This is a genomic window from Novosphingobium sp. HNCC26BN242 (assembly GCF_057180525.1).
In genome coordinates this window covers 1535196-1591719 of record NZ_JBXUGM010000001.1, presented here as the reverse complement: position 1 = coordinate 1591719, position 56524 = coordinate 1535196, and the positions used below count along the sequence as shown (strand labels likewise).

Here is a 56524-nt window from a genome sequence, read left to right as displayed (position 1 = left end):
GCATGTCGCTGCCCTTGGCGATGTCCAAAGACGGCCTGCCGATCGGCATCATGGCCACCGGGCGCTTCGGCGAGGAAAGCCTGCTGTTCCGCCTCGCGGGCCAGATCGAACGCGCCGCACCGTGGATAGGGCGGCGGGCGAAGGTCTAAACAACCCTGAAAGCCCTCTCCCATTACCTTCGGTGGCCTTCGGCTCAGAGGAGAGGGTTGGGAGTGGGGGCGTCCGAACGCAAACCCCAAAAGTCCCGTCGCCCCGTGCTCGACACGGGGCTTGGCTTTTCCCCCGCCACGCCTCCCCCCGTCACCGTCACCCCGGGCTTGACCCGGGGTCCAGCTACCGCCGCCAAAGCCGCGCCAGAAGAAAAGCGGGACCCCGGGTCAAGCCCGGGGTGACGGCAAGTTCTGGGTGTGAGGTTGAGAGGATTGGACGGCTGCAAATGGGTGGATAGTTGAATGTCCGCTTGCGATGTAAGTCGGCGATGAAGCTGACTATGCCAAGAGCCATTGCCATGCTGTATTGTTGATGCAATACACTTCGGACAATAAGGGAAACGCGTATGCGACAGGCGGTTCGGGTGTTACTGGTTTTCTTGGCCGCCGTGGCAATGCCATTCGCCGCCATCGCCTCTCCCCCACCCGTCATGACCAGTCTGCCAACAGGTTCGCGTATCGCCTCGTGGGCCCTCCCTGCGACCTCGGGTACCAAACATCAGACTCCGGTCATTTTTCTTCACGGAGGACCAGGGCTCTACACCGAGGACCGGCGGCTAGAGGAAGGCAGCATTCTGCGTGATCTGGGCTTTTCGACCATTTATTTCGACCAGGCCGGGGGTGGTCGCTCCGATCGGTTGCCGGTTGCGGAATACTCGCTTGCGCGTGCGGTCGCTGATTTGGAAGCCTTGCGCGCCGCGCTGGGCCACGAGCGCATGATACTCTGGGGCAATTCTTACGGAGCCGCCCTGGCCACGTTGTATGCGCAGCAGTATCCGGACCGCGTTGCCGCGCTGATCTTGACGGCTCCCGGCATGTTCCCGGGCCTTGATGGCAAGCGCAACTATAGCGTCACCGCGCGTGACAAGGTCGAATACAGCCCTGCGATAACCGACGCGATCAATCGCATCGACCGGTCTCCCGCAAAGGCCGAAACGCAGCTTTCCCAAGCGGAGGCCGGTAAACTGTTCGATCAGATTGTCGGCGATGAATTGCTGAACGGCGTTGTCTGCAAGGGTGCGTCGGTCCGTCCACCGCCTCTGCCTGGCGGCGGCAATCTTTATGCGCAACGTGCCATTTCTCGCGATTTGAAGCGCGCCAAACTTCCGGCTGAAAGCGCCGTGCGCCCGCCGACGTTGATTATTCGCGGAACCTGCGATTTCATCCTAAGCAGCAGTGCCGAGCGTTACCGCGCCTTCTTCGGAGGCAAACTCATCACTGTTGAGGGCAGCGGGCACGGGCTTATAGAGCACCGCGAAACGGTCGACGCGGCGCTAAGCGCGTTTGCGGTCAACGAACTTGCAGCAATTCCTTAGCCAAGGAACTGATTTAGCGGCAGCTTCAAGGGTCAGAACGCTTGGCAGGGAACGACCTCCATGGGGTCGTGTCCAGAACGGCAGCTATTTTACAAAATCCCAGAAAAGCAGACGCAACCTGCCGATTCAAATCCCACCCCCAGCAAACCCCAACCCCAGCGACCCCATCAACGCCACCAGTTGCGCCTGCCGCCGCACCCCAGTCTTTGCGAACACCGCGCGCAGTTGCACTTTGGCCGTATTGTGCGCGATGCCGAGCCGCTGCGCGGCTTCCACCAACGACAGCCCCTCGCCCAGCACCGCGGCCAGCCGCGCTTCGGCCATCGTCAGGCCCAGCAGGTCGCGCAGGGATTGCGGGTCGGTGTGGGCTTCGGGGCCGGGGCGGGCGAGGAACAGGGCTAGCGCTCCGGCGCCGGCGTGAATCGCGCTCAGTTCCAGCGGGCGGGCGGTGACCACCACATCGCCCTTGCCCGGCCGCTCCACGCGGAAGCGGGTGAGGCCGCCGCCGGGGGCCAGATCCTTCCCCAGCAGATCGCCCAGCAGCTTCTGGTGCGCCGCATCGCTGAACGCCAGTTCCTCCCCGCGCCGCCGCAACCCTTCGGCCTCGCCCAGCAGCGTTTCGGCCAGCGCATTGCTGCTCACGATCCGGCGGTTGCGATCGAGCACCACCAGCGCGAGCCCCAGCCCTTGCGCGGTTGCGTGGAACATGCCGTGTTCCGCGCCTGCAAACTGCAGCTTTTCGAACAATGCCACCGCGATGCGCAGATGCGGGGCCAGCACCTGCAGCCGCGCGCGTTCTTCGCGCGTGAAATCGGGCAGCGAATTGTGGCGGCTCACGCGGAACCGCGCTTCCCAGCGGCCCTCAACTGCGCGCAAACCACCAAGCATTCCGGCACCGAAATGCAAATCCACGCCCAGCACCTGATCAAACCCGCTCTGCGCCATCGCCTGCCGGTATTCGGCAAAGGCGTTGTCGGGCAGCTCGGCCATGAACTCGGCATAAGATGTCACCGCGCCATCGGGCAGGCCCTGAAACGGGTCTGCGGCAAACAGCGTTTCGGTATAGGCAGCGTCGAATTCGGGGCTGCTGCCGGGCGTCAGAAACGTGGCGGGCTGGCGTTTGCCCGGCGCGGTGATGATCAGCGTGGCGAAGCTGGCTTCCATCCACCGCGCCAGCGCTTCCAGAAAGCGCCGCCACGGCTGATCCTCGCCCACCCCGGCATAAAGCCTGGCCAGCAGGTCTGAAAATTCAGGATCAATCGCGCCGCCCATGTGTGCAGCATAGGCGGGCGCGACCATATTTACTACGAAGCGCTTTGACCAAGTGGATTTATTCCGCTGCCTCCAATGCCACATCGGCGGCTTCCTGCGCCTCAAGCGCGCGGAAATGCGGGATAACCTTCTCGCCGATGTTGCGGATGGTTTCCATGATCACATCGTGCGGAATGCCGCCCATCTGGAAGATGAACAGGATCTCGTCCGCGCCCGCATCCTTCAGCCGGTGAACATACCGGATGCAATCATCGGGCGTGCCATAGGCATCCTGCGCAACGGTATAGTTCGAAAGATGCTCATCCCCCACCGGGATCGCCTCTTCGGAAAGGTAGGCGATGGTCGCCTCCTTGCCCTGCTCCAGCACCTTGGCGTGATCCTCGGCGGTCAGATTGTCGTCCACCGTCGGCTTCGGCCCGCCCTGATACCAATAGGCGATGGATTCGGCAAAGAAGCGCTGGCCGCGAAGGCCGATACGCCGCGCTTCATCGCGGTCTTCCAGCACGGTAGCAGCACACAGCGCGGCCAGATGCTCGGTCGGGCGGAAACCCACCTGGTCCTCGGCCTTGCGCGTGCGGAAAGCCTCGCGGTAGATCGCATTCTTCTTGGCAATCTCGTCCGGCCCGGAAAAGCCCAGCACCAGCGCGCCGATGCCCCGGCTGCCCGCCGCGATCAGCGTGTTTTCGCGCGTGCAGGCCATGTACATCGGCGGATGCGGGTCCTGCCAGGGCTTGGGATGGATCGGGCGTTTGGGGATCTTGATATAGGTGCCGTCATGCTCGATCTCGTCCTGCACCATGATCTTGGGGATCAGGTACATCGATTCATCGATCATCGGCTGCAACTCGTTCAGATCATAGCCGAATGTGCCCGCTTCCTGCTGCGTGCCACCCTTCCCCACGCCAAAATGCAGGCGGCCCTGGCTCAGGATATCCAGCGTCGCAATACGTTCGGCCACTTTCACCGGATGGTTCATCGCGGGCGGCAGGCACACCACGCCATGGCCGATGTGGATGCGGCTGGTCGCCCCAGCAATGAACGCCAGCACCGTTTCGGGCGCAGACATGTGCGCATACTGGCTCAGCGCGGTATGTTCGACGCACCAGATGCAGTCGAAGCCCATCTTTTCCGCATACTTGGCCTGCTCAACGATCTGCAGAAACACCGCGCGCTCATTTTCGCGGCTGGTATCCACCATTTGCGCTTCATAAATGATCGAGAATTTCATCGACTCTCTCCGGCGTTTCGCCCTGTTTCCGGGCGTTTGCTTGATGCTGCAGAGAGGCTATCGTGAACCGCACCTTCGTGCATAACCCGAACGGGCTAAATCAGGAGCCGCCGCCGTGCCGCATGATCTGGAAACACTGGCCGCGCGGCTGCAAGCGCTGGAAGACCGCGAGGCGGTGCGCGAGGTCATCGCCCGCTACGGCCCACTCGCAGATCGCGGCGATGCGCGGGCGCTGGCGGCGCTGTGGGAGGAGGATGGTACCTACGAAGTCACCGGCTTTGCCACTGCGCGCGGACGGGCGGAAATCGCGGCGCTGATCGATGCGCCCTACCACCGCGAACTGATGGCCGATGGCTGCGCGCATGTGCTTGGTCCCGTCTCCGTCACGCTGGAGGGGTACCGCGCCACCGCTGTTGGACATTCGGTGGTGCTGCGCCACCACGAGGGCACGTTCAGCGTGTTTCGCGTGAGTGCAAACCGTTGGACTTTGCGGCGCGATGCGGATGATGGACAGTGGCGCGTGCAGCACCGCGCCAATGCGCTGCTTGATGGCGCTGAAGCGGCACGGGCGCTGCTATCGGTACCGGTCAGCGCGGCTTAGGTGCTTCTAGGTGCATCTAGGTGCACTTCAGGAATTGGCCATTATCCGCCCCGTGAAACCGGAATCAGCGCCCCGGAAATCGTTCTGCCAGAGGGACTTGCGAGGAACTGAATGACCTTGGCGAGCGAGGCTGGCTGCACCCATTGGGAAAAGTCTGCGTCCGGCATGTCGGCACGGTTCACCGGGGTATCGATGATGCTCGGCAGCACCGCGTTGATGGTGCAATCGGTGCCCGCCAGCTCGGCGGCGAGGCTCTCGGTCAGCTTGTGGACCGCCTGCTTCGACGCGGCATAGGCCCCCATCCCCGCCCCTGCATTAAGCGCCGATCCTGCGCCGATGTTGACGATGGCGGCACCCGGCGTGGCGCGCAAAGTGGGCAGCGCGGCCTTGGTCATCGTCACGCAAGTGGTTGCATTCAGCGCAAACATCTTGGCCCAAGTGGCGGGGCCGCCATCCTGGAGCGTTTCCCACACGAACCCGCCTGCGACGTTGACCAGCACATCGATCCCGCCCAGTTCCGCCTTCACGCACGCCACGGCAGCATCAGCCTGCGCCGCATCGGTCAGGTCCACGCCGCCCAGATCAAGCCCGCCGGGGTTTTCATCGGGCGCGGACGGAGCGAAATCGATGCGGGCCACGCGGTCCCCGCTGGTGCGGAACGCCTCGGCCACGGCCCGGCCCAGTACGCCAAAGCCACCGGTAACGATTACTGAACGCATTGAATCAAAACCTTTATCAGGGCCGCTGCGAATGGCGGATGCCGCCATCGACGACAATTTCCGTACCCGTAACATAGCTGGCTTCATCGGACAGCAGGAAGCGGATCACGGTGGCGATTTCTTCCGGGCGGCCAAAGCGGCCCAGGAAAATGCGCGGGCCGTAAAGCTGCTCCATCCCATCGCGCATTTCGCCCAGGATCGGCGTGTCGATCATGCCGGGGCTGAGCGCATTGATGCGCACGCCGTGCTGCGCCAGTTCATCGGCCATCGACCGGACGAGCGAGATGACCGCCCCCTTGGCGGCTGTGTAGATCGGGATCATGCCATTGCCAAACCACGCATTTATCGAGGCGATGCCCACGATGGCGCTGCCCGGATTGGCCTTCAGGTCCTCCATGAAAGCCTGCGTCAATTCGATCAGCGCGCGCACATGCAGCGCCATTCCGGCATCGAAGTTTTCAGGAGTCACCCCGCCGATCCCGGTCTGCACCGCCGTGCCCGCACCGTGGACGATTCCTCCGACAGAACCCAGCACCGCGCGGGTCTGCACCGCCGCCGGAGCAACACCTTGCGGATTGCGCAAGTCCACCGCAAGGCCCACAGCGCTGACGCCATAAGTGGCTGAAATATCAGCCGCGGCGGCCATTGCGCCCTCGGCGTTGATATCCCACAACGCCACCGGGCGGCCCACCGCCGCCAGCGCATGGGCGGCGGCAAGGCCGATGCCCGATGCTCCGCCGGTGATGACCACGCCAGTGTTCGGTGCGCCCAGCATTCCAACGTAAGAGTTCATGCAGCGGCCTTTTGTGGGTCATTCCCGGCAAGGCCCGCAAGACACACCGTATCAAAACCCAGCACATGCGCCACGCGGCCAAGGCCGACCCATGCGGCGGTACAGTGCGCCAGATCGACGATTTCGGCATCGGTGAAAGCGGTGTTCATCCGCGCCCAGAAATCCTCGTCAACTGCCAACGCTTGCGGTTCGGTGCCAAAGCGTTCGGCAAATTCGATGGCGAGGCGTTCGCGGTCCGTGAACAGCGTGGCATCGCGCCAGTTCTCGATTGCGCCGTAATAGGCTTCGTCGGGCGCGGGACCGTTGGTGGTGACAAGGTTCTGGTTAGGATCGCCTGCCACGCTGTAAAGCACCGGGGCATCGCGTTCGGCGCGGAAATCCTTGCACACCATGCAGCCGTTGATCTGCGCGGTGCGCATCCGCGCGCCTTCGAATTCGCGCAGCGATAGCGCGCTTTCGCGATAGACGGCGGCGGCAAAGGCGCTGCTCGCCGACACGATCGGCACCGCATAATTGCTGGCCGCAAAGCCGAACGGATTGCCCTGCTGGTCTTCAGGAATGGTAATGCGCGCCATTTTGGTCGCTCCTCTCCGGTTGTTGTTGTTTTGGCAGGATTACATACCCGGCGATCCGGGGAAACCCATGTAGTATGTGCCCACGGTCATCCCGCCATCGACGACGATTTCGGTGCCATGGCAATAGGAAGATTCATCGCTGGCAAGGAAGGCCGAGGCGGCTGCCACTTCTTCCGGCCCGCCGATGCGCTGCATCGGCACGTTCGAATACTGCTTGTCGATTTCTGCACGCGGGGCGGCGGAATGATTGGACATCACGGTATCGACGCCGCCTGGGTGGACCGAATTGACGCGGATGCCCTTGTGGCCCAGTTCCATCGCGGCAACCTTGGTCAAACCGCGCACGCCCCATTTGGACGAGGCATAGGCGACCAGGCTGTTGGCGCCCTTCATCCCATCGACCGACGAGATGTTGACGATGGAGCCTTTGCCGCGCGCGATCATGCCGGGTGCAACTGCCTTGATGCCCAGGAATTCGCCGACGAGGTTGACGCCCAGCACGCGCTCATAATCGGCCTTGGTGGTTTCCAGAATGCTTTTGAACATCAGGATGCCGGCATTGTTGACCAGTGCATCGACCGGGCCAAGATCAGCTTCTGCCGCCGCAACAACGCGCGCCCAATCGTCCTCATTGGTGACGTCCAGCTTGTAGAAGCGAGCCGCATCGCCGAGTTCGGCAGCAAGCGCTGCGCCGTCTTCCTCAAGCACATCCGCGATAGCGACCTTTGCGCCCTCGGCCACGAACAGGCGCGATGTGGCCGCGCCCATGCCCCGCGCGCCGCCGGTGATGATTGCGACTTTGCCAGTCAGCTTGCCCATGTGTTCTCCCGTTCTTGTTTTGCGTCGGGGGATGGCTTGCCCACCCCGCTGCGACTAACTTCACTTCGTTCAGCAAGTCTCGCGGCCCTCCCGCTTGCGGGAGGGCGCTTCGAGGCTAGCCGGTGACTTCGATTTCAGGAGCCGGTGCCATGTCGGGCACGTTGTGTGTCCAGCCTGCTTCTTCGTAGCGATCAGCGATGCGCCAGCCTTCGGCGGTGCGGACGAGGCGGTCGCGATACCACAGGCCAATGAAGAACACCTGTTCTGCGCCGTCATCGGCGCGGTGGGTCATCGGATTGAACAGGATCGTGCGGCTGCGCGCCTCGTCCCCTGCAATGTCCAGCTTGGTCGTGGCGACCATGTGCTGGAACATCGGGAAGCGTTCGAGCGCGCCGGGCAGCCATGCCTTGATTTCCGGGTATGCGCCCTTGGCCCCGCCGGTTTCGGTATAATCGATCTGCGCATCGGGTGTGAAGATGGCGTCCAGCGCGTTCCAGTCTCGCTCATCGATGGCGAAACTATAGCGCGCGAAGAGATCCTGAATCTCCAGACGGTCGGATATTTCCTGAAGGCTTAGCATAGGCCTCTCCCCAGAAGGCCGACGCTGTTGTCGCGCCGGTCCTTCTCAATGTGCAATCTCAGGCGACTTTTTTGTCTTGCCGCTTATCAAGCGTGACGTGCAAGCCGTTGACGCGGCCCTGAATTTCGGGGGCCTGGTCGCGTGGGTTGAAGAACTGGCGGTACCACAGGCGGACTTTGGCATAAGGGCCGTCATTCGGGATCGCCAGTGGATTGATGCTGGCGCGCTTGTTTGCCCAGATTTCCACGTCCTGCGCAAAGGCGAGGCGGCTGCCTTCCTGATAGGCCAGCGCCATTTCGCGGTCAGCCGCAGTCGTCTCGCGGCTGCCATCGTGAACCTTGACCATCAGCGCATGCCACGAACGGGTGACGCCATCTTCGATGGGGGTGTTCGAGATCATTATAAAGCTGTCAAACGCGCCTGCCATTTCCGATTGCAGGAAGCCGGGGCCTTCGTACCAGGTATCGAGCACTAGCGCGTCTTCCGGGTTGGCGGTGAGCGTGCGGTGGCCTGCGCTGTAATACTGGTGGAGGTGCGGGCCGATGAATTCATTGGCGAAATACTGCCAGTCGGTCGCCCCGTGGATCGGGATGAAGTGGCCGAAATCGGCCATGTTATCGACGATTTCGATGCCGTGGCTGTTCAGATCGCCCATGAAGTCGATCTTCCATTCCACCCAGCCCGGTTCACCATAATGGCCGCCGAAGTTGGGCAGTTCGACATCGGGCTCAAGACCTTCAGGATCGTGCCACATCCAGATAATCCCGGCGCGCTCGATCACCGGGTAGGTGCCCAGCTTCGCCGCCTTGGGGATGAAATCCGAATAGGGAATGTGATTGCATGCGCCATCGGGACCATAGCGCCAGCCGTGGAACGGGCAGCGGATCGATTCCCCTTCAACATGCTCGCCATCGCGCACGATGTAGGACGTGGAATTCTTGGCCAGATGCGCGCCCATGTGCGGGCAATAGGCATCGACCACATAGGGCGTGCCACTTTCGCCGCGATAGATCACCAGATCCTTGCCGAAGTAGCGGATGGGCGCGGGCGTGCGCGAGGCATCGGCGGCCGCGCCGATCATGAACCAGCCACGCGGGAAATCGAACTCGCCCAGACCATAGTCCTTGGTGGTCGCCATCTGCATCACTCCTGTAGACTTCGCCGTATTGAATCACTCTATCGGCGCATTTGACGGGTGTTTATCCGAAAAATACGCGATTTGCGAATTTTTTCGGCATCCGCGAATTTACGACTGATACTCTTCCCACGCCAGCGAGGCTTCGGCGCTATCCAGATCGACCGCGCCGACAATGCCAAGCGCGGCGCGCGCTTCGGCCAGTGGCAGATGGAATACATCTTCGTACTTCGCCATGAAATAGGGGCCGGACTGCTCGCCCACGTCCATGCCGCAGCGGATGGCACGCAGGGCGGTGGGGAAAGATTGCGGGTAATGCAGCCCGGTGCGCGATATCAGCCGCAGTGCGCCGAGCAGCTGGCCCGGATGGATCAGGCCCATCAGTTCGGCATCGAGGAAGCGCGGCAGATTGCTGAGGCGTCCGAAATAGGGGACCAGTTCGCCGATGATGTTGAACCCGCCGCCGCAGACGATGTGTTCCAGATCATGCGTCTGGCCGCTGCGCAGCGAGAAGTATTCGAACTGGTTGCGCGGTTCGAAACGCGGCACGATGTCGATCTCGAACCCATTGTCGCGCAAGTAGCGGCCGAAGATGTAGCCGAGCGAGCCTTCGGGATTGGCCAGCAGTTCGTCGACGGTGAAGTTGGAAGAGAACCCTTCTGAGAACCAGCGGTCCAGTTCGGGCCAGCGGGCGCGTTCCTGTGTGAACAGCGCTTCGATGCGGGGTATGTCGAACAGGCTGCCGAGCACGCCGTAAAGCTCGTGCGCATCGAGCGTGGTGGGCGAATCCTTGCCGCTCTTGCGCAGGAAGGCCGTGGCCAGCCAATCGCGCAGGGCGGGGCTGTTCAGATAGCGCGAATTGCTGACGAGGACGCTGCTTTGCGTGGCAATCGGCTTTGCCCCGCGCGCGAGATAGGGGAGATCGTCGGCCATTGTTTATCCCTCGGAAGTTTCGAGCAGCGCTGCGGGGACCGAGACCGGGATTTCCAGCAGGTGTTGCGCCATGCTCTTGGCGGCGGCATCGAAGCGGGGGGAGAGGTTGATGCCCCCGCCCTGCGCATCATGCGCGACGAAGTTTATCGCGTGGATGCCGGGGACGTCGAACGCTTCGACGCGGGCGCTGGCGGGATCGTCGAACAGGTGGCGGTACCAGTCGGTCACCACGGCTTCGGTCAGGCTGGCGCGGATGTAAGGCAGGAAGGCCGGATTGCGGGCGATGACGGCGGTGTTGAACAGGCGGCCCTTGTCGCCACTGCGCGCCCAGGCAAGGCGGATCAGCGGGACTTCTGTTAGGTCTTGCGCCGGGTCAGACTTGGGCAACGGGTGATGTGGGAGCGCTGCGGGATCGAAGCCGGGGTGGACGGAATCGGTGAAGTCCAGCGCTTGCCCATCGAGGTGGATTTGCGGCTTCACACGGCTTCGCGCGATCAAGCCGAAGACCATGCCGGTGAGCGGAAAGGCACGCGGGGCAGCGACTATGGGGGCGATGGAAGTGCCCTGCGCCATGTTCATGATCGCGGTGGTCTGTTCGCGGCCGAACAGGAGGCAGGGTGCGGCCTCGGCATGGTCGACGACGATCTTGAGCAGCACTTCGCGCGAGGCGAGCGTGCGGGCGCGGGGGCCGTAGGCGGTTTCGGTGCCGATGACTTCGACATAGATGTTGCGGAACGGGGGCTTGCCCTGTTGCTGGAGCATCGTGGCCACGCGTTCAAGCAAGGCATCGGCGGTGCGTTCCGCCTTGGCCACGGCATCGATCCCGGTGATCGGGATCAGCGCGACCGAGCGCCAGCCATCGTCGTAAGTGCCGCACAGTTTCAGCGTTTCGGGCGCGGGGTGGCCTTTTGCGCCGCTCACCAGCACCCGGTTGGGGCCGACCTGCTCCAGCGTGATGCCGGTGAAATCGCAGGTGACATCGGGCACCATGTAGGCGCGCGGATCGCTGACTTCGTAGAGCAGCTGTTCGGCTATCGTGCCGACCGACACGAGGCCGCCGGTGCCTTCGGGCTTGGTGATGACCATCGAGCCATCGGCGCGGCATTCGCCGACAGGGAAGCCGATGTTCGCCCAGTCGGGCACGTCTTGCCAATCGGTGAAGGTGCCGCCGGTAGCCTGTGCGCCGCATTCGAGCAGGTGGCCTGCCACGGTGCCTGCGGCGAGCAGATCGAGATCGTCCGCTCCCCAGCCGAATTCGTGGATCAGGGGGCCGAGGATCAGCGCGGAATCGACCACACGCCCGGTGATCACCACATCGGCACCGGCATCCAATGCGCGGGCGATGGGGAATGCGCCGAGGTAGGCATGGAGGCCGATGTCTCCTGCAGGCAGGTCAGCGCCGCTGTACATGTCGGTCAGCCCCTCTGCGCGCAATTGCGGCACGAGGTGTTCGACGTCATCGCCCGTGACGGTGGCAACGCGCAAGGTCAGGCCCGCCTCAGTGGCGCGCTGGCGGATCAGGGTGGCGAGGCCTTCGGGGTTCATGCCGCCTGCGTTGGCGATCACGCGGATGTTCCGCGCTTTCAATTCGGCCAAGTAGGGGCCGATGTGGATGTCGACGAAATCTGGCAGGAAGCCCGAGGCGGGGTTGGCCTGCTTCATCCGGCGGAAAATGCCCATCGCCCCCTCGCCCAGATAATCGAAGGCGAGGTAATTCAGATCGGGCACGGTGAGCAGGCCGGGGACCGCAATCGCGCTGTCGTTCAGCGCGCCACTGGCCCCGCCGATGCGGACGACTTTATCAGGTTCAGACATTGGCACCTGTAAGATCACGCGCGGCGATATAGCCGAAGGTCATGGCAGGCCCGATGGTGACGCCCGCGCCGGGATAGCTTTCGCCCATTGATGACGCCGCATTATTGCCCACGGCGTAGAGGCCGGGGATGGGCTGGCCGTCATCGTTTACCACTTGCGCGCGGGCATTGGTAAGCAGACCGCCGTTGGTGCCGATGTCGCCGGGGTAGATCGGCATGGCGTAGAACGGCCCTTCGGTCAGCGGGCGCAGGCAGGGGTTGGGCTGGTGGCGGTAATCGCCGTACATCTTGTCATAAGCCGCTTCGCCGCGGTGGAATTCGGGGTCTTCGCCCTTGGCCGCGCCTTCGTTGAAACGGGCGACTTGTGCTTCCAATGTGGCGGGATCGACGCCCATGTCCTTGGCAAGGTCAGCGATGGTGCGGCCCTTTTTCATGATGGTCTTCACCGCGCCCGCCTGAAGCCAATCAGGCACCATCGGCAGCAGTGGCCCCATCGGGAACTGCTGGCGATAGCGGTTGTCGAACACCATCCAGCTGGGCGAGGCATCGCGGTGCTCGCGTTCGCGCATCGCCATCTGCTGGCCGACGATGTGATAGGACGCGGCCTCGTTCAGGTAACGCTTGCCCTTCTGGTTGACCATGATGCAGCCGGGCAGCGCGCGTTCGATCGTGCAGAGCCGCCCGCGATCTTCGCCGGGAACGTAGAACACCGGCGCGGCCCAGGCCGACTGCATGTTCATGGTGCCAGCGCCGATGGCCTTGCCGGCGCGGATCGAATCGCCGGTGTTGCTGGTGACGCCGCCCGAGAGGTAGGCCTTGCTGTAAAGCGGGGCATTGTCTTCGCGCATCTGCTGGTTCTTGTCGAACCCGCCAGCGGCCAGCACCACGCCCTTGCGCGTGCGGATGCGGAACGGCTTGCCGTCCTTTTCCACCACGATGCCAACAACCTTGCCGCCTTCGGTGACGATCTGCTGCATCGGCGTTTTCAGCCACAGCGGCACGCCTGCTTCCTTCAGCGACACGCGCAAGCCGCCGGTGAGCGCATTGCCCAGCGTCAGGCGGCGGTCCTTTTGCGAGGTGAAGCGCAGCGGCCAATCGAACCAGTATTTCGCCAGATTGCGCATCAGACCCGTCATCCAGCCCGGCCCGCGATAGAGCAGCTGGTAGGTTTCAGCGAATGTCCAGTTGAGATAGCCGAACAGGCTGGCCGCAGGCGATGGTAGGCGCTGGCTTTTCAGATCTTCGCCCAGCAGCGTGCCATCAAGCATTTCGGGCAGGTGCGTGCGGTATCCTGTGACCGAGCCGCCCGGGTTTTCCGCATGGTAATCAGGATACGGCTGCGAGGTATAGACCACGGGCGTGTTGGCGGTGACCCAGCGCAGCATGATCGCGGCGTTATCGACAAAGGCGCGGATATTGGCATCGGGCACGTTGTCGGCCGACAGCGCGCGGACATAGGTGAAGGCATCGTCCAGATTGTCTTCAAATCCCGCAGCCTTGGCCTGATCGCTGCCGGGAATCCAGATGCCGCCGCCCGAGGTGGCGCTGGTACCGCCCCACAGCTTGTCCTTTTCGACGATCAAGACCTCTGCATGGTTCTTTGCCGCCACCAGCGCAGACAGCATCCCGCCCGCGCCCGATCCGACGACGACGATGTCGACTTCTTTATTCCAGCTCATTAGCCTGTGATCCTGCCCATCAGCGCCCGCTTGCGAGCCCTGCTCCCATGGTTTGACGCAAAGGTCCGCGAATGTGACGGCGATGTCAACACCTTGCGTAGAAAATCAAAGCTTAGCTTACGTAAAACTGCAATTTTGGCGCACAACTCTGGTCAAGCGCGTGTGCCTAGGCACGATGTGAGAGGCGGGGCGACAAACTGACGATGCCAGCTGCCCAATCTCTTCGCAAGAGTCGCAGGCAATCTGCATAGACCCTTGATTATCGTATTTCGATGGCGCATTGATTACGCAATAGTCAGGTTAATGACGCGTCAGGGAAGTGCATGCGCGATGTAGCACGCCCAACGGTGTCATCAGCCTCGCCCTTTACCAGAAAGACCGCACCCGTGTCATCCAACCTCTATCCGCACCTGCTTTCGCCCGGCCGCATCGGCACGATGGAACTGAAAAACCGCATTGCCGTGACGGCGATGGGCGTCAGCCTTTCGGAAGACGATGGCACGGTGGGCGAGCGCATCATGGCCTATCACGAGGAGCAGGCCAAAGGCGGCGCGGCGCTGATCATTTCGGGCGTGGCCGGGGTGGCATGGCCGGTGGGCGCGGTGGCGATGCAGCAGACCGCGATTTCGGACGACCGCTTTATCCCCGCGTTGAAGGCCATGACCGATCGGGTTCATGCCCATGGCGCAAAGATTGCCGCGCAATTGCACCACGGCGGGTTTGTGGCCGGATATAGCCACGCGCGCTGGGGTCATCCGCTGTGGGGGCCTGCCGTGCCGCCAGCGCCGAAGGGCAATTTCACCGATTACTTCCTGATGGAAGAACTGGCCAAGCTTTCGGGCATGAAAGCGCCCGAGCTGAAAATTCTGGAAAAAGAAGATATTGCAGTTGCAGTGCGCCAGTTTGCCGATGGGGCGCGGCGCGCGAAGGAGGCCGGGTTTGATGGCGTGGAGATCCACGGCGGGCATGGCTACCTGCTGTCATCGTTCACATCACCCTATACCAACAACCGCACCGACGAATATGGCGGCAGCCGCGAGAACCGGCTGCGGCTGACGCTGGAAGTGATTGCCGCGATCCGGGCCGAAGTGGGCCGCGACTATCCGGTGTGGATCAAGATCGATTCGCGCGAAGTGGGCAAGGCGGGCGGCATCACCATCGAAGATGCGATTGCCAACGCCAAGATGGTGGAGGCCGCAGGCGTCGATGCGATCACCATCACATCGTACCACGATACCAGCGTGGGCAAGCTCCATTCGGAATCGAACATCCCGCACCGCGAGGATTGGAACCTTCCGGCCACCGCCGAAATCCGCAAGGCGGTGAGCATTCCGGTGATCGGATCGGGCCGGATCGAAGTGGCCACGGCCGACAGCACCATTGGCAAAGGCGAGGCCGATTTCATCGCGATGGGCCGCAAGCTGCTGGCCGACCCGCACCTGCCGCGCAAGCTGACCGAGGGGCAGACCGAGAAGGTGCGCCCATGCGTCTATTGCTACACCTGCGTTTCGGCCATCTACATGGGTGAGCCGACGCGTTGCGCCGTCAATGCCGGGCTGGGGCTGGAGTTTGAAGGCGAACCGGCGGCGGCTGGGGCAAATCCGAAGCACGTGGCGGTAATCGGCGGAGGCCCCGGCGGCATGGAATCGGCGCGCCGCTTGGCCGCATTGGGCCACAAGGTGACGCTGATCGAAAAGTCTGACCGGCTGGGCGGTACGTTGCGGTTTGCCAGCCTTGCCTATGAACCCAATGAGCGCATTCTGGAATGGCTGCGGCGCGAGGTGAAGGAAGCAGGCATCGATGTGCGGCTATCAACCGTCGCCACGCCCGATCTGCTGCGTTCGCTGGGTGTGGACAATGTGATTGTGGCTACCGGGGCCACGCGCGGGATGCCGCCGATTGCAGGCGGTGAGCAGGACCACGTCTATTCGGGCGATGACATGCGCCGGATGATGCTGGGCGAAAGCTCTGACGAATTGAAACGCAAGACCGGGCTGTTCACGCGCCTTGCCACGAAGGTCGGCGCGGCCACAGGTGCAACGGCGAACCTGGCGCTGGTGCGCAAGGCAACCCATGCGTGGATGCCGCTGGCCGATACGATCACGATCATAGGCGGCGAACTGGTGGGGCTGGAACTGGCTGAATTCCTGTGTGAGCGGGGCCGCACGGTGAACGTGATCGAAGAAGCGCCGCGGCTGGGCAAAGGCCTCACGCTGGTGCGCCGGATGCGGCTGTTGGCAGAACTGGCAGAACACGGCGTGGGCCTGCATGGCGGCGTGAGCGACATCGCCATCGGCACAGACAGCGTGAGCTTTACCGACAAGACCGGGGCGCGCCAGACCGTGCCCGGGGGCAATGTGATCGTGGCCAAGGGGGCGGAAGGTGATCTGTCGCTGGCCGATGCCTTGCGCGAAATAGGGCGCGAGGCGGGCTTTGCTGTGCAGGCCATCGGTGATGCTACGGGCGTTGGCTATATCGAAGGAGCGATGCGCGGGGCGCGTGAGGCTGTTCGCGCGGTGGCCTGAAACTTTAGGGCTCGCAGGCCCACCCCCAACCCCTCCCGCATGCGGGAGGGGGGTAAGGCGCATGGCCCCTCCCGCTTGGGGAGGGGAGCGAGACTTATTGAACGAAGTGAAATTAGTCGCAGCGGGGTGGGCTTTCGACCTGAGCGAGGTGGAATGACCTTAGCCTTGTCAGCCTCGTCTCATTCTCCGTTCGTATCGAGCGAAGTCGAGACACCACGCACATGGGTCTCGACTTCGCTCGCCACGAACGGGAGTCGATGTGAAGTCTTCCCGCCCAAGGCTTAAAGGCGGGAGCATACCCCCGCCCTGCCCCGTTTCTAGCGATTACAGGAAGTAATCGGCGTTCTCGCCGCCCATCAGCACATTGGCATAATTGCGCGCAAAGCCGGTGGGGTTGTTGGCCACGTGCGCGCGGGACATGCGCACATCGTGCCACAGATCCTGAAACTCGCTGCCAAGATAAACCGAGCGGCCGCCAGCTACATCCATCAGCAGGTCCATCGCTTCGATGCAGCGATCCGAAACAAGGCTGGCCTGATAGCGATAGCGCACGCGCTCTTCGATGGTGGGCTTCCAGCCTGCGGCTTCCATTGCGTTGAAATTGCTGACCATCACGGTCAGGCATTCTTCGGCAAGGTTTGAAGCGCGCGCGATGCGATCCAGCACGTCAGGATCGGTCGCGTTCTTGCTCATGTCGGTTGACGAAAGGCCGACGCGGTCTTTGAACAGTGCCAGCGCATGGCGCACCGCACCGATGGCGGCGGTATTGACCACGCGGATGAAGGTTTGCGCCCAGGGCAGGTCATAGATCGGGTCGGTCTGGTGGTGGACGCCGTTGAAGCCATCAATCTGCCGATGCGTGCGATGTTCGGGCACGAATACCGGTTCATCGATCACGATATCATTGGAACCGGTGCCCTGCAGGCCCATGGTGTACCACGTATCCTCGATCCGGTAATCGGATGCGGGCACGAGGAACGTACGATAGCCATCGCCCGGAATGACCCCGCCCAGCAGCACCCAGTTGCAATGCAGGCATCCGCTGGACCAGCCCCAGCGGCCCGACAGCATGAAGCCGCCATCCACCGATTCGGCCTTGGCGCCGACGGGATTGTACGAGCTGGAAATCATCGCATCCGGTCCATCGGCATAGACTTCGGCTTGCGTCTTGGGGTCCATCAGCGCGATCTGGTAGTTGTGGACGGCCACAATGCCCAGCGCCCAGGCCGTGCTCATATCGCGTTCGGCAATGGCGATTTGATCGAGGAAGAAGTCCTGCGGCTTTCCGGCAAGCCCGCCATGATCGGCCGGGGTGAAGTGCCGGAAGAAACCATCGGCTGTCAGCCCTGCAACCACCTCATCAGCAACGCGCCGTGCCTTGCGACCAGCGGCGGCATGGCCTGAGATGAGTTCGAGAGTTCCTGCTGAAACCGTCATTGTTATCCTTCCCCTAGAAACTCTGCGTCGCAGATTCGATGCGTAGTCATACATGCTATGTCCTACGCATACATAGCCTGACATTCGGGATAGACCAAACTTTGCCTTGGTTCTACCGCGCAATTTGCCATATTGCCCCAAAGTGCATTGCAGCTTCGGCGCAAGCTTTGGGAAGCTGATGCGCAAGGCACGGTTGCCACCGCCAAACCCGTTGATCAGGCCATGCATTGAATATGCGGGAAGAGATTCGCCAATATCGAAAGTGTTATGGCTTTTTAATTGACGATTTGCGTATCGGTTGCCATTGTAAATTACGAATGCAGCGCACAGCGGCGGATATTGAGTCGGCGCGGCGCTGAGGGAACTGGGAGACGGGGTTATGGCCAGCGCAGTGGCGATATCGCATGTGGATGCAATTCCATCGGGGCAGGAGCTTGTTGCGCGCGCCCGTGCCATGATCCCGACCTTGCGCAAACGTGCGCAGGCCTGTGTGACGGGGCGTGATGTTCCGGCAGAATCGATTGCCGAAATGCACGAAGCCGGGTTCTTCCGCATCCTTCAGCCACAGCGCTGGGGTGGCTATGAAATGCACCCCAACGTGTTTTACGATGTGCAGAAGGCACTGGCTGAAGGCTGCATGTCCACCGGCTGGATGTATGGCGTGGTCGGTTGCCATCCTTATGAAATCGCGCTGTTCCATGAAGAAGCGCAGGCCGAAGTGTGGGGAGATGATACCTCCACGCTGGTGTCGTCATCCTATCAGCCGGTGGGCAAGGTAACGCCGATCGAAGGCGGATTCCGCTTGTCGGGCCGCTGGGGCTTTTCCACCGGATCGGTGCATTGCCAGTGGGTTGTGCTGGGCGCGCTGGTGCCGCCTTCTGAACCGGGCGGTGCGCCGGATATGCGCGCCTTCTTGCTGCCGCGCGCAGATTACGAAATTGATACCGACTGCTGGCACGTGTTTGGCCTGCAGGGCACGGGCAGCCATGATGTGATCGTGGACGATGTGTTCGTGCCCGAACACCGCACGCACCGTTCGGTCGATGGCTTTTTGTGCAACAATCCGGGGCAGGAAACCAACACCGGGCCGCTCTACACGCTGCCATGGGCGCAAGTGTTCATGCGCTCGGTTTCAACCGCAGCGTTTGGCGGCGCACGTGCGGCGATCAGCGCTGCGCGCGAAATTGCTGCAAGCCGCGTTTCGACCAACACCGGCAAGGCATCGAAGGACGATCCGTTCCTGATGGCCGCCATCGCGCGCGCTCATGCCGAAGTCAGCGAGATGGAAATGACGCTGCGCGTGACCTTCGAAGACCTGATGGACCATGCCGAAAAGGGCGAGGCGATCCCGATGGAAAAGCGCACGCTCTATGCCTATAATTCGGCCAGCGTGGTGCGCCGCATGGCCGATCTGGTGGACGATATGGTCAAGCTGCTGGGCGGTCGCGCGATCTACAATTCCAGCCCCATCCTCCAGCCCTGGCTCGATCTGCACGCAGGCCGCGCGCATGTGGCCAACGATCCGGCCAACCGCACCGGCGATGTCGTGGGCGCGCTGGGCGGGCAGGCGCCGGGCTTCACTTTCCTTTGACCGGAGCGCTGCTGATGGCCGATCTGAAGACCACCACACACCGCGTTGCCGGTGACTATGACATTGTGATTGCCGAGGCAGGCGACGCTGCGGCCCCGGCTGTCGTGTTCATCCACGGCAGCGGCCCGGGCGCATCGGGCGCGTCCAATTTCCGGTTGAATATCGATGCTTTTGTGGACGCCGGATACCGCGTGATCCTGCCCGATCTGATCGGCTATGGCGCATCGTCAAAGCCCGAAGGCCTTGATTATACGCTGCAACTGTTCACCGACACGCTGTACGAAGCGCTGATCGCCCACGGCATCACCAGCGCCAGTCTGGTCGGCAATTCGCTGGGCGGCGGCATTGCCCTGCTGATGACGCTGGATCACCCGGAGTTCACCCGCAACCTTGTGCTGATGGCCGCAGGCTGCGTCGCTGAGCGCGAGAGCTATTTCGTGATGCCGGGAATTGCCAAGATGGTATCTAACTTCGGCAGCCCGGATTTCGATCTGGCCGAACAGAAGCGGCTCGTCTCCAACCTCGTCCACCCGGACTTTGCACCGAACATTTCGGACGAACTGGTGGCTGAACGCTTTGCCGTGGCGCGCACGCAGCCCAAGGACGTGATCATGCGCATGCGCACGCCCGACCTTTCGCCGCGCCTGCCCGAGATCACGCAGCCGATCTTCGTGCTGTGGGGCCTGAATGACGAGTTCTGCCCCGAAGCGCACTCCCGCTTGTTCCTCGACCACTGCCCCGATGTGCGCGCGATAACCTTTGGCCGCACCGGCCATTGGGTGCAGGTTGAACGCGCCGCCGAATTCAACGCCTATGCCATCGAGTTCCTCAATGCCCGCCGATAAGATTCAGACATTTGGCGCCGCGCTTTATGACGCGTTGCGCAGCCGCAAGACCATCGCCCCGCTGATCGAGCAGGACGCATCGCTGACGCTCGATGATGCCTATGCGATCAACCTCGATTTCCTGTCGCGCCGCGTGGCCGATGGCGAAAAGGTGGTCGGCAAGAAGATCGGCGTGACCAGCAAGGCCGTGCAGGACATGCTGGGCGTCCACCAGCCAGACTTCGGCTTCCTGACCGACTGGATGCACGTGGATGGCGATATCGATATTGACGCCAAGGCTTTGATTGCACCCCGCGCCGAGGCGGAAATTGCGTTCATCCTCAAAGCCCCGCTCAACGGTCCCGGTGTGACCGCCGCCGATGTGCTGGCCGCGACCGAGAGCATCGCGCCGTGCTTTGAAATCGTCGACAGCCGGATTGACGACTGGAAGATCAAGATCGTCGATACCGTGTCGGACAATGCCAGTTGCGGGGTCTATGTGATCGGCGCGGAACGGCTTGATCCTGCGGGCCTCGATCTGCCGAACCTGCATGTGGCCGTGACCAAGAACGGCGCGCCCCTGTCCGAAGGCTATGGCCATGCGGTCCAGGGTGATCCGGCGCAGGCCGTGGCGTGGCTGGCCAATACGCTGGGCGCTTATGGCGTCACGCTCGATGCGGGCGACGTGATCCTGTCGGGCAGTCTCGTCCCCCTCGCCCCTGCGGTGAAGGGCGATCGTTTCGAAATGACCTTGAGCAATGCAGACGGGCCGCTGGGCACCTGCGTTGCAAACTTCGTGTAAGGATACCTCAATGGCGCGTATCAAGGCCGCAATCATCGGATCGGGCAATATCGGCACCGACCTGATGATGAAGATGATCAAGTATCCGCAGAACATGGACCTCGCCATCGTGGTCGGCATCGACGAGAAGTCCGAAGGCCTCGCCATGGCGCGCGAACACGGAATCGCCACCACGCATGAAGGGCTGGAGGGCTTGCAAAAGCACCCGCTTTACAAGGACATCGGCATCGCCTTCGATGCGACCAGTGCTTATGCCCATAAAGTGCATGACGAAGCCCTGCGCGCCGATGGCATTCAGGTTGTGGATCTGACACCCGCCGCGCTGGGGCCGTTCACCGTGCCGACTGTCAACGGCGAAGCGCACCTTGATGCGCCAAACGTCAACATGGTGACATGCGGCGGTCAGGCTACGATCCCGATGGTGGCCGCCGTCAGCCGCGTGGGCAAAGTCCATTATGCCGAAATCGTGGCGTCCGTCTCCTCGCGCTCGGCCGGGCCGGGCACGCGCGCCAATATCGACGAGTTCACCCGCACCACCGCCCGCGCCATAGAGGAAGTGGGCGGCGCAACGCGCGGCAAGGCGATCATCATCCTCAACCCCGCCGAACCGCCGATGATCATGCGCGACACCGTGTTCACCCTGTCCGAAGGAGCGGATGAAGACGCGATCCGTCAGTCCGTGAAGGACATGGTGGCCGAAGTGCAGAAGTATGTGCCTGGATACCGTCTGAAGCAGGAAGTGCAGTTCGAACGCTATGGCGACAACAACAAGCTGAAGATCCCGGGCCAGGGCGAATTCAGCGGCGTCAAATCGATGATCATGCTCGAAGTCGAAGGCGCGGGCGATTACCTGCCCAGCTACTCCGGCAATCTCGACATCATGACCGCAGCCGCCAAAGCCACCGGCGAACTGCTGGCCGCGCGCCGTATGGCTGCTGCTGCGGCTGCTTGAAGGACACCAAATCCATGACCTCCACCTTCAACGTCGAAGCCGGCGACAAGCTCTATATTCAGGACGTAACCCTGCGCGATGGCATGCATGCCATTCGCCATATGTACGGCATCGATCAGGTCAAGGCGATTGCGTCTGCCATCGACAAGGCCGGTGTTGACGCCATCGAAGTGGCGCACGGCGATGGCCTCTCGGGCGCCAGCTTCAACTACGGTTTTGGCGCACACACCGATTGGGAATGGCTTGAAGCGGTTGCCGAAGTGCTGACCACGTGCGTGCTGACCACGCTGATCCTGCCGGGCGTCGGCACGGTGGAAGAACTCAAGCGCGCCTATGATATCGGTGTGCGCTCGGTCCGTGTGGCCACGCACTGCACCGAGGCTGACGTGTCGAAGCAGCACATCGGCATCGCGCGGGATCTGGGAATGGACGTTTCAGGCTTCCTGATGATGAGCCACATGATCGAGCCGGAACTGCTCGCCAAGCAGGCTGTGCTGATGGAAAGCTACGGCGCGCAGTGCGTCTATGTGACCGACAGCGGCGGCGCGCTCGACATGGATGGCGTGCGCGCACGGTTCGAAGCCTATGACCGCGTGTTGAAGCCCGAAACGCAGCGCGGCATGCACGCGCATCACAACCTGTCGCTGGGCGTGGCCAATTCGATCGTTGCGGCCCAGTGCGGCGCGGTGCGCATCGACGCCAGCCTCACCGGCATGGGCGCGGGCGCAGGCAATGCGCCATTGGAAGTGTTCATCGCTGCAGCTGACCGTAAGGGCTGGAACCACGGCTGCGACGTGATGATGCTGATGGATGCCGCCGAAGATATTGTGCGCCCGATGCAGGACCGCCCGGTCCGCGTGGACCGCGAAACGCTCGCATTGGGCTACGCCGGGGTTTATTCCAGCTTCCTGCGCCATGCGGAAAGGGCATCAGAAACCTATGGCATCGACACGCGCGAGATCCTTGTCGAACTCGGCCGCCGCAAGATGGTGGGCGGGCAGGAGGACATGATCGTCGACGTGGCGCTCGACATTATCAAGCAACGCGAGGGCTGAGAGAAGGCCGCAGCGCACCAATGGCAGGGACAAAAGTCCCGCCTAACCGGAGAGAAACCATGATCCTGAAAGACAAAGTCATCATCATCACCGGTGCAGGCCCCGGCATGGGGCAGGCCGCCTGCCGCGGCGCGGCGCGTGAAGGTGCAAAAGTCGTCGTCACCGCCCGGTCAAAGCAGGCCATCGAAGATGTGGCGCACGAGATCGTGGCAAACGGCGGCGAGGCGATTGCCGTGCCGCTCGACGTGACCGACATGGACCTGTGCAAGGCCGCCGCACAAGCCGCCGTGGACAAGTGGGGCCGTATCGATGGACTGGTGAACTCGGCCTATTACCACCCCGATTGGGGTCCGCTGATCGAACATGATATCAGCCAAGTGCTGCAGGCGTTCGATGTCGGCGCAGCGGGCGCGTTGCGTATGGCAATGGCGGTGTACCCGACGATGAAGGCGCAAGGCGCTGGCTCCATCGTCAACATCTCCACGCTCTGCACGCGCAAGCCGATGCCCGGTGAAGGCGGCTATGGCATGGCCAAGGGCGCGCTGAACCATATGACGCGCCACCTTGCCGTGGAATTTGGCGGCAGTGGCATTCGCGTGAACACCGCGCTGATGGGCTGGATGATGGGCGCGCCATTGGAAGGCTTCATCAAGGGCCTAGGCGATGGCGCTGATGCTTTCCGCACGCAGCGCGCCAGCGAAATTCCGGTCGGCCACATCCCGCCCGATGCCGATTGCGCCAAGGCCGTATACTTCCTGCTGTCGGACTATGCCTCGGAAATTACCGGCGCGATGCTCGATGTAAACGGCGGCGACTGGGTCGCGGCTTAAGGGAGCCTGTCATGCTGCTCGAATGGATGAAAACGCACCCAACGCTGGCCGATGATCCGGTATCGGGGCTTGACCCCGATGCCATCACTGTGAGCGATACGGTGGAGATCGCCGCCCCTGCCCGCGTGGTGTGGCAGGTCTTGACCGACATGCCGCGCTATAATGAATGGAATCCGTTCTGCGTGAAGGCGGAATCCACGCTCGAAATGGGCGCGGCGGTCAACATGAAGCTGATGAACTATGCGGTGCCGGGCAGCATCGTGCCTAATTGCGAATACATCTGCGCCAATGATCCCGAACGGCTGCTGTCATGGGAAATGGTCCACAGCGATTTCTGGCCCTACCCCGCGCGCCGCGATCAGGTGATCGAGGCGACGGGGCCGGAATCGTGCCGCTATTTCAGCACTGATGCGTTTCTGGGCGCAAACGGCATCCACGTGTTCCGCTTTGCAGGGCCGTGGGTAAAGCGCGCGTTCGATGATTCCGCGCGTGCCCTGAAAGCCCGTGCCGAAGAACTTTACGCACAAGAGAAGAAAGCCTGATCCGCCATGCCGCTTACCCTGCAACAACTGTCCGACATCGAGGAAATCAAGGTGCTCAAGCACCGTTATTTCCGGGGCATCGATACCGGCGATCAGGCGCTGCTGGCCGATATCTTCGTCGAGAACGTTTCGTGCGTTTATAATGGCGGGACCTACAAGGTCTCGCTCAAGGGGCGCGCGGCGATGCTCGAATTCCTCGCCAATTCATTCCATTCGGGCGCGGCGGCGATGCATATCGGGATCATGCCCGAAGTCCACATTACCGGCGACAACACCGCCACCGGCATCTGGTATCTGCAGGACGTGTTCATCGATCTGGAAAAGGACGATCACACCTTCGGCACCGCGATCTATACCGATACCTATCGCCGCGAAGGCGGGGTGTGGAAGATCGAAAGCACCTATTACGACCGGGTGATCGAAGTGCTGACCAAGTTCAGCCAGATGGGCGGGCGGCTATCGGTCCAGCGCCTTGCCACCACCGGCCGCAAGCCGGAAGAACGCACCGATATCAGCCATTTGATCCACTGGGACGAATAGGGTTCAGGCGGGAGTTTCCTCCAGCTCGGCAATTTCGAACGCGAAGCTCTTCCACCCGCGCTGGCGAGCCGCGTCAGCGGCGGGAGCGCGTCTGCTTTTGGCCTCGGCCAAAGACCGCGCATGGCCCCAGAACACCTCGGTCTTGTCGTTTTCCAGCACGGCTACGATGCGCCAGTAATGGGTGAAGGCATCGGCAGTGGGGCCGATGGTCTTCACATAGCCATCGGGCATCCGTGCTGTGAGGTAGCGTTTCTTGCGGGCCATGTGCGTGAGTCATTGCGCAGCGGTGGCTGGGGTGCAAGCGAGATCAAACATCCCCACCCCGCTCACCCTGAGCATGTCGAAGGGTGGCCGCAACCTTACGCGGCATGCTTCGACAGGCTCAGCATGAGCGGATTCCGGGAGCGGGAGAAAATGTGAGATGCTAGAGCAGGATGACTTTAGCAGCAGACTATGCCCCGTTCATGTCGAGCCCCTCGACACGAACGGGACCTGCTTTGGACTTTCAGGCAACAGCCGCAGGCGCAACGCCCATATTCATGCTGTCGATGATCCGCCGCTTCATCGGCGCAACCCAGTCCCGCTCAAGCGCTGGATCCAGCAGCCCTGCCTCTTTCAGTTCGTCGCACAGCTTCATCTGGTGTCCGATGTCGAACAGGTCGGTTTGCGAGCTGAACTTGCCATCGCCGCCATACGTGATGAAGCTGACGCCTTCGGTTTCGTAGAACGATCCGTCGGGGCGCGTCCCCGGCCCGCGGTTGACCCAGCGGCTGAAAATGCGGTCACCGTTTACGGCATACTCCAGGATCGGGAAGCTCCACCCGGTCCAGCCTGAACCCACGTCCATATCGCGGCCGTAATGCGTCGCACGGATTTCGTCACGGCTGCGCGCGAAGACCGGCATCGTCCCGCCATAGGCGCAGTAATATGTCGCGTCGGCATGGTACAATTCGTCGGCGATCCAGGCCCAGTGATTGCGCCGCTCGGCCTCGACGAAGGCGGCGCGCAAGGCCTTGATCGCCGCTTCTACTTCCGCTTGTGGGTATGACACAGCAGTTCTCCCCAAATTCAAAGCTTCACCACCCGCATTTTCGGCACAATCGGCTCAGCCGCATTGAACCAGCGCCACAGGCCCGTGCCCGAACGGTGCCCGGCAAGGTCCACCCAGTGGCCAAAGCCCGGATCGGCATCGGCGCAGACCACCATCACGCTGCCGTCGGCTTCGTACTTCGCCATTGTGTTGTTGACCCAGACTTTCTGGTGCACGTGATCGAGCGATTCCATCCACCAGTTGTCCACCTGCAGGTTCCACATCCGGCATTGCGGAATCGGCGTTTCGATCACCAGCGCTTCGCCGGGCTGCAGATCGTAGTAGAAATGCCCGTACCAGATGTTGGGATCACCGCCCGCTTTCCAGAAAATCTCCTGCGGCGCATCATAGAACTGGTTGGGATGGGCCTTGAACCATTCGGACCAGTTGGCAAAAGTATTGGCCGTGCCGCGCGTCCATGCTGCGGCGGCGATTAGCTGGCGCTCGATGGTCTCGGGTGTCAGCAGTGCAGGCACCGCAGGCCCTGCCCCTACGCGCTCCACCACTATGTCTGCGGCCACTTGCGTAGCTTTGTCATCAAAGGTCTGGCGGACGATCAGCAGAGTGGAATCATCGGCCAGCGGCAGCCAGTTGCCGGGCTTACTCTCCTTGCTCACATGGATTTCGAATTTGCCGTCAGCTGCGAATTCCATATCGGCAAATTCGATCTCGCCGGTCGATGCCATAGTCCCGTCGATGGCATAGCGGTTGGCCTTGCTGCCGATGGAGAAATAGGGGACCGAATTGCGCTTTCCGGTGATGCGATACTCCTGATCCCCGCGCACCACGCATTGCTGATAGAGGTTGTCGGGATTGTCAGCCCCGATCTTGATCTTGTCATCGCACAACAGGAACAGGCGCGGAAAATCAGGGTCTGCGCTGTCCACCAGCATGTTCAGCGCAGTGCGCGCAAGCCGGCTTAGGTAGCGCAGGCCTTCTGCCTGATCGAGCGCGTGGGTCGGGCTGGAAGGCCGCGCCAGCACTTCGCCCGCCTGCGCCAGTTGGTCGCAGAAATTGCGCCAGACATGGCCCAGATGGCCCACTTCGGTGCGGGGATCGGTCATCGCAGTCTCCTTCAATGCGTACGGCGCAAACGCCTCAACCCGCCATCTGGCCGCCATCAATGGTGAACAGCGCACCCGTAGCCTTGCGGGCCTTGTCGCTCGCCAAGAAGGCGAACATTTCGGCGATGTCTTCGGGGTCGCATGCGCCATCGAGCAGCTTGGGCGCATTGCGCATCATCAGCGCCCAATCGACGCCTTCGGGTGGCAATGTGTCGCGCGTCATCGGGGTTAAAACCATGCCAGGGCAAATCGCATTGATGCGCACGCCTTGTGCGGCATATTCGATCGCCAGTCCCTTGGTGATCGCTGCCACCGCATGCTTCGATGCCGAATAAGCGATGTTGTAGGGCTGGCCCTGCAGCGCGGCGGTGGATGCGGTGTTGACGATGGCGCCCTTGGTCTTGAGCAGGTGCGGCATCGCGGCCTGGCAGATCACGAAGACGCTGGTGGCGTTCACCGTCATCAGCAGATCGAAATCGGCGGCGGTGAATTCGTGCGAGGGGCCCCACTTCAGCAGGCCTGCAATGTTGCATACGAAGTCCAGTCCATCGGCAGCGGCAGTATCGACCAGCGCGCGGCAGGTGTCGAAATCCGTCGCGTCATAGGCCTGCACCACCGGCTTTATTGCCATCATCGCGGCGGTTTCTTCCAGCCCCGCAAGGTTGCGATCACCGATGGTCAATTGCGCGCCTTGGGCGGCAAACATGATCGCGGTGGCACGGCCAATGCCCGATGCGGCGCCTGTAATCAGTCCGCGTTTGCCTTCAAACAGCATCATATTCTCCCGGTTTCAGGTCGCTTTTCGCGATTGTCATCTACACAAAATTGAGGGCGGACATTGCTGCCCACCCTCATAAAATCAGAACTTTACCGCAGCCGTCAGGCCATAAGTGCGCGGATCAGGGAAGTATCCCACGGTAAGCCCGCCGAACCCGGGACCGAAATCAATGAAGTTGGATGGATCGCTTTCCTTGGTCAGGTTGCGCACCCACAAGGTGAATTCAGCCTTGGCCCCGCCCAGCGACACTTCTGCCACACCGGCGCGCAGATTCACGATGCTGCGGCCCGGTGAACGGGTGTTGTTGGCATTCTGCGCCGATGCGTTTGGCGTTCTCAGCGCATAAGGGAACGTGAAGTAGCTGGCGACATAGTTGAAATCGCCACCCACGTTGAGCCGTCCCCAATTGCCTTCGGCCACGCGCAGATCAACGCCCACTGCCGCCGTGGTCTTTGGCGTATGCGGGAAGGCGCGGTTGTCCGAAACATCGGTATCCACCCCGTTAACGGCATCGATATAGCGCTTGTACTGGGGATCAAGGAACGCGAGCGATGCGTTGATGGTTAGCGCATCAACCGGGCGCAGCACGGTTTCAAACTCAAGCCCGCGAATGCGTGCCTCCGCTGCGTTCCTCACAACCGACGCTGCTCCGGCTCCAGCCGTAAAGACCGACAGCTGGATGTTCTTGTGCTCGTTCCAGAATGCGGCGACGTTAAAGATCACGCGGCCATCGGCAAAACGGGTCTTCACACCCATTTCATAGCTATTGACCTCTTCAGGGCGATAAGGCGTGCACAATTCCACCACACCTGTGGGACATGCGGCCGTGGGTGCACGGAAATCGTTGGTTTCACCGTTGAAACCACCGGATTTGAAGCCCTGGGCAAAGCGGGCATAGACATTGATGTCCTGCGATGCCTGATAGGCCAGCGTCACAGCCGGGTTGAACTTCTTGAAGGTAGCATCCGGCACGCCGCCATAGGGGATATTGACCGCAACGAAGGGCGTGGTGATGCCGTTTGCTGCATCGAAATTAATGCGGAAGAAGCGGCGGATATCCTTGCGTTCATGCGTGTAGCGCCCGCCGAGCGTCAGCGTGAGCGCATCGGTGAACTTGTAATCCAACTGCGCGAACGCGGCCCAGGCTTCGGTGTTTGACCCGTAATCCGATTGGAAGGATGACCCACCGCCAAAGAAGCTTTGTGGCCCCAGCGTTTCGGCTTTTTCCTTGTAGTAGAATACGCCCGCCACGTACTTCAGCCGGTCGCTCATCGCAGTTCCGCTGATTTGCAGTTCCTGGCTCCAGCTGTGGAAGTCGGTATCGCGCTGCGTGAACGCCACGGGCAGCGGTGAACCGTCCAGATCGAGCGAGTCTTCCCATTTCAGGTTGCGATAGGCGGTGATCGATTTGATCGTGGCCGAACCAACATCGAGCGCCATGGTCAGTGCATGACCATACGTGCGCGAGCGTTCATACAGCGGATTGGCATCAAGCGATGCAGTGGATTGACGGTCTGCCCGGTCATAGAGGTTCAGCGGGAAGAACGCGCCGCCAAAGGCATAGCCGGGCGAATTGGGATCGAAGATGTCTTCGGGGCGAACATCTTGAGGCCGGGCGGCGCGATTGATCCGCACCAGCTGCGCATAATCGGGCCGCTGATCGAAGCGTGAATAATCGAACATGTAATCGGCGGTGAAATTGCTGCCTTCAGGCTTGAAACGCAATTGCACCATGCCGCTTTTGCCATCAACGTCGTTGGTGCGCCCGGTGCGCGCAGGACCTGCGGCCACGGCTTGCGGGAACGGGTTGGGCGTCAACCGGATAAAGCCGTCACGCTGCTGGATCTGGCCCGACAGCTTGAGCGAGAACGGCCCGAACGAGGGCAGATCGAGCGATGCACGGAACCGGCGCTGATCGTAATTGCCATAGGTCGCCTCACCCCGGAAACCCAGCTCGCCGCTGGGCATCTTGGGCACGAGGTTTACCGCGCCTGCCAGAGCATTGCGGCCATAGAGCGTGCCTTGCGGACCGCGCAGGATTTCCACACGCTCCAGATCGGCAACATCGAAGATCGAACCTTGCGCTTTGGCAATATACACGCCGTTCAGATAGAGCCCGACCGCAGGCTCCCACGTGACGGCAGGATTGATCGTGACAGAACCGCGAATGGCAATCTGCGAGATGGTCTTGTTCGAAGGGGCGCGCTCAAACTTCACGTTCGGCGAAATCGAGCCCAGACCATCGATCGAGGTGATGCCGCGCGATTCCAGAAACGCGCTGCCCACTGCCGAAATCGCGATTGGCACGTCCTGAATGTTCTCGGCCCGCTTTTGCGCGGTAACCACGATTTCACCAATGCCCGAACCCGATCCGGCGCTGTCCTGCGCTGCATCCTGCGCAGCTTCTTGAGCGGATGCGGATGCATTTGCCAAAGCAAGCGCAGCCATTGCCGTGGCGGCAAGCAGATGTCTCATGATGTCCCTCTCCAACGCTTGGCTACGCTGTCGCGTATTCCATAACTGCTATCATACTATGATTTCCGCATTCATTGCACAAGTTGATTGCGTAACCCGTAGCATTTTTGCAGACTTTCTACGCAAATGTTGAAAAAATGCACCACATGGGTGATGCTGCAAAAAAACCAAGAGGATGATCCATGGAAGTGCTTAACGCCTCGGCCTTGCCGCTATCGCCTCCCGATCCGTGGACACAGCGCGAAGCGGTTCGGGTTCCCGCCCCCGGTAAACCGATCACCGATTGGGGCCTGGCAATCGATGCACCGCTGATGATTGCCAACCCTGATGCGCACGATTGGGCCGATGAAGCCGATGTTGTGGTGGTCGGCCTTGGCGGTGCAGGCGTTGCCGCTGCATTGGAAGCGCTGGAGCAGGGCCTGTCGGTCATCGCGCTCGATCATTATGATGGCGGCGGATCTTCTGCAGCAAATGGCGGCGTCTATTACGCGGGCGGCGGTACATCGATCCAGCGTGAGGCTGGGGTGGAGGACAGCCCCGAAATGATGCAGGCCTATCTTGAAACCGAGGTGGGCAATGTCGTCAAACCTGAGACTCTGCGCGCCTTTTGCCAGAGCAGCCCCGAAACCTTCGAATGGCTGCGCAAGCACGGCGCGCCGTTCAGCGCCTCGTTATACGCGCGCAAAACATCGTATCCGCCGCTCGATCGGTTCTTGTATCATCCCGACAGCAGCCTTGCCGAACCGTTTCGCAGCCACACCCCGCCCGCCGCGCGCGGGCATCGCACGGTGCACCGCAATGGCAAGAAGCCATGGGGCCTTGGTGCCGGAATCTATAACCCCTTGCGCGCCGCTGCGCTGGCAAGGGGGCTGGTGTTCCATGCACAGGCCGAAGCGCGGCAACTGGCAACAGACAGCGCGGGCCGTGTGATCGGTGTGCGGGTGGAGCGGCTGGTTGATCAGGCCATCCGCGCGCGCCATTCGCAACTGATCGCGCAAGCCAACCGCTGGATGAGCATGTTGCCCCCCACCTTTCCCGGTGCACGGCTCACTTTCGTGCGCGGTTTCCAATATCTGGCCAAGGCGCGCGAGTTGGAGGCAAAAGCGCGCACCAGCGCATGGATCCGCGCGCGCCATGGGGTTGTCCTCAGCGCAGGCGGGTTCATCTGCAACCCTGAAATGGTGCGCCATTTCGCGCCCGATTATGCCGCAGGCCTGCCCAATGGCACCTTCGGCGATAATGGCAGCGGGATCATGCTGGGGCTTTCGGCAGGCGGCGCAACCGGCCTGATGGAACGCATATCGGCATGGCGCTTCCTCAGCCCGCCGCGCGCTTGGGGCCAGGGCATGCTGGTGAACGGCCAAGGCGCACGCTATGTCAACGAGACATGGTACGGGGCGCGCATCGGCGATGAAATGGTCGAGCGCAACCACGGCAAAGGCTGGATCGTGCTTGATGCCGCGCTCTATCGCCAATCCTTCAAGGATGCGCTGGGCAAGGACGTGCTGGGCTTTCAGCGCGACATTACCTTTGTGAATGCGCTGTTTGCGGCGACCAAGGCCAACACCCCTCAAGACCTTGCAGGCAAACTCGGCATGGACCCGGATACGCTGCTGCAGACGCTGGCCACCTACAATGCAGCAGCGCGGGGCGAAGCGGCTGACCCGCATTACAAGACGCCTGATGACATGGCGGTGCTGGGCAAAGGCCCCTATTACGCGATTGATGCATCGGTGGATGCGCGGATGTTTCCGATTGCCTGCATGACGGTAGGCGGATTGCTGGTGGAGGAGGAAACCGGCGCTGTTCAATCGGCGGCAGGCGATCCGATCCCTGGCCTTTATGCCGCCGGGCGCAATGCGGTGGGGATCTGTTCCAACCTCTATGTCAGCGGCCTGTCCTATGCCGATTGCATCTTTTCGGGCCGCCGCGCCGCGCGGGCCATCAAGCGCACCGCTGGCCCACTGCAGGAGCATGCGCGATGATCAAGGCCATTGCTCTGCTGCGCAAAAAAGAAGGCCTCAGCCGCGAGGCGTTCATCGCCTATTACGAGACGCGCCATGCCCCGCTGATCCGATCGCTTCTGCCCCATATCGCTGATTATCGGCGCAATTATGTGGACCGCGAAGGAGCGTTCACCAGCGCGGTTGCGGCGCTGGATTTCGACAGCGTTACCGAAATGCGCTTTGCATCGCGCGGGCATTACGATGCCTTTCTGGCCGCTGCCGCCGATCCGCACACCGCCGCGCTGATTGCGCAGGACGAGGAGAATGTGTTCGACCGGGCGGCCACACGGATGTTCATGGTCGAAGAAACGCCAGCGCTTACCTTGGCCAGCGATGCGCTGCCCATGTTGCTGGCCGAACGCGCGGTGCGCGAAGGGCTGGCGCGGTTTGCGCGGGTGCTGGATGGCAAGGAGTGGAACGCGCTGGGCAATGTCTTTGCCGAAGATGTGACCTTTGATTATGGCTTGGGCGAGCAGGCGGGAATGGCCGCGCTCACCGCCAATATGCGCCGGTTTCTGGATGTCTGCGGCCCCAGCCAGCACCTGATCGGCAGCATTTCGATTGAAGTCGCGCCCGGGTGCAGCAGCGCCAAGAGCCGCGCCTATGTTCAGGCCCGCCACCAGCGCGCCGATGATCATGGCGGCGCGGTGTTTGACAGCAATGGCGAATACCTTGACCAGTGGGCCTTGCACCCCGAAGGCTGGCGCATTGTGCGGCGTGATGTGCATTGGCACATGCACAGTGGTGAGGCGGCGATCATCTGGAGTGATGCCTAAGTTTCCACGATTGCCGTATTCACGCTCTCCTAATTTTCGCAAATGTGCCGTCGTAATGCGATTGAGCTATTGATTTACGCAATTCAAAGTCGCAATAATCCCGCATTCGATAATCGGGAGAGTCTGACATGCAACTTGCCGGAAAAGCAGCCATCGTTACCGGAGGCGCGCGCGGCGTGGCCAAAGGCGTTGCCACTGCCTTTGTCAAAGCCGGGGCCAAAGTCCTGATCGTGGATCGTGAGGCTGATCTTGGCGTGGCCACCGTGCAAGAGCTTGGCGCATTTGGCGAAGTGGCCTTCATGGCGGTGGACCTGATGGACCGCGCCGCGCTGCCCGGCATTGTCGATGAAGCCGTGCGCCGATACGGGCGGCTGGATGTACTGGTCAACGCCGCGCAAGCCTCGCAGCAATTGATGCTGATGGACACCACGCCCGAAGCGATGGACCTTGCCTTTGGCACCGGCTTCTGGGCCACGTTCCTGTTGATGCAGGCGGCCTATCCGCATCTGGTGGAAAGTAAGGGCAGCGTCATCAATTTCGGCAGCGGCGCAGGCATTCAGGGGATGCCGACGCAAGCTTCGTATGGCGCGGCCAAGGAAGCCATTCGTTCCTTGTCAAAGACTGCCGCGGTTGAATGGGGGCCGCAGGGCGTGCGGGTAAACGTGATCTGCCCGTTTGCCAATTCCCCCGGCGTGGAAATCTGGAAGCAGCATTTCCCCGAGGCCTATGACAAGCAGATTGCCGGCGTCCCGCTGCGCCGCATTGGTGATTGTGAGGCTGATATTGGTGCCGCAGCGGTGTTTTTGGCCAGCGATGCCGCAGGCTACATGACGGGTCAGACGCTGATGGTGGATGGCGGGCAATTGCGCCTGCCGTAATCGCCTGTTGTTGAAAAGCGGGACGACCGGTCGGTCATAAAGACCGACCGGTGCCCCCTCCAAAGCTCAGCTATTCAGGCCCCGGCTATTCAGGCCTCCAGCTAGTCAGCGCCAAGATCCGGCACCCACGGCACGCCGTTGATATGCCCGCCGCCATCGACGAACAGGGTGTTGCCGGTCAGATAGCGTGCATCCTCGCTCGCGAGAAATGTGGCAACGCCACCAATATCGCTTTCAGGATCGCCCATGCGGCCCATCGGATTGGCCGCAGCCGTGGCCGCAGCCACATCGGGGGCCATTTCGGCAAAGCGGCGATAGGCGGCTGAAACGGCCGCCGGGCAGATCACATTGACGCAAATGCCATAAGGCGCCCATTCGCGCGCGGCGGTGCGGGAATATGCGCGCACGGCTTCCTTGGCCACGTTGTAATCCGCGCTGCCCATATGCGCGTTCACACCATTGAGCGAGGCCATGTTGATCACCCGGCCCCAGCCTCGTGCCTTCATGTGCGGCAGTGCTCGCTCCATCGCCCATTTGGTGGCATAGAGACACATCTTCAACGCATCGTCAAAGCGCTCATCGGTCTTGCGTTCGATCCGCACCGGGCCTTCGCCGCGATAGGCATTGTTGACCAGAATATCGACCGATCCAAAGGTCTCTACGCACAGATCAACCGCGCCGAACACATCTTCGCGCTGCGACACATCGCAGCGCACAAACACCGCCCGCGCGCCCAGCCCTTGCAACTCCACAGCAGCCTGCAGCCCACGTTCTGAATCATAATCGGCGACGATGACGCTCGCACCTTCCTTGGCAAAGCGCCGCGCGATGCCGTGCCCGATGCCGTCTGCGCCGCCGGTAATCACCGCAGCACGTCCTTGGAGTTGCCCGTTCATGCCAAAATCTCCCCAGTCGAATGCAAAAGAGGCCGGGGTTTGATGCCCGGCCTCTTGTAGTCACACATTGCTGCAGTTCGGCTTAGTTCCCGAAGCTGTAGCGCAGGCGCAGACCGAACATGCGCGGCTCGCCAAAGATCACGCTCTGCGCGCCGATGGTCTGGAAAATACCGGTGTTCGAGATGATGTAGTTCTTCTTGGTGATGTTGGTCGCAAACAGGCTGAGATCCACTGGTGATCCAAGCACGCCCTTCCAGTCGATCGTGGCGTTGAGCAGGCCATAGCTTGGCAGCAAAACGCCGGGTTCATTCACCGTTCCATCGGGGAACCGTTCGGTCGAGAACGGCGCGGTAGGCTGTGCGTCGGTCCAGTTATAGCTCATCAGCAAGCTCAACTTGCCTACATCATCGGACATCGGCAGGCTGAACCGGCCATAGACCGACACGATATTTGGCGACAGATACTGCAGTGGACGGCAAGTCATGTCAGCCCCCGCAAACACACGGGGTGATGTGATCGATTGCGCAGTGCAATCCCACACGCCCGAGCTGGAGTCGAAGACAAACGACTTGTACTTGGCGCTCAGGTGGCTGTAGTTGCCACCCAGTTCGATGTTGTCAGTCGGCTGGATCATCGCCTCAACTTCAACGCCCTTGATGGTGGCCGAAGCATTATTCAGCGTGACCGCACCATTGCCGCCTGTGGCATTGTTGAAGTCACCGGCGGCGCGCTGGATGTTCTTGTAGTCCAGCCAGAAGCCGTTGACGTTGAAGCGTCCACGCATACCACCTGCATTGAAGTCGGTCTTGAAGCCGGCTTCATAATCGGTGACCGTTTCCGGGCCAAACGTGCGGGTCGTTTCGAACACGGCATAGCTGTTGAATCCGCCGGCCTTGTAGCCGCGTGTGACCTTGCCGTAGACCATGATGTTGTCGTTGGGCCGATAGTCGAGGCCGATGGTCCAGTTGGGCGATGAGCTTTTCAGCTGCGCACCGAACAGGCAGGTGCTGCGCGGATCGGCAATCGACTGGCCGGGATTCGGGTTCGATTTCCACGAACATGCAGACACAAACTGCCCGCCATTGGCCAGCGGCGTGTAATTCCACGATGCGGTGGTGCCGCCCACGGTATCCCAGGTATAACGATAGCCTGCAGTCAGACGAAGCCGATCAAGCGAGGGCGAGAATGCGCCGAAATCAAGCGAACCTTGCGCATACAGCGCTTTGGATTCGTTGGTGATGGCAATTTCGCTCTGGCCGATGGGGCATCCGGCAATGGTCTGCAGCGCGCAGACGTTGGTGGAATAGGAAACCATCGTGCCGCGCGGGCTTTGCTTGAAGTAAAAACCGCCGACGGTGTAGGTCAGCTTGTCGTCCAGCGCGGTGCCCTGAAGCTGGAGTTCTTCGGTCACCTGCTTATACCAATCGCGCGGGGCGGTGCGGCTCAATTGGGTGTTGCCAGTGTCATAGATCGGCGCAACGGTGCCGTCCTGATCGTTGGCGTAATATGATTTCAGTTCGGAATAGCTGAAGATGTTGCGCAGCTTCAGGTTGCCGGACAGTTCGATATCGGTGGTGTTGCTGATGCTCCACGATTCCAGCTTGGCAAAGCTGTCCATCCCGTGCGCTGTCTGGCGGATGCCGCGCGTGTTCTGATCGGAGATCAAATTGTTATAGTAGCTGCAATTGGCTGCACCCGTTCCTGCACCGCAGAAATTGAAGGTCGGCGCGATGGCCCCCAATGGCAAAGAAACACCGCCGCCAATGGGAATGGGCCGCCTGGCAATACCGGTGAAGTAGTTTGTGTTGAAATTGCGGGCAATCGAGCCGGTGCCATTGCTGTGCGACTTGCCATAATTGATGAGCGTATAGTTGGTAACGCCTTCAACCGGTTCGATCCAAAGCCCGGCGCGGACCATGCGCCAGTGCTGATCGTCACGATCCTTGTTCCAGTTGGTATCATAGGTAAAGCCATCGCGATCACGCGATGCACCCACCAGGCGCAGGCGCACCTTGTCGGAAATCGGCACGTTCAGCACGGCTTCGACTTCCGTCATGTTGTAGTTGCCAAAGCCCGCCTGCACATAGCCTTCCAGTGCATCGGTGGGCTTTGCCGGAGTCAGCAGGATGGCACCGCCTGTGGTGTTACGGCCAAAGAGCGTGCCTTGCGCGCCTGCCAAAACCTGAATGTTCGCAAGGTCGACGAATGTGCCCGGGCCGCCCTGACCCGACAGCGTAATGCCCGAAACCAGCGGAACTTCGTTCATGTAGACGACGACGGCAGGCGAGCCCTGGAACGAAGCGCTCTGCCCGCGGATCGAGGGAGACATCACATCGCGCGAAGCCTGACCGTTCGGCCCGACAATCAGTGAAGGCACTGAAGCCTGCAAGTCCTGAAGCTGGGTCAGTCCGCGTTCACGGATGCTTTCGCCGCTGATGGCAGTGATCGAGATTGGCACATCCTGCGCGCGTTCTTCGCGGCGGTTGGCGGTCACGATGATTTCGTTGTTGCTCGGTTGCGCTGCTTCAGTTGCCTGATCCGCCGCCTGCTCTTCGGGAATTTGCTGCGCAGCAAAGGCAGCCTGCGGCGTGACAATGACGCCAAGCGCCACGCCGGCCATCAGCGCAGCACCTAACCGGCGCGAAACGCACGAACCATCATATTTCCCTGCAAACATTTTTTATCTCCCTCCAAAATGCACAAAACCACGACCTGACCAGGTTCGTGTGAAGCCGGGATGGGACGCTGCCTGACCGCTTGCGGGTCCAGACAATACCGATCTGCCCGCAAAACGCAGACGCCACCCTCATCCCACATTCTGTTTCTCGTTGGAGATCCAGTATCAACTACGCAAAATAAGTGCAATAGGGAAATATCATGCCCTCTTGCGTAAAATATCATCGTGTCATCTAACTATATGAGCGTAGACTGAGTCGCGGCTGTTCCGCTGGCAGGAAGGCGTGCTTCCGGCAGCAGCGCTTACCCCGGTCCAGCCGGTTTGATACCGTTCGCCAAAATGGAAAGGACACACTGATGGCCAACATGCCCTATCTCGCGCGCGGCGTGATGCCCGTGGAGACGCCGTCGAGCGTGCTCGTCTCGTCATCGAAATATCTGAACAATCCGCGCCTGCGCGATTGGCTGGCCATGATCCTGCTGCGCCGCAACGGCCCAGACCTGCCACCCCCTGCAGAGATGTACGAATTCCTGCCCATCCTTGAGGAATTGCGCGATCATGCAGCAATCGAGAACATGTTCACCGCCGAGCGCCGCACGAATCCCGAGCTGGACGCGTGGCTTTCAGAAGGGTTCTATTCGACCTACCGGATCGAAGATTTTGCGCAGTATGCGCCCGGCTCTCTGGGGGGCATTTTCTACCAATGGATCACGCAAGGGAATTATGAAATCCAGATCACGCCCTGGCGCGAACCCAAAAGCCAGCTGGAATTCTATAACTTGCGCTCGGGCCAGACGCATGATTTTGAGCATATCCTGTGCGGGGGCGGTTTCAACTTCATGGGGGAACTGGTGCCCTATTGGTACCGCCTGACCAACGTGTTCAAATTCATCCAGAACCCTGAATTGGCGGCCGAGCTCAGCATGATCCAGATCTTCGGTTCGCTGCGCTATACCGTGCGCACCATGCTGCATTATCCGCAAGTGTGGAACACCTGCACCGATGCCATTGCGCGCGGAATGGCCGTAGGCAAAGCGAGTGATGCGCTGTTCATGAAAAAGCTTGAGCCGTACTTCCACATGCCGCTTGAAGAAGCACGCGCAGCGCTTGGCGTGCGCGGCGCGGTGGATGTCGATACAGATGTCGAAGGCGCATTCTGGGCCGGGCACTTGCCTGTCGATGCACTGCAACAAAAGGCTGCGGCGGAATAAACCGCCGCAGCCGCTGTTTACATCAGGCCGTTACATCAGGCCCCTACATCACGCTGCTACAGGGGTCCTGATTTCGTATTCGGACAGGACCGGCTTGGCCATCGCCTCGGCAAAGGCATCGTATGACCATGGCCAGCTGGCCGGAACGCCGGTGGCATCCAGATACCAGCTGCTGCAGCCCGATCCGAAAATCGTGGTCTTGGCAGCTGCAATCCGGCGCTCTTCATAAGCGGCGTGCGCATCGACCGTGGGCATGACCGATACCGCTTCTCCCTTGCGCATCAGATCGATCAGCTGGTCAATGTATTCCCACTGGCGTTCGGCAATATCGATCAGCGAAAAGTTGCCCACCGGCCCGGTTGGCCCGTTCAGCATGAACAGGTTGGGAAAGTGTGGCAGCGTGACCGCATAATGCGCAGTGGGCCGGGTTTCCCAGAACGCATCAAGCGTCAGGCCATTTTCGCCGGTGACCCCTGCGGGACGGATGAACTTGTCTGCCTGAAATCCGGTGGCAAGGATCAGGGTATCGAGTTCGTGGAAAGTGCCGTCTTCCATCCGCACGCCCTTCGGCTCGACCTGCGCGATCTTGCCGGTTTCGACGAACACGGCAGGATGCTGCACTTCTTCGTAATAGCACCACGAATAGATCAGCCGCTTGCACGCAGCGCGATAATTGGGGCGCAGTTTTTCCTTCAGTTCAGGATCGCGGATCGAGGTTTCGAAGTGCTGACGGCAAACATCTTCGATCATCATCATTTCCGGGCCATCGATATCGGTGATGGCATCAGTGAAGCGCTTGATATTGCCGATATATTCATCAGCAAAGCGGATTGCATCGATCAACGCGGGATCGCGGCGAAAGGCCTCGCGCTCTTCCTGGGAATACTGGAACTGCGGCACCGGCATGACCCACTGCGGTGAACGCTGGAAATGGACAAGCCGTTCGACCTTCTTGTTGATCGCGGTCACGATTTGGATGCCGGTCGATCCCGAACCGATCAGGCCTACCTTGGCTCCATCGATGGGCGCGGTATCATCCCACCGGGCGGTGTGGAAAGCGGGGCCTTCGAATGTCTCAAGCCCTGCAATCTTTGGCACGTTGGGATGGTGCAGCACGCCTGATGCAGCGATGACCACGTCGAACACTTTGCGCGATCCGTCGCCCAGCGTGATCGTCCACTGGCTTGATGTTTCATCCCAGTCGAGCGCAGTGACTTCGGTGTTGAAGCGGATGACCGATGCCAGATCATATTTGGCCGCTACCTGTTCGAAGTAGCCCTGCACTTCGGGGCCGGTGGCATAATAGGCTGTCCAATCGGGATAGGGTTCGAAGCTGTAAGTATAGGCGTGCGCAGGCACATCGCACGACAGGCCCGGATAACGGTTTTCGCGCCAGGTTCCGCCAATCTTTGCCGCCTTTTCATAGACAACGAAATCCTCGCCCCGCTGCTTCAGCTTGATCGCGGCCAGAACGCCGGCCATGCCGGCACCGATCACGGCGTAGCGCAAGGCGCGGTTTGTGGTGGCTGTCATGGATGTTCCTCTACCGTTGGTCTTTTTGCTAGTGCTGCAATCTCATTGGCGGACCGGCCCCGCATCACCCGAAAGGATTATGCCCCTCAGGCCATGGCGCTTCACGTCAACAGCGCGCCACCATTCACATGGATGACCTGCCCATTGATCCAGCGCCCATCGGCCGACAGCAACATCGCCACCATCGCGGCAATATCCTCCGCCTTTCCAAGCCGGGTGCTGCGCGTGGCCGCAATGCACTGGTCGATAAACTCCGGGGGCACTGCCCTGCCTGCAATCATTTCAGGCGTCATCACGAAACCGGGGGCCACGCAGTTGGCGGTCAGACCTGCCTTGCCCCATTTGCTGGCCACATGGCGCATCAGTGCATTCAGGCCGCTTTTGGATGCAGCATAGGAGGGCCGCTCCGGCTCTCCGGCAATCGATGCGCCCGAGCTGGTATAGACAATCGCGCCGTGCGGGCTTTGCAGCAAATGCGGCAACGCCGCGCGCGTGCATAGAAGATGGCCGCGCAAGTTGACATCAATGGTGCGGTCAAATGTAGCCAGATCAAGCGCCAGCGCATCGGAATCGAGAAAGATCGTGCGCAGATCGGCCGCGTTGATATGCGCACCGTCCAGCCCTCCCAGCATCGCCACGGCATCGGCAAAGCAGGCATTGACCGCATCCTCATCGGTAATATCAACGCCAAGCGCATGGGCTTCGTGCCCCGCTTCGGTCATGCGCGCTGCCACGGCTTGCGCGGCGGGCAAATTGACATCGGCCACGCAAACCCGCGCGCCTTCGGCACAAAGCCGCTCTACTGTGGCCGCGCCGATCCCGGTGCCAGCCCCGACCACGATGACCGCGCGTTCGCGCAACCTGCCTTGCATCCGTAGCTCTCCCGAAATTCTTTGCGCATAGTATGAAGCGTCGTTGAAAATGTACCAGTGATTCGCATCATTTGCTCAGATGAAATACGCATAGCTAAGCCGAAAATTCGGCAAACAGTGTCAGCCCGTTCGCTGCAATCAAGCAGAAAGACGCCAAAACAGCGCGTTTGGCTGCGGAAAAGGCACCAAACGCGGTTGACGCCCTGCATTGCACTGCGCAAACCAACGATGCATCGGCTGCTACTGCGTTCAAAGATGCCAGCCCGGTTTTGCGAGGTACGATGAGTCAGGTTTTCAGCTTCGATACGACGGATGTGGCCATCATCCGCGAACTGCGTGCCAATGGGCGGGCCAACAACCAGCAGATCGCCGAAAAACTGGGGCTGACCGCCACCACCGTATCAACCCGCATCCGGCGCATGGAAGATGCCGACCAGCTGCGTGTAGTTGCCGTGTCAGATTTTTCGGCGCACGGCTTCAATGTGCTGCTGCGCATTTCGGTTTCGGTCGATGGCCGCCCCGCATCAGACGTGGCGCACGAATTGGCCGCATTGCCCGAAGTGGTTGCCGCGCATCTGGTAACCGGCGGCTACGATATCGACATGCTGGTAGCGCTGCACGATTTCGACGATTTGTCAGACTTTCTGTTGGATAAGCTTTCGGGCGTGCGCGGCATTCGCAATCTGACCCCGGCCATTGTTGTCGATATCATCAAGTACCAATTCGATGTCGCCCCGATCGAAGGAAAGGCGTAAGGGATATGGCAACCCCCCAACTCGATACGCTCGATACCCAACTGGTCGACATGCTCTCGCGCGATGCGCGCGTCTCCAACCGCCGCATTGCCGCTGACCTTGGCGTGACCGAAGGCACTGTGCGCGGCCGCATCAAGCGGCTGCAACAGGATGGCCTGATCGCCTTTACCGCCATCACCGGCTTTCAGATTGAAAAGCAGGCGCGGCTGGCCTTCATCAACATTCAGGCCGAGGTAGATCGCGTGCGCGAAGTCGCGCAGGTGATCTCGGATATCCCCAGTGTCAACGCCGTGCTGATCACGATGGGTCAGTTTAACATCACCGCAATGTGCCTGATCGAGGATCTCGATACGCTGGTTGAACTGGCATCTGACAAGATTCTGGCCGTGGATGGCGTGCATCACGTGGAAACGTCGATCGCGGTCAAGACTGTGAAATACAACGCGCGCATGGCCAAGATTACCAAGCCCGAAGTGCTGATTGACGACGATTAAGGCTGCTCTCCCCCATGTGGGCTTTGCATTTGCGTAGAATACCATCTATGTAACAGCGCAAATGGCCACTGCTGTGTCGGATTCGACGTGAATCGGGTGGCCCAGGGGAGATATCGTGACCGAAACCGCCACCGCTCAGCCTTCCCTTGATGCGCGGCTGAAGCGCGTATTGCGCTTCATGCCGGCACCGGTGGGCATTGTCACCAGCTTCGATCCTGACAATGGGCAGCCGGTGGGCTTGGCCATGTCGGCGCTGATGCCGGTGTGCCTTGATCCCCCCTCGATGGCGATCTGCGTGAACCGTTCTGGCAGCGCGCACGATGCGATGATCCGCGCAGGCCGCTTTTGCATCAATCTGCTCCATGCCGGACAAGACGGCCACGTCCTGCCCTTTGCCGATCCCGCCGCGCGAGAGGCGCGCTTTACGCAAAGCGACTGGCGGCAGCACGTTCACTCATCACACGAAGGCGTGTGGTTTATCGACGAAGCGCCTGCCGCGATCTTCTGCACTATCCGCGAGCAAGTGAGCTTTGGCACGCACGATCTGCTGGTGGGCGAGGTGGATGATCTGCTGACCTCGGGCAGCGATGACATTGTGGGCTGGGCCAATGGCGCACTGTGCCGCCCCGCGCCGCTCGTTTGAAAACAAGGCTCCGCTATGACCGACTCTGCCCTGCTCGCCCGCATTGACCGGCTTGAATCGCTCGACGCGATCCGCCAATTGCCCGCCAAGTATTCGCTCGCGCTCGATATGCGCGATGGCGATGCCTGGGTGAACCTGTTCCCCGAAGACGTGCGCGTCGGCGGCGGCAAATCGGGCCGCAAGGCGCTGCGCGACTGGTTCGATGAGACGCATTCGATGCAATTCGATGGCACCAGCCACCACATTGGCGGGCATGTGATCGATTTTGACGATCCCGATCATGCGCAAGGCGTGGTCTATTCGAAGAACGAGCACGAATGCGGCCCTGAATGGGTGATCATGCAGATGATGTACTTCGACCAGTATGAACGCATCGATGGCCGCTGGTACTTCCGCCGCCGCCTGCCACTCTATTGGTACGCCAGCGATCTGAACAAGCCGCCGGTGGGAGACCGCAAGATGCGCTGGCCCGGCGTTGCGCCCTATCACGGTAGCTTCCACGATCTTTTTCCAAGCTGGAAGACCTATTGGGCACGGCAGGGACAAGCCCACGAAGGCCCGGTTGAACCGCCCGCACCGCTCGAAAAGTTCATCGAAACGATGCGCCGTGGCGCGCCCTTGCCCAAACCGCGCGTGCGGAGCTGACGCCGGTGAGCGCCGACATTTTCAGCCCCGTCCGCCTCGGCGACATCGAACTTGCCAACCGCGTGGTCATGGCCCCGATGACACGCGACCGCGCTGGGCCATTGGACGAGCCGACCGACCTGATGGTGGAATACTACCGCCAGCGCGCCAGCGCCGGCCTCATCATCACCGAAGGCACCCAGCCCTGCCCCGAAGGCAAGGGATACTGGCGCACGCCGGGCATCCATTCGCCCGAACAGGTGGCCGGATGGCGCAAGGTGGCTGATGCGGTTCGTGCGCAGGGCGGGCGCATTGCGGTGCAGCTGATGCACGTGGGCCGCGCCTCGGTGCGCGCGAACAAGGCCGCCGATGCTGAAACCGTGGCCCCCAGCGCAATCCCCAGCCCCGATCCGATCCCCGGCCCCGATGGCGTGCCGGTGCCCACAGAAATGCCGCGCGCGCTTGAGGGGCACGAAATTCCGCAAGTCATCGCGCAATATGTGGCCGCCGCGCGCAATGCGGTTGACGCCGGGCTGGATGGCGTGGAGTTGCACTGCGCCAGCGGCTATCTGCCGATGCAGTTCCTCTCGTCAAACTCCAACCAGCGCAGCGATGCCTATGGCGGCTCTGCCGAAAACCGCGTGCGCTTTGTGGTCGAAACGCTCAGCGCGCTTGCTGCGGCCATTGGCCCGGGCCGCGTCGGCTTTCGCATTTGTCCCGGCGTCAAGTTCAATGGCATGGACGATGCCGATCCGGCGGAGACTTACGCCACGCTGCTGCGCGCAGTCGATGGATTGGATTTGGCATGGTGCCACCTGATCCACATCCCGAACGAGGGTTTTGACGCGCTCGAACTGGTCCGCGACAACTGGACTGGCCCGGTGATCGAAAACTGTGGGCTGACGCTGGACAAGGCGCAAGCCGTGATCGCCGATGCTAAGGCCGATGCGGTGTCGTTCGGCTATGCCTTCATCGGCAACCCCGATCTGGTTGAGCGCTTTCGCCAAGGTTTGCCGCTTGCCAAGGCTGATCGCGGCACCTTCTACACCGGCCATGGCGATGATGCGAAAGGCTACACCGACTATCCGAGGGCGGATTGAGATCTGACGGGACAATCCTTCGCATACACGTATTTTATAATGGACTTTATTACGCATTAGATTGACATCAGCGCCATTCAGCGCCCATATGCCTAACAAACGTGCATTGGGAGAATCGCAGATGCTGCAGGACATGGTCGGCAAAGTGGCGCTTGTCACTGGCGGGAGTGATGGCATTGGTCTGGCCACCGCGCGCCTGTTGGTGCAGCGCGGCGCAACCGTTGCGATCTGCGCCCGGCGTGAAGACAAGCTTGAGGCCGCACGCGCCGAACTGTCCGCACTCGGCCATGTCGAAGTCCACAAGCTCGACGTATCCGATGATGCCGCCTTCACTGCGCTGATTGAAGATATCGCCGCGCGTCATGGCCGGCTCGATATGCTGGTGAACAATGCGATGTCGGTGCATTATGCGCCCATATCCAAACTCTCGCTCGAACATTGGCGGCAGGACTTTGCGGTTAATGCAGATGCCGTGTTCGTCGGCACCAAGGCCGCGATGAAAGTCATGGCCAAGCAGGACCTTTCAGGCCGTCAGCGCGGATCAATCGTCAACATCGCGTCCACCTGCGGCATCCGCGCGATGCCCAACATGGCCAGTTATTCCGCCTCCAAGGCTGCGCTGGTTCACTTTACCGCCGCAGCCGCGATGGAAGGCGCAACCAAAGCCATCCGCATCAACGCCATCGTGCCGGGGCAAGTGCAGACCGCCGCCACACAAGACTATGAATCGCACGCGCCCGAAGTCGCCAGCGCCACGACCAAGGCGATCCCGATGCAGCGCGGCGGTGATCCTGATGAACTGGCGCAGGCCATCGTGTTCATGCTGTCCGATGCAGCCAGCTACATCACCGGCACCGCGCTGCCGGTTGATGGCGGCAAAGCTGCACAACTCTACATGCCGGGCTGACACCACATGAAACTGGGATTTTCCGCCGCTGACGAAGCGTTCCGTGCAGAATGCGCCGATTGGCTGCAGGCGCAGATGGCAGGCGAATTTGCCGATATCAAAGGCGTAACGCAGCTGACCGCCATGCCAGAACGGCGGCGCGAATGGGAACAGCATCTGGGCGAACACCGCTGGGGCTGCATTGGCTGGCCCACACAATGGGGCGGGCGCGATGCCACGCTGGCGCAGCAGGTGATCTTCGCCGAAGAATATGCCCGCGCCGGCATTCCGGGCCGCATCAACCACATCGGCGTGGAACTGGCCGGGCCAACGCTGCTGACATTCGGTACCGATGAACAGAAGCGCCGCTTCCTGCCCGATATCGCCGCTGGCCGCACGATCTTTTGTCAGGGCTTTTCCGAACCTGGCGCGGGATCAGACCTTGCCAGCGTGCGCACGCGCGGCGTGCTTGAAAATGGCGAATGGATGGTCAACGGCCAGAAGATCTGGACCAGCCTTGCCCACATTTCCGACTGGATCTTCGTTGTCACCCGCACCACTGAGGGATCGCAGGGGCCAAAGGGCCTGTCGTTCCTGATGATGGAGCTGAACCAGCCCGGCATCGATGTGCGCCCGATCCGCCAGATCAACGGCGATGCCGAATTCAACGAGACGTTCTTCACCGATGCGCGCTGCCCCGAAGACAGCCTGATTGGCGCACCCGGTGATGGCTGGCGCATCGCAATGGGCCTGCTGGCGTTTGAGCGCGGTGTTTCCACGCTCGGCCAGCAAATGGGCTTCCGGCATGAATTCGATTCCATCGTTGCCGCGGCCAAAGCCAATGGCAAAGCGCATGATCCCGTCATCCGTCAGCGCATTGCGCAGGCCAAGATCGGGCTGGACCTGATGCGCTATGGCGCCCTTCGGATGCTGTCCAACACCGATCATTCGGCCATCGATGGCGCGGCGCTGACCTACAAGATCCAGTGGGCATCGTGGCGCCGCACGCTGGGCGAACTGGCGATGGACGTGCTGGGGCAAGCGGGCGAAGTGGCCGAAGCTGACGCCTATGAGTGGGACGTGCTGCCCAACCTCTATCTCTACAGCCGCGCCGACACGATCTATGGCGGCACCAACCAGATCCAGCGCAATCTGATCGCCGAACGCGGACTTTCGCTTCCCCGTGAACCACGTGGATGATGAATCCATGGCTCTTGCCCAGCGTTCTTGCGTAATCTAATCGCAGAATTCCACGAATACGCTGGGCCAAGGACCGGGACTTTGAGCGATGAGAAGCCGCAACGCCGATTGAAGGGCACGGCGCTCGACGATACGGATCGCCGGATCGTCGAAGTCCTGACCCGCGATGGACGCGCCCAAAGCACGGCCATTGGCGAAGAACTTGGCCTCTCGGGCAATCTGGTATCCAACCGCATCCGCGCGATGGACGCTGCCGGACTGATGCGCGTGGTGGCCGTGGGCGATTATCGCATCCACGGCTATCGCTTGGTTGCGCGCATCCGGCTGCAAGTCAGCGGGCGAGCGCCGATAGAGGTGGCCCAGCAACTGGCTGAGCGGGACGAAGTGCTGTCGGTTCACATTACTTCAGGCCGGTTTCCAGTGTCGTGCCTCTATGCCTTCCGCAATGCGCGCGAAATGCTGGAAGCTGTGCGGCAGGCCACAGCCGATATTCCGGGCGTCGAAGATGTCGATGTTGAACTGATCAACAATGTCTATCGTTATGTCCCCACGGTTGGCCCGCTCGGAACGTGAAAACGATGGAAACGCCTGAATTCCCCACCACCGATCAGCTGGACCGCGATATTGCAGTGATGCTGGCACAAGACGCCCGGCTTTCGTTTCGCAAGATCGCCGCCGATCTGGGCGTGACCGAAGGTACCGTGCGCGGGCGGGTGAAGCGCTTGCAGAACGCCGGCCTGCTAAAGCTGGTGCCGATTCTGGATATTGACCGCACGCGCGACCCGACCGGAACCCCGGGTTTCGGGCAGCACATGATGTTCATCACGATCAAATGCGCGAACGGAAAGCTCGATTTGGTGCGCGAGGCTTTGCTGGACATGCCGCAAGTGAGCGCGCTCTATGACGCCAACGCTGCGCCGCGTCTGGTCGCAGTGTGCATCCTGCCCAGCCTGGAGGATGCCGCAGCCGTGATGAACCACGTGGTCTCCATCGACGGCATCCGCGAGGCCGACAGCGAACTCGTGCTGCAATCAATCAAATACAACGCCGCCATCGCGCCGATTGCAACGGTGGCGGATTTGTACGCGGCGCAGGGGTCGGCGGACATAGGCTAAAAACTAACCTCCCGCGCGTGTCGAGCCCTCGACAAGCTCGGGATAAACTTCGTGCTTTGGCACGAACGGATCTCGGGTTAAGTCAGGTTCAGGGACCAACCGGCAGCATCACCGGCGCAAACGTCGACAGCAGCGCCGCGTCCAGCACTTGCGCTTGCCCCGTGATGAAACCCGCCGCCGGGCTGGCCAGCCATAGCGCCACTTCGGCCACGTGCTGCGCCCGGCCCATGCCGCGAAGCTGAACGCGCGGCAGGTCTTGGGGATCGATCATCGCCACATCGGCCGCACCAATCAACGGCGTTTCCACCCCGCCGGGGCACAAGGCGTTGATCCGCGCGCCGCGCGCCGCAAAGGCATCGACGCAGGACTTAACCAGGCCCACCACGCCATGCTTGGCCGCGCTATAGGCAGGGTTTGCCGGGTGCCCCACCACGCCCGCCGCCGATGCGGTGACCACCACCGCGCCGCCTTGTGCGATCACCGGCTGCACCGCCTTGATCCCGTTGAACACGCCCTTCAGGTTCACGGCTATCAATGTATCGAATAGCGCCTCGTCCACCGTGTCCAGACCTTCGGCCGCGCCATAAAGCCCGGCATTGAGGAACGCGACGTCAAGCTGGCCAGCCTGCTCCATCACCTGCGCGACCATCGCCTGATTGCTGCCATAATCGGCCACATCCACCTGCACCGCGCCAGCACTGCCGCCGATTTCCGCCGCTACCGCCTGCGCACCGGCAAGATTAAGGTCCGCGCAAAACACCCGCGCGCCTTCCTTCGCAAAGCGGATCGCCGCCGCCCGCCCAATGCCCGATGCCGCGCCGGTGATCAGGGCGACTTTGCCTGTGAACCTGTCCGTCATCCTCAAATCCCTTTGCTATTGCCCGCGCAGTTCGGTCTTCAGCACTTTGCCCGAAGCATTGCGCGGCAGATCCTCCACGAACACGAAGCGGCGCGGCACCTTGTAATTGGCCATGTTCTCACGCGACCACGCGATCAGGTCAGCCTCGGTGGCCAAAGCGCCGGGGCGCAGCACCACGAAAGCGCGACCCACCTCGCCCATGCGCTCATCGCCTACGCCCACCACGGCGACCATGCCGATGGCCGGGTGGTCGGCGAGCAGCTTCTCCACTTCCGCCGGATAGACGTTGAACCCGCCCGAGATATAGAGGTCCTTCTTGCGGTCAGTAATGCGCAAGTATCCACGCTCGTCCATCGTGCCGATGTCGCCGGTATGCAGCCAGCCATCGGCATCAATAGCCTCAGCGGTGGCGGCAGGATCATCGAGATAGCCCAGCATAACGCCCTGTCCGCGCACCAGTACTTCGCCGGTTTCCCCGCGCGGCACTTCATGGCCCGCATCATCAGCCACGCGCACTTCGTTGCCCGGGAAGGCCGCTCCGCATGTGCGGGCGATGGTTTCGGCATCATCTCCGGGCACGCACGTGGTGATGTTCACGCATTCGGTCATGCCATAGGCGGTGATCAGATCGGTCATGCCCAGATCCTTGCGAATGCGCTCCACCAACGATGGCGGCACGGTGGCCGCCCCGGTCGTGCCCCCGCGCAAGGATGAACAATCCCACTGCCGTTTGTCCAATTCGGCCAGCAGCATCTGAAAGATCGTGGGCGGCCCTGGCATGAAGGTCACCCGTTCACGCTCGATCAGTTCAATCGCCTGCGCCACATCGAACTGCGGCATCGGCACGGCCACAGCGCCTGCCAGAATGCACGCCACCCAGCCCACTTTCATGCCGAACGAATGGAAAAACGGGTTGACGATCAGATAGCGGTCGCCCTCCACCAATCGCGTATTGGCAATCCATACCGCAGCTTGCGGCAGGATCTGACCATAAGTCATCAGCACGCCCTTGGGGCTGCCGGTGGTGCCGCTGGTGAAAAGAATGTCGGACACGGTATCGGCATCGATCTGCGCCAGCGCCGCATCGACCGCCGGGTCATCCGCGCCCTTGCCCATGGCGGCAAAAGCATCAAACCCGCTATCGATCAGCACCGTCTGCTCCAGCGCAGGCAGCGCCTCGCCCGCAATCAGCGCGCGGTAATCGATGCCGAGGAAGCTTTCGACCGTGAACAGCAATTTGGTGTGGGTGCGCCGCAGGATATCGCCCGCCTCGCGCCCCTTCAGCCGGGTATTGAGCGTGACCACGCTGGCCCCGCAGGTCATCGCCGCAATCGCCGCCACAATCCATTCGCGCGAATTGGGCGCCCACACGGCCACCCGGTCACCCGCCCCCACACCTTGCGCCAGCAGGGCCGAGGCGACGGCGCGGCTGTGCTGCCACAGATCGGCAAAGCTCCACACGCGGCCCTGATCAATGACAGCTGGCGCATCGCCCCACTGCGCCGCGGCGGCCTGCGCGGCGTGAGGGATGGTCGGGGGGAGCGGGGTCAGCGTGGTCATGATCCTGCGCTTCAGGCCACTTCGAACAGACCGGCAGCACCCATGCCGCCCGCCACGCACATCGACACGATCACATACTTCACCCCGCGCCGCTTACCTTCGATCAGCGCGTGGCCGACCAGACGCGATCCCGTCATGCCGAACGGGTGGCCAATGGCGATGCCGCCGCCGTTGACGTTCAGCTTCTCGGGATCGATCCCCAGCTTCTGCTGGCAGTACACGGCCTGAGACGCGAACGCCTCGTTGATTTCGAACAGGCCAATGTCCTCAATCTTCAAGCCCGCCCTGTCGAGCAACTTGGGAATCGCGAACACCGGGCCAATGCCCATTTCATCCGCGCCACAGCCCGCCACCTGAAACCCGCGATAGATGCCCAGCACCGTGCGTCCTTCGGCCCGCGCGGTATCGAGGTCCATCAACACTTGCGCCGAAGCGCCATCGGAAAGCTGGCTGGCGTTGCCGGCGGTCACATGCTTGCCTTCGGCAATCACCTGCCCGTTCTTGAACACCGGCTTCAGGCCCGCCAGCGCTTCATACGTCGTGCCCGCACGCACGCCTTCGTCTTTGGTCAGCGTGATCTCTTCCTTGCCGGTCTCGTTGCCTTCCTTGTCAAACAAGGCTTTGGTCACCGTGATCGGCACGATTTCGTCATCAAACTTGCCCGCGGCCTGCCCCGCGGCTGCGCGCTGTTGCGAAAGCGCCGCGAACTGGTCCTGTTCCTCGCGGCTCACGCCATAGCGTTCGGCCACAATTTCCGCCGTCTCGATCATCGCCATATAGGCGTAAGGATCGGCCGCATTGATGAACTGCGACCGGTTGCGGAACGCGGGCGCGTGCTTGTTGAGCGTGAGCGAAATGCTCTCCATCCCGCCGGCAACCGCCACGTCGATCTCGTTGCACATGATCCCGCGCGCGGCGAGCGCAATGGCATTCAGGCCCGATGAACACTTGCGGTCCAGCGTGAAGCCTCCCGTGCTGTCGGGCAGGTTAGAACCATGCACCGTCAATCGCCCGAGATTGTAGCTCTGCGTGTTCCAGTGGTTGCCCACGCCCAGATAGACATCATCCACCCGCGCAGGATCGATCCCGGCCCGCTCCAGCGCGGCGTTGACTACGTGGGCCGAAAGAACCGGGGCTTCGGTATCGTTGAAGGCACCACGGTAGGCTTTGCCAACGCCGGTCCGGGCGGTGGAAACGATCGCTGCTTCGCGCATGGGAAATCCTCTTGAAGGGGCTGGCGGTCAGGCAAAGCCGTGCATGTTGGTCGGGCCGAAGTAGGCCCGCATTTCAATGACCTTGTTGTCATCGTTGAACTTGAACGTATCGATCACATCGACATGCATGTCCTTGCCGCCAAGGTTCAGCAGCACGGTAAAGGCAAAGGCCGCATAAGGCCCTGCAATCCGCACCGGCCCTTCCAGCTTCAGCTTCGCGCCGGTCTGCATCGATGCGGTGTAGAAGCCCAGAATGGCATCGTGGCCGATGTGTGCGGGGCTGCCGATGGGGTCTTCCACATTGGCATCGGGCGCAAACAGCGCAGCCACGCGCTCGGGGCTATTGGCATCGAATGCGGCCACATATTCGTGGACGGCGGCTTCCATTGCTTTGGGATCAGGCATGTCTCTCACTCCGGAAAATAGCGGCTGATGGTATCGAGCACGCAGGCGGGCTTCTCTTGACCCTCGATTTCAACGGTAACACGCACGACCGACTGGATCGCGCCTTTCACTTCCTCAACCGTGATGATCTCGCCCACGCCGCGAATGCGGCTGCCGACTTTCACCGGATTGAGGAACCGCAACCGATCCGCGCCAACATTCACCGCATGGGCAAAGCCGTGGACCTCGATCAGTTGCGGCAGGAAGTAATTCACAAGGCTCATCGTCAAGTAGCCATGCGCGATGGTGCCGCCGAACGGGCCTGCCTTCGCACGCTCGACATCGACATGAATCCACTGGTGATCGCCGGTGACCTGCGCAAAGCCGTCCACGCGGTCCTGCTCAATGGCGAGCCAGTCGGTCGGCCCTAGCTTGGTGCCCTCCTTGCCGATCAGGTCGGCGGGCTTGGCGAAGATCACCGCCATACTCACGCCTTCTGGCTCGATACCGGCACGATCTCGCCCGTCATGTACGATGACAGGTCGCTGGCGAGGAACAGCATCACGTTGGCCACTTCCCACACTTCGGCAGGGCGACCATAGGCCTCTGTCTTGACCAGCTTTTCCAGCATTTCCTCGGTCGTCACCTTGGCCAGGAACGGGTGCATGGCAAGGCTGGGCGCCACCGCATTGATGCGCACGCCATGGTCTGCCGCTTCGAGAGCGGTGCACCGCGTAAACGCCATCACCCCCGCCTTGGCCGCAGCATAATGCGCCTGGCCCCGCTGCGCACGCCAGCCCAGCACCGAGGCGTTGTTGACCATCACGCCCGAACGCGCCGCATACATCGAAGGCAAAAACGCCCGCGTCATGCGGAACAGGCTGGTCAGCGTCACGTCGAGCACGCGGCTCCACTGGTCGTCGGTCATGTCCACGACATTGGCCTCACCGCCAAGCCCGGCGTTGTTGATCAGCACATCGACCTTGCCGAACGCTTCAAGCGATGCATCGCGCAGGTCCTGCACAGCCGCTTCGCTGGTCACATCGCACACCACGGTAACGGGCCGCTCGCAGCCTACTTCCGCCGCGATCCGATCTGCTGCTTCGCCAAGGCGGCGTTCGTGGAAATCGCTGATCAGCACCCGCGCGCCTTCTTCGGCGGCACGCTTGGCCACGGCATAACCGATGCCGGTGCCCGCCGCAGCGGTAACCACCACGGTCTTGCCCTTGAGCATTCCAAGCGGCACGGGATAGGCGGGGACGGGAACAGTCATGCGTTTCCTCGGGGTTCGCGGGGTAAGCCCAGACCGCGCTCGGCAATCTGGTTGCGCTGGATCTGATTGGTGCCGCCGTAGATAGTGTCGGAGCGGCTGAAGAGGTAGAGATTGGGCAGCGTCGGCCAGCGGTACTCATCGCCCTGCGCCAGTTCGCCTTCCTGGCCAAGAACGTCCATCGCCAGCTCGCCCAAGTCGCGCCGCCACGTGGCCCACTGGATCTTGTAGGTGAGCGCCGCACCATCGATCGCGGCAAGATCGGTGCCCGAAAGCATTCGCAGCGCGCCATAGCGCATCAGCCGCAGCCCGATTTCAGCGGCTGCAAGACGCTGGCGCACGACCGGATCGGCAGCCTTGCCATTGGCCTTGGCCGCCGCGATCACTGCATCCAGCTCGTTGCGGAATTGCATCTGCTGGCCCAGCGTCGAAACGCCGCGCTCAAACGCCAGCAGCGCCATCGCCACTTTCCAGCCTTCGCCCGGCGCGCCCAGCATCGCATCGGCGGGGCAGCGCGCGTCGGTCAGGAAGGTCTCGTTGAATTCGGCCTCGCCGTTCATCTGGCGGATCGGGCGCACATCGATGCCGGGCTGGTCCATGTCCATCAGCAGGAACGACAGGCCCTTTGGCCCTTTCGATCCTTCCTCGGTCCGCGCCACGACAAAGATCATGTCGGAATAGTGCGCAAGGCTGGTCCAAACCTTCTGGCCATTGACCACCCAATCGCCACCCTCGAGAACGGCTTTGGTCTTCACATTGGCAAGGTCGGACCCGGCCCCCGGCTCGGAATAACCCTGACACCAGATCTGCTCACCCGCCGCTATTCCGGGCAGATAGCGCGCCTTCTGCTCTTCGGACCCGAAAGCCAGGATCGTCGGCCCCGCCAGCTCGACGCCGATGTGGTTGATGCGGTTCGGAGCGCCTGCCCGCGCATATTCCTCGGCAAAGATCACCTGCTGCGCCAGAGTGGCATCGCGCCCGCCCCAAGCCGCGGGCCAACCAATGCACGACCAGCGGTGCTGGCTGAGTTGCTGCTCCCATTCCTTGCGGCGCGGAATTGCGTCGCACAGATTGGGAATGCCGCGAATGTCGGCAAAGGGCCCTGCCATCTGCGCCTGCAACCAGCCTGCACATTCGGCGCGGAACGCTTCATCCTCGGCTGAAAAGCCCAGCTTCATGCAGCAGCATCCAGCACCAGCGCGGCAATCTGTTCACGGTGCCACTGGCTGTCACCCAGCATGGAGCTGATCGAACGCGCGCGCTTGAAAAACATGTGCGCATCATGCTCCCACGTAAAGCCAATACCGCCGTGCAGCTGGATCATGTTGCCCGCGCACATATGGAACGTATCGGCGCAAAACGCCTTGGCCGAATGGAGCGCAATCTGCGCCTCGTCCGATCCCTCGTCTACTGCGCAAGCCGCCCAGTACACGGCAGAGCGCGCCTGTTCGATCTCGATCATCATGTCGGCCAGACGGTGCTTGTAGGCCTGGAACGATCCGATCTGCCGCCCGAACTGCACGCGCTCTTTCGAATAGGCTACGGTCCGGTCCAGAGCCGCTTGCGCGCCGCCAAGTGCTTCAGCCGCAAGGCCAATCCAGCCCGTCACGTGCAGCGCATGGTTGGCCGCAGCATGATTGGCGAACGGTTCAGCCGCCGCACCATCAAGCATGATCGTCGCCAAAGGCCGCGTCTGGTCCATCGTCACATGCGGCGTGATCGTCACGCCCGGTGCCGATGCTTCCACCAGCAGGCACTGGTCCCCCGCTGTCAGCACCAGCAGGTCCGCCACTGCGCCATGCGGAGCAAAGCGGAACGTGCCCGAAAGCGTGCTCTCACCCACCTCCGCATCGGCGCTCCATGCTGATGTCGCGATAACTTCACCCGACACCAGCGCGGGCAGCCACTTGGCCTTCTGCGCATCGGTGCCGCCTGCCACCAGCGCATGGGCCGCGCGCGCATTGCCCAGCAGCGGGAGCGCCGCCACTTGCGCGCCTGCCGCCTCGGCGATCAGCGCAAATTCCACCATGCCAAGGCCGACCCCGCCCAGCTCTTCGGGCACGCCGATCCCGGCAAGACCCAGTTCGGTGCAGAAGCTGCTCCACAACTCGCGGTCGATGCCGTCCGCCGTCATCGCCTTGCGCGTCCGTTCGCTCGTCGCGTTCTCGGCAAAGAAGCCGCGCGCCGTTTCCGCGATCATCGCCTGTTCTTCGGTGAATGCGAATTCCATCAGACTTGTCCTTGAATATGAATTTCTTACGCGGTGCCCCAGACCTTGCGCGGGGGCACGCGGTCGGCCAGCAATTGGTCCACCGCATCGCCCACTTGCGCCGGGTCCCAACGCGCTGGCTGGTCGACGAACGGGCCTTCGCGCCAACCGTCCTCCAGCATGATCTTGCCGCCTTCCAGTTCGAACACGCAGCCGGTGACATGGGCCGAAGCCGCGCTGCCCAGCCACACCACGGTGGGCGCAACATTGGCCGGGTCCATTACGTCGAACCCGTCTTCCACCACTTTCATCTTGTCGGCGAAAGCACCCTCGGTCATCCGCGTGCGCGCCGATGGAGCCAGCGCGTTGGCAGTAATGCCATAGCGTCCCAGTTCCGCCGCCTGCACCAGCGTCAGCGCGGCGATGCCGCCCTTGGCCGTGGCATAGGCCGCCTGCGCGATAGAGCCTTGCAGCCCCGCACCGCTCGACGTGTTGATGATCCGCGCATCGGGTTCGCGGCCCTCTTTCTGCTTGGCACGCCAGTAGTTCACCGCATGGCGTGCAAGGCAGAAGTGCCCGCGCAGATGCACATGCATCGTCGCGTCCCATTCCTCCAGCGTGGCCGAAACGAACATCCGGTCCCGCACGATCCCGGCGTTGTTGACCACAACGTGCAAGTCGCCGAACGCAGCCAGCGCAGCCTCGACAATGCGTCCCGCCGCGTCCCAATCGGTGATGTCTTCATAGTTGGCGATGGCGTTTCCGCCCGCCGCCTTGATCTCTTCCACCACGGCATCAGCCGCGCTGGTATCGCGGCCTTCACCGCCCAGCGATGTGCCGATATCGTTCACCACTACGTTCGCACCCTCGGCCCCGAAAGCCAGCGCATAGGCGCGGCCCAGCCCGCCTGCGGCCCCGGTGATGATGACAGTGCGGTTTTCGCAAATGCCCACGCAAATTCTCCTGAGAAATCAGATCTGGCCGACCGGAAGCAACAGATGCTGCGACACGTCGCCAATGTAATCGAGCATCGAATAATCGCGCGTGGCAAAGCGCCAGACGCCATCGACGCGCACAAAGCTGTCGTGATAACGGCCCGATGCCACCGCCTGCAGCGGCAGGTCGGGCGTCTGCTGGAACACGGTATAGACAGAACGGCAAGTGGCTGAGCCTGCGTGCTTGTC

General features: G+C 61.6%; 56 protein-coding genes (2 of these 56 only partly in view). 25 read left to right on the top strand and 31 right to left on the bottom strand.

The genetic code is table 11. The annotated features are described in order from the left end of the window. On the top strand, positions 1–149 hold the 3' end of the coding sequence (locus AC2A1F_RS07325; protein WP_484208079.1) for an amidase. The gene continues 1357 nt to the left of window position 1, outside the view; only the last 149 of its 1506 coding nucleotides appear in the window; the start codon falls outside the window, past its left edge; the stop codon is at positions 147–149. 491 nt (positions 150–640) lie between these two features. Next, positions 641–1525: an alpha/beta fold hydrolase gene (locus AC2A1F_RS07320; protein ID WP_484208078.1), complete on the top strand. Its 885-nt coding sequence runs from the start codon at positions 641–643 to the stop codon at positions 1523–1525. A 126-nt stretch (positions 1526–1651) separates the two neighbouring features. Here the strand turns inward: AC2A1F_RS07320 and AC2A1F_RS07315 are convergent, their stop codons facing one another. Together AC2A1F_RS07315 and AC2A1F_RS07310 are read right to left on the bottom strand one after the other, a co-directional pair. Continuing rightward, positions 1652–2824: a helix-turn-helix transcriptional regulator gene (locus tag AC2A1F_RS07315; RefSeq protein WP_484208077.1), complete on the bottom strand. Its 1173-nt coding sequence runs from the start codon at positions 2822–2824 to the stop codon at positions 1652–1654. A gap of 31 nt (positions 2825–2855) precedes the next feature. Beyond that, on the bottom strand, positions 2856–4025 hold the full coding sequence (locus AC2A1F_RS07310; RefSeq protein WP_484208076.1) for an LLM class flavin-dependent oxidoreductase: 1170 nt from the start codon (positions 4023–4025) through the stop codon (positions 2856–2858). A gap of 115 nt (positions 4026–4140) precedes the next feature. Here AC2A1F_RS07310 and AC2A1F_RS07305 point away from each other — a divergent pair, with 115 nt between their 5' ends. Continuing rightward, positions 4141–4626: a nuclear transport factor 2 family protein gene (locus AC2A1F_RS07305; protein ID WP_484208075.1), complete on the top strand. Its 486-nt coding sequence runs from the start codon at positions 4141–4143 to the stop codon at positions 4624–4626. 41 nt (positions 4627–4667) lie between these two features. Here AC2A1F_RS07305 and AC2A1F_RS07300 read toward each other — a convergent pair whose 3' ends face one another. The 9 genes from AC2A1F_RS07300 to AC2A1F_RS07260 all read right to left on the bottom strand — a co-directional run bounded on the left by AC2A1F_RS07300 (position 4668) and on the right by AC2A1F_RS07260 (position 13673). Further along, positions 4668–5345, bottom strand: coding sequence for an SDR family NAD(P)-dependent oxidoreductase (locus tag AC2A1F_RS07300; protein ID WP_484208074.1), 678 nt, complete (start codon positions 5343–5345; stop codon positions 4668–4670). 16 nt (positions 5346–5361) lie between these two features. Beyond that, complete coding sequence (locus AC2A1F_RS07295) at positions 5362–6138, bottom strand: SDR family NAD(P)-dependent oxidoreductase (RefSeq protein ID WP_484208073.1); 777 nt, start codon at positions 6136–6138, stop codon at positions 5362–5364. Further along, complete coding sequence (locus AC2A1F_RS07290) at positions 6135–6713, bottom strand: carboxymuconolactone decarboxylase family protein (RefSeq protein WP_484208072.1); 579 nt, start codon at positions 6711–6713, stop codon at positions 6135–6137. Before AC2A1F_RS07290 ends, AC2A1F_RS07295 begins: the two co-directional genes overlap by 4 nt. Positions 6714–6752: 39 nt before the next feature. Then, on the bottom strand, positions 6753–7532 hold the full coding sequence (locus tag AC2A1F_RS07285; protein ID WP_484208071.1) for an SDR family NAD(P)-dependent oxidoreductase: 780 nt from the start codon (positions 7530–7532) through the stop codon (positions 6753–6755). 115 nt (positions 7533–7647) lie between these two features. Next, on the bottom strand, positions 7648–8112 hold the full coding sequence (locus tag AC2A1F_RS07280; RefSeq protein WP_484208070.1) for a nuclear transport factor 2 family protein: 465 nt from the start codon (positions 8110–8112) through the stop codon (positions 7648–7650). Positions 8113–8170: 58 nt separating this feature from the next. Next, positions 8171–9250 carry a 3-ketosteroid-9-alpha-monooxygenase, oxygenase component gene (locus AC2A1F_RS07275; protein WP_484208069.1) on the bottom strand — a complete coding sequence of 360 codons (1080 nt, stop codon included), beginning with the start codon at positions 9248–9250 and terminating at the stop codon, positions 8171–8173. A 108-nt stretch (positions 9251–9358) separates the two neighbouring features. Continuing rightward, positions 9359–10180, bottom strand: a complete 822-nt coding sequence (locus AC2A1F_RS07270) for a Coq4 family protein (protein ID WP_484208068.1) — start codon at positions 10178–10180, stop codon at positions 9359–9361. A 3-nt stretch (positions 10181–10183) separates the two neighbouring features. Beyond that, positions 10184–11995, bottom strand: coding sequence for an acyclic terpene utilization AtuA family protein (locus tag AC2A1F_RS07265; protein ID WP_484208067.1), 1812 nt, complete (start codon positions 11993–11995; stop codon positions 10184–10186). After that, the gene (locus AC2A1F_RS07260; protein ID WP_484208066.1) at positions 11988–13673 is read right to left on the bottom strand and encodes an FAD-dependent oxidoreductase; all 1686 of its coding nucleotides are present in this window, start codon (positions 13671–13673) and stop codon (positions 11988–11990) included. Before AC2A1F_RS07260 ends, AC2A1F_RS07265 begins: the two co-directional genes overlap by 8 nt. 323 nt (positions 13674–13996) lie before the next feature. Between AC2A1F_RS07260 and AC2A1F_RS07255 the strand changes: the two genes are divergently transcribed. Next, the gene (locus AC2A1F_RS07255) at positions 13997–16198 is read left to right on the top strand and encodes an oxidoreductase (RefSeq protein ID WP_484208065.1); all 2202 of its coding nucleotides are present in this window, start codon (positions 13997–13999) and stop codon (positions 16196–16198) included. Between the two features lie 324 nt (positions 16199–16522). Here AC2A1F_RS07255 and AC2A1F_RS07250 read toward each other — a convergent pair whose 3' ends face one another. Then, positions 16523–17635 (bottom strand): acyl-CoA dehydrogenase family protein, encoded by a 1113-nt coding sequence (locus tag AC2A1F_RS07250; RefSeq protein ID WP_484208064.1) that lies wholly within the window; start codon positions 17633–17635, stop codon positions 16523–16525. Between the two features lie 379 nt (positions 17636–18014). On the opposite strand from AC2A1F_RS07250, the gene AC2A1F_RS07245 reads away from it, so the two are divergent. Genes AC2A1F_RS07245 through AC2A1F_RS07210 form a run of 8 tightly spaced genes read left to right on the top strand, consistent with a single transcriptional unit; the run spans position 18015 to position 24771 of the window. Beyond that, positions 18015–19226 (top strand): acyl-CoA dehydrogenase family protein, encoded by a 1212-nt coding sequence (locus AC2A1F_RS07245; RefSeq protein WP_484208063.1) that lies wholly within the window; start codon positions 18015–18017, stop codon positions 19224–19226. A gap of 14 nt (positions 19227–19240) precedes the next feature. Continuing rightward, positions 19241–20071, top strand: a complete 831-nt coding sequence (locus AC2A1F_RS07240) for an alpha/beta fold hydrolase (RefSeq protein ID WP_484208062.1) — start codon at positions 19241–19243, stop codon at positions 20069–20071. Further along, complete coding sequence (locus AC2A1F_RS07235) at positions 20058–20852, top strand: fumarylacetoacetate hydrolase family protein (RefSeq protein WP_484208061.1); 795 nt, start codon at positions 20058–20060, stop codon at positions 20850–20852. The genes AC2A1F_RS07240 and AC2A1F_RS07235 overlap by 14 nt, the downstream gene beginning before the upstream one ends. A 10-nt stretch (positions 20853–20862) precedes the next feature. Then, positions 20863–21804 (top strand): acetaldehyde dehydrogenase (acetylating), encoded by a 942-nt coding sequence (locus AC2A1F_RS07230; protein ID WP_484208060.1) that lies wholly within the window; start codon positions 20863–20865, stop codon positions 21802–21804. A gap of 14 nt (positions 21805–21818) precedes the next feature. After that, entirely contained in the window at positions 21819–22859 is a 1041-nt protein-coding gene (gene dmpG, locus AC2A1F_RS07225) for a 4-hydroxy-2-oxovalerate aldolase (protein WP_484208059.1), read from the top strand. 59 nt (positions 22860–22918) lie between these two features. Continuing rightward, a complete protein-coding gene (locus tag AC2A1F_RS07220; protein WP_484208058.1) occupies positions 22919–23689 on the top strand; it encodes an SDR family oxidoreductase in 771 nt (256 codons plus the stop codon). 11 nt (positions 23690–23700) lie between these two features. Beyond that, positions 23701–24231 carry an SRPBCC domain-containing protein gene (locus AC2A1F_RS07215; protein WP_484208057.1) on the top strand — a complete coding sequence of 177 codons (531 nt, stop codon included), beginning with the start codon at positions 23701–23703 and terminating at the stop codon, positions 24229–24231. A 6-nt stretch (positions 24232–24237) separates the two neighbouring features. Then, positions 24238–24771, top strand: a complete 534-nt coding sequence (locus AC2A1F_RS07210; RefSeq protein WP_484208056.1) for a nuclear transport factor 2 family protein — start codon at positions 24238–24240, stop codon at positions 24769–24771. A 3-nt stretch (positions 24772–24774) separates the two neighbouring features. Here the strand turns inward: AC2A1F_RS07210 and AC2A1F_RS07205 are convergent, their stop codons facing one another. The 5 genes from AC2A1F_RS07205 to AC2A1F_RS07185 form a co-directional block, all read right to left on the bottom strand. Continuing rightward, a complete protein-coding gene (locus AC2A1F_RS07205; RefSeq protein WP_484208055.1) occupies positions 24775–25035 on the bottom strand; it encodes a hypothetical protein in 261 nt (86 codons plus the stop codon). A gap of 241 nt (positions 25036–25276) precedes the next feature. Next, positions 25277–25822, bottom strand: coding sequence for a nuclear transport factor 2 family protein (locus AC2A1F_RS07200; RefSeq protein WP_484208054.1), 546 nt, complete (start codon positions 25820–25822; stop codon positions 25277–25279). Positions 25823–25839: 17 nt separating this feature from the next. Beyond that, on the bottom strand, positions 25840–26925 hold the full coding sequence (locus tag AC2A1F_RS07195) for a DUF1214 domain-containing protein (RefSeq protein ID WP_484208053.1): 1086 nt from the start codon (positions 26923–26925) through the stop codon (positions 25840–25842). A 34-nt stretch (positions 26926–26959) separates the two neighbouring features. Continuing rightward, positions 26960–27703 (bottom strand): SDR family NAD(P)-dependent oxidoreductase, encoded by a 744-nt coding sequence (locus AC2A1F_RS07190; RefSeq protein ID WP_484208052.1) that lies wholly within the window; start codon positions 27701–27703, stop codon positions 26960–26962. A gap of 81 nt (positions 27704–27784) precedes the next feature. Next, entirely contained in the window at positions 27785–30178 is a 2394-nt protein-coding gene (locus tag AC2A1F_RS07185) for a TonB-dependent receptor (protein WP_484208051.1), read from the bottom strand. A 182-nt stretch (positions 30179–30360) separates the two neighbouring features. On the opposite strand from AC2A1F_RS07185, the gene AC2A1F_RS07180 reads away from it, so the two are divergent. The 3 genes from AC2A1F_RS07180 (at position 30361) to AC2A1F_RS07170 (ending at position 33838) form a co-directional block, all read left to right on the top strand. Beyond that, positions 30361–32163, top strand: a complete 1803-nt coding sequence (locus AC2A1F_RS07180) for an FAD-binding protein (RefSeq protein ID WP_484208050.1) — start codon at positions 30361–30363, stop codon at positions 32161–32163. Next, complete coding sequence (locus AC2A1F_RS07175; protein WP_484208049.1) at positions 32160–32960, top strand: nuclear transport factor 2 family protein; 801 nt, start codon at positions 32160–32162, stop codon at positions 32958–32960. Before AC2A1F_RS07180 ends, AC2A1F_RS07175 begins: the two co-directional genes overlap by 4 nt. Before the next feature lie 128 nt (positions 32961–33088). Then, a complete protein-coding gene (locus tag AC2A1F_RS07170; protein ID WP_484208048.1) occupies positions 33089–33838 on the top strand; it encodes an SDR family NAD(P)-dependent oxidoreductase in 750 nt (249 codons plus the stop codon). 101 nt (positions 33839–33939) lie between these two features. On the opposite strand, the gene AC2A1F_RS07165 is transcribed toward AC2A1F_RS07170, so the two are convergent. Together AC2A1F_RS07165 and AC2A1F_RS07160 are read right to left on the bottom strand one after the other, a co-directional pair. Continuing rightward, complete coding sequence (locus AC2A1F_RS07165) at positions 33940–34734, bottom strand: SDR family NAD(P)-dependent oxidoreductase (protein ID WP_484208047.1); 795 nt, start codon at positions 34732–34734, stop codon at positions 33940–33942. 82 nt (positions 34735–34816) lie between these two features. Further along, positions 34817–37411, bottom strand: a complete 2595-nt coding sequence (locus tag AC2A1F_RS07160) for a TonB-dependent receptor (protein WP_484208046.1) — start codon at positions 37409–37411, stop codon at positions 34817–34819. Between the two features lie 356 nt (positions 37412–37767). Here AC2A1F_RS07160 and AC2A1F_RS07155 point away from each other — a divergent pair, with 356 nt between their 5' ends. Beyond that, positions 37768–38622 carry a hypothetical protein gene (locus tag AC2A1F_RS07155; RefSeq protein ID WP_484208045.1) on the top strand — a complete coding sequence of 285 codons (855 nt, stop codon included), beginning with the start codon at positions 37768–37770 and terminating at the stop codon, positions 38620–38622. A 48-nt stretch (positions 38623–38670) separates the two neighbouring features. On the opposite strand, the gene AC2A1F_RS07150 is transcribed toward AC2A1F_RS07155, so the two are convergent. Next, complete coding sequence (locus tag AC2A1F_RS07150) at positions 38671–40155, bottom strand: flavin-containing monooxygenase (protein WP_484208044.1); 1485 nt, start codon at positions 40153–40155, stop codon at positions 38671–38673. Between the two features lie 101 nt (positions 40156–40256). Beyond that, the gene (locus AC2A1F_RS07145) at positions 40257–41027 is read right to left on the bottom strand and encodes an SDR family NAD(P)-dependent oxidoreductase (protein ID WP_484208043.1); all 771 of its coding nucleotides are present in this window, start codon (positions 41025–41027) and stop codon (positions 40257–40259) included. Positions 41028–41308: 281 nt separating this feature from the next. Here AC2A1F_RS07145 and AC2A1F_RS07140 point away from each other — a divergent pair, with 281 nt between their 5' ends. The 9 genes from AC2A1F_RS07140 (at position 41309) to AC2A1F_RS07100 (ending at position 47844) form a co-directional block, all read left to right on the top strand. Beyond that, entirely contained in the window at positions 41309–41782 is a 474-nt protein-coding gene (locus AC2A1F_RS07140) for an Lrp/AsnC family transcriptional regulator (protein ID WP_484208042.1), read from the top strand. Positions 41783–41787: 5 nt separating this feature from the next. Then, positions 41788–42276 (top strand): Lrp/AsnC family transcriptional regulator, encoded by a 489-nt coding sequence (locus tag AC2A1F_RS07135; protein WP_484208041.1) that lies wholly within the window; start codon positions 41788–41790, stop codon positions 42274–42276. 115 nt (positions 42277–42391) lie between these two features. After that, complete coding sequence (locus AC2A1F_RS07130) at positions 42392–42919, top strand: flavin reductase family protein (RefSeq protein ID WP_484208040.1); 528 nt, start codon at positions 42392–42394, stop codon at positions 42917–42919. 15 nt (positions 42920–42934) lie between these two features. Next, the gene (locus tag AC2A1F_RS07125; protein ID WP_484208039.1) at positions 42935–43564 is read left to right on the top strand and encodes a nuclear transport factor 2 family protein; all 630 of its coding nucleotides are present in this window, start codon (positions 42935–42937) and stop codon (positions 43562–43564) included. A gap of 5 nt (positions 43565–43569) precedes the next feature. Beyond that, positions 43570–44643, top strand: a complete 1074-nt coding sequence (locus tag AC2A1F_RS07120; RefSeq protein ID WP_484208038.1) for an alkene reductase — start codon at positions 43570–43572, stop codon at positions 44641–44643. An 88-nt stretch (positions 44644–44731) separates the two neighbouring features. Next, positions 44732–45550 carry an SDR family NAD(P)-dependent oxidoreductase gene (locus AC2A1F_RS07115; protein WP_484208037.1) on the top strand — a complete coding sequence of 273 codons (819 nt, stop codon included), beginning with the start codon at positions 44732–44734 and terminating at the stop codon, positions 45548–45550. Between the two features lie 6 nt (positions 45551–45556). After that, positions 45557–46729 carry an acyl-CoA dehydrogenase family protein gene (locus AC2A1F_RS07110; protein WP_484208036.1) on the top strand — a complete coding sequence of 391 codons (1173 nt, stop codon included), beginning with the start codon at positions 45557–45559 and terminating at the stop codon, positions 46727–46729. A gap of 81 nt (positions 46730–46810) precedes the next feature. After that, entirely contained in the window at positions 46811–47302 is a 492-nt protein-coding gene (locus AC2A1F_RS07105; protein WP_484208035.1) for an Lrp/AsnC family transcriptional regulator, read from the top strand. A 5-nt stretch (positions 47303–47307) separates the two neighbouring features. Further along, positions 47308–47844: an Lrp/AsnC family transcriptional regulator gene (locus AC2A1F_RS07100; RefSeq protein WP_484208034.1), complete on the top strand. Its 537-nt coding sequence runs from the start codon at positions 47308–47310 to the stop codon at positions 47842–47844. An 88-nt stretch (positions 47845–47932) separates the two neighbouring features. On the opposite strand, the gene AC2A1F_RS07095 is transcribed toward AC2A1F_RS07100, so the two are convergent. The 10 genes in view from AC2A1F_RS07095 to AC2A1F_RS07050 are tightly spaced (at most 27 nt apart) and all read right to left on the bottom strand, a layout consistent with a single transcriptional unit that may run on beyond the window. Then, positions 47933–48703, bottom strand: a complete 771-nt coding sequence (locus AC2A1F_RS07095; protein ID WP_484208033.1) for an SDR family NAD(P)-dependent oxidoreductase — start codon at positions 48701–48703, stop codon at positions 47933–47935. Positions 48704–48718: 15 nt separating this feature from the next. Then, positions 48719–50263 (bottom strand): FadD3 family acyl-CoA ligase, encoded by a 1545-nt coding sequence (locus AC2A1F_RS07090; protein ID WP_484208032.1) that lies wholly within the window; start codon positions 50261–50263, stop codon positions 48719–48721. Between the two features lie 11 nt (positions 50264–50274). Further along, positions 50275–51477, bottom strand: a complete 1203-nt coding sequence (locus AC2A1F_RS07085; protein WP_484208031.1) for a thiolase family protein — start codon at positions 51475–51477, stop codon at positions 50275–50277. 27 nt (positions 51478–51504) lie between these two features. Further along, positions 51505–51882, bottom strand: coding sequence for a steroid Delta-isomerase (locus tag AC2A1F_RS07080; RefSeq protein ID WP_484208030.1), 378 nt, complete (start codon positions 51880–51882; stop codon positions 51505–51507). Between the two features lie 5 nt (positions 51883–51887). Then, positions 51888–52346 carry a MaoC family dehydratase gene (locus tag AC2A1F_RS07075; protein WP_484208029.1) on the bottom strand — a complete coding sequence of 153 codons (459 nt, stop codon included), beginning with the start codon at positions 52344–52346 and terminating at the stop codon, positions 51888–51890. 2 nt (positions 52347–52348) lie between these two features. Further along, the gene (locus AC2A1F_RS07070) at positions 52349–53134 is read right to left on the bottom strand and encodes an SDR family oxidoreductase (protein ID WP_484208028.1); all 786 of its coding nucleotides are present in this window, start codon (positions 53132–53134) and stop codon (positions 52349–52351) included. Further along, positions 53131–54309, bottom strand: a complete 1179-nt coding sequence (locus tag AC2A1F_RS07065; protein WP_484208027.1) for an acyl-CoA dehydrogenase family protein — start codon at positions 54307–54309, stop codon at positions 53131–53133. The genes AC2A1F_RS07070 and AC2A1F_RS07065 overlap by 4 nt, the downstream gene beginning before the upstream one ends. Next, complete coding sequence (locus tag AC2A1F_RS07060; protein ID WP_484208026.1) at positions 54306–55361, bottom strand: acyl-CoA dehydrogenase family protein; 1056 nt, start codon at positions 55359–55361, stop codon at positions 54306–54308. The genes AC2A1F_RS07065 and AC2A1F_RS07060 overlap by 4 nt, the downstream gene beginning before the upstream one ends. 26 nt (positions 55362–55387) lie before the next feature. After that, a complete protein-coding gene (locus AC2A1F_RS07055; protein ID WP_484208025.1) occupies positions 55388–56293 on the bottom strand; it encodes an SDR family oxidoreductase in 906 nt (301 codons plus the stop codon). Positions 56294–56311: 18 nt separating this feature from the next. Continuing rightward, positions 56312–56524: the 3' end of a nuclear transport factor 2 family protein gene (locus tag AC2A1F_RS07050; protein WP_484208024.1), read on the bottom strand. 234 nt of this gene lie beyond the right edge of the window; 213 of the gene's 447 nt are visible here — the last part of the coding sequence; the start codon falls outside the window, past its right edge; the stop codon is at positions 56312–56314.

Excerpts from the sequence above, each read along its gene's own strand:
- AC2A1F_RS07125 (WP_484208039.1), top strand. The coding sequence starts at position 42,935 with ATGACCGACTCTGCCCTGCTCGCCCGCATTGACCGGCTTGAATCGCTC.
- AC2A1F_RS07175 (WP_484208049.1), top strand. The coding sequence starts at position 32,160 with ATGATCAAGGCCATTGCTCTGCTGCGCAAAAAAGAAGGCCTCAGCCGC.
- AC2A1F_RS07085 (WP_484208031.1), bottom strand. The coding sequence starts at position 51,477 with ATGCGCGAAGCAGCGATCGTTTCCACCGCCCGGACCGGCGTTGGCAAA.
- AC2A1F_RS07315 (WP_484208077.1), bottom strand. The coding sequence starts at position 2,824 with ATGGTCGCGCCCGCCTATGCTGCACACATGGGCGGCGCGATTGATCCT.
- AC2A1F_RS07180 (WP_484208050.1), top strand. The coding sequence starts at position 30,361 with ATGGAAGTGCTTAACGCCTCGGCCTTGCCGCTATCGCCTCCCGATCCG.
- dmpG (WP_484208059.1), top strand. The coding sequence starts at position 21,819 with ATGACCTCCACCTTCAACGTCGAAGCCGGCGACAAGCTCTATATTCAG.
- AC2A1F_RS07245 (WP_484208063.1), top strand. The coding sequence starts at position 18,015 with ATGGCCAGCGCAGTGGCGATATCGCATGTGGATGCAATTCCATCGGGG.
- AC2A1F_RS07075 (WP_484208029.1), bottom strand. The coding sequence starts at position 52,346 with ATGGCGGTGATCTTCGCCAAGCCCGCCGACCTGATCGGCAAGGAGGGC.
- AC2A1F_RS07230 (WP_484208060.1), top strand. The coding sequence starts at position 20,863 with ATGGCGCGTATCAAGGCCGCAATCATCGGATCGGGCAATATCGGCACC.
- AC2A1F_RS07210 (WP_484208056.1), top strand. The coding sequence starts at position 24,238 with ATGCCGCTTACCCTGCAACAACTGTCCGACATCGAGGAAATCAAGGTG.
- AC2A1F_RS07255 (WP_484208065.1), top strand. The coding sequence starts at position 13,997 with ATGCGCGATGTAGCACGCCCAACGGTGTCATCAGCCTCGCCCTTTACC.
- AC2A1F_RS07080 (WP_484208030.1), bottom strand. The coding sequence starts at position 51,882 with ATGCCTGATCCCAAAGCAATGGAAGCCGCCGTCCACGAATATGTGGCC.
- AC2A1F_RS07310 (WP_484208076.1), bottom strand. The coding sequence starts at position 4,025 with ATGAAATTCTCGATCATTTATGAAGCGCAAATGGTGGATACCAGCCGC.
- AC2A1F_RS07300 (WP_484208074.1), bottom strand. The coding sequence starts at position 5,345 with ATGCGTTCAGTAATCGTTACCGGTGGCTTTGGCGTACTGGGCCGGGCC.
- AC2A1F_RS07190 (WP_484208052.1), bottom strand. The coding sequence starts at position 27,703 with ATGATGCTGTTTGAAGGCAAACGCGGACTGATTACAGGCGCCGCATCG.
- AC2A1F_RS07155 (WP_484208045.1), top strand. The coding sequence starts at position 37,768 with ATGGCCAACATGCCCTATCTCGCGCGCGGCGTGATGCCCGTGGAGACG.
- AC2A1F_RS07185 (WP_484208051.1), bottom strand. The coding sequence starts at position 30,178 with ATGAGACATCTGCTTGCCGCCACGGCAATGGCTGCGCTTGCTTTGGCA.
- AC2A1F_RS07275 (WP_484208069.1), bottom strand. The coding sequence starts at position 9,250 with ATGGCGACCACCAAGGACTATGGTCTGGGCGAGTTCGATTTCCCGCGT.
- AC2A1F_RS07205 (WP_484208055.1), bottom strand. The coding sequence starts at position 25,035 with ATGGCCCGCAAGAAACGCTACCTCACAGCACGGATGCCCGATGGCTAT.
- AC2A1F_RS07220 (WP_484208058.1), top strand. The coding sequence starts at position 22,919 with ATGATCCTGAAAGACAAAGTCATCATCATCACCGGTGCAGGCCCCGGC.
- AC2A1F_RS07215 (WP_484208057.1), top strand. The coding sequence starts at position 23,701 with ATGCTGCTCGAATGGATGAAAACGCACCCAACGCTGGCCGATGATCCG.
- AC2A1F_RS07265 (WP_484208067.1), bottom strand. The coding sequence starts at position 11,995 with ATGTCTGAACCTGATAAAGTCGTCCGCATCGGCGGGGCCAGTGGCGCG.
- AC2A1F_RS07140 (WP_484208042.1), top strand. The coding sequence starts at position 41,309 with ATGAGTCAGGTTTTCAGCTTCGATACGACGGATGTGGCCATCATCCGC.
- AC2A1F_RS07090 (WP_484208032.1), bottom strand. The coding sequence starts at position 50,263 with ATGACCACGCTGACCCCGCTCCCCCCGACCATCCCTCACGCCGCGCAG.
- AC2A1F_RS07250 (WP_484208064.1), bottom strand. The coding sequence starts at position 17,635 with ATGACGGTTTCAGCAGGAACTCTCGAACTCATCTCAGGCCATGCCGCC.
- AC2A1F_RS07070 (WP_484208028.1), bottom strand. The coding sequence starts at position 53,134 with ATGACTGTTCCCGTCCCCGCCTATCCCGTGCCGCTTGGAATGCTCAAG.
- AC2A1F_RS07160 (WP_484208046.1), bottom strand. The coding sequence starts at position 37,411 with ATGTTTGCAGGGAAATATGATGGTTCGTGCGTTTCGCGCCGGTTAGGT.
- AC2A1F_RS07150 (WP_484208044.1), bottom strand. The coding sequence starts at position 40,155 with ATGACAGCCACCACAAACCGCGCCTTGCGCTACGCCGTGATCGGTGCC.
- AC2A1F_RS07165 (WP_484208047.1), bottom strand. The coding sequence starts at position 34,734 with ATGAACGGGCAACTCCAAGGACGTGCTGCGGTGATTACCGGCGGCGCA.
- AC2A1F_RS07280 (WP_484208070.1), bottom strand. The coding sequence starts at position 8,112 with ATGCTAAGCCTTCAGGAAATATCCGACCGTCTGGAGATTCAGGATCTC.
- AC2A1F_RS07285 (WP_484208071.1), bottom strand. The coding sequence starts at position 7,532 with ATGGGCAAGCTGACTGGCAAAGTCGCAATCATCACCGGCGGCGCGCGG.
- AC2A1F_RS07060 (WP_484208026.1), bottom strand. The coding sequence starts at position 55,361 with ATGGAATTCGCATTCACCGAAGAACAGGCGATGATCGCGGAAACGGCG.
- AC2A1F_RS07195 (WP_484208053.1), bottom strand. The coding sequence starts at position 26,925 with ATGACCGATCCCCGCACCGAAGTGGGCCATCTGGGCCATGTCTGGCGC.
- AC2A1F_RS07240 (WP_484208062.1), top strand. The coding sequence starts at position 19,241 with ATGGCCGATCTGAAGACCACCACACACCGCGTTGCCGGTGACTATGAC.
- AC2A1F_RS07135 (WP_484208041.1), top strand. The coding sequence starts at position 41,788 with ATGGCAACCCCCCAACTCGATACGCTCGATACCCAACTGGTCGACATG.
- AC2A1F_RS07095 (WP_484208033.1), bottom strand. The coding sequence starts at position 48,703 with ATGACGGACAGGTTCACAGGCAAAGTCGCCCTGATCACCGGCGCGGCA.
- AC2A1F_RS07235 (WP_484208061.1), top strand. The coding sequence starts at position 20,058 with ATGCCCGCCGATAAGATTCAGACATTTGGCGCCGCGCTTTATGACGCG.
- AC2A1F_RS07115 (WP_484208037.1), top strand. The coding sequence starts at position 44,732 with ATGCCTAACAAACGTGCATTGGGAGAATCGCAGATGCTGCAGGACATG.
- AC2A1F_RS07170 (WP_484208048.1), top strand. The coding sequence starts at position 33,089 with ATGCAACTTGCCGGAAAAGCAGCCATCGTTACCGGAGGCGCGCGCGGC.
- AC2A1F_RS07110 (WP_484208036.1), top strand. The coding sequence starts at position 45,557 with ATGAAACTGGGATTTTCCGCCGCTGACGAAGCGTTCCGTGCAGAATGC.
- AC2A1F_RS07320 (WP_484208078.1), top strand. The coding sequence starts at position 641 with ATGACCAGTCTGCCAACAGGTTCGCGTATCGCCTCGTGGGCCCTCCCT.
- AC2A1F_RS07295 (WP_484208073.1), bottom strand. The coding sequence starts at position 6,138 with ATGAACTCTTACGTTGGAATGCTGGGCGCACCGAACACTGGCGTGGTC.
- AC2A1F_RS07100 (WP_484208034.1), top strand. The coding sequence starts at position 47,308 with ATGGAAACGCCTGAATTCCCCACCACCGATCAGCTGGACCGCGATATT.
- AC2A1F_RS07065 (WP_484208027.1), bottom strand. The coding sequence starts at position 54,309 with ATGAAGCTGGGCTTTTCAGCCGAGGATGAAGCGTTCCGCGCCGAATGT.
- AC2A1F_RS07260 (WP_484208066.1), bottom strand. The coding sequence starts at position 13,673 with ATGAGCTGGAATAAAGAAGTCGACATCGTCGTCGTCGGATCGGGCGCG.
- AC2A1F_RS07270 (WP_484208068.1), bottom strand. The coding sequence starts at position 10,180 with ATGGCCGACGATCTCCCCTATCTCGCGCGCGGGGCAAAGCCGATTGCC.
- AC2A1F_RS07145 (WP_484208043.1), bottom strand. The coding sequence starts at position 41,027 with ATGCAAGGCAGGTTGCGCGAACGCGCGGTCATCGTGGTCGGGGCTGGC.
- AC2A1F_RS07290 (WP_484208072.1), bottom strand. The coding sequence starts at position 6,713 with ATGGCGCGCATTACCATTCCTGAAGACCAGCAGGGCAATCCGTTCGGC.